Here is a 57,143-nt window from a genome sequence, read left to right as displayed (position 1 = left end):
GCCAAGCTGGCCGAGGAAATCCGCACCACGCTCAACACGCCGCTGGCCGCCGGCCAGGCGCCGCTGGGCATCACCAACGTGTCCTTCAACACCTTCGTGGTGCAGTGACCTTCTCCTTCGGACCAGCGACCCATGGCGTATGAACAGGTGCTTTCCCAGGACGAGGTCGATGCGCTCCTGCAGGGTGTCACCGGCGGGGACATCGACCAGTCGTCGACCGCGCCGGTGCCGCCCAAGGACGGGCTGCCCGCCTATGACCTCGGCGCACCCGACCGCGTGGTGCGCAACCGCATGCACACGCTGGAGGTCATCAACGACCGCTTCGCGCGCGGCCTGCGCGGCGCGCTGCTGAACTTCATGCGCCGCAGCCCCGACATCTCGGTGGGGCCGGTCCAGATCCAGCAGTACGGCGAGTTCGTGCGGCACCTGCCGGTGCCCGCGAACATCAACATGATCCACATGAAGCCGCTGCGCGGCACCGCGCTCTTCGTGTTCGACCCGAAGCTGGTGTTCCTCGTGGTGGACAACCTCTTCGGCAGCGACGGGCGCTACCACGTGCGCGTGGAAGGCCGCGACTTCACGCGCACCGAGCAGCGCATCATCAAGCGGCTGCTCGACCTGTCGCTGCAGTGCTACGGCGACGCCTGGCAACCGGTGTTCCCGCTGGACTTCGACTACGTGCGCGCCGAGATGCACGGCAAGCTCGCCAACATCGTGGCGCCCAACGAGGTGGTGATCAACACCACGCTGCAGATCGAGTTCGGCCCCATCGGCGGCTTCCTGCACGTGTGCCTGCCCTACTCGATGATCGAGCCGATCCGCGACCAGCTGTCCAACCCGATCCAGGACGAGGTCGAGGTCGACAAGCGCTGGGTGAAGCAGATGTCGCGCCAGATGCAGGCCGCCGACGTCGAGCTCATCGCGGACTTCGTGACCATGCCCTCCTCGATCGGCGAGGTGATGAAGATGCAGGTCGGCGACGTGATCCCCATCGAGCTGCCGACGACGGTCGTCGCCAAGGTCGGCGGCGTGCCGGTGATGGAGTGCGGCTACGGCACCTCCAACGAGCGCTACGCACTGCGCGTGCAACAAATGATCTCCCATCAAGACAGCGATTTGAAGAACGACCATGACTGACAACACCTCTTCCGCCAGCAGCGACGCGGACGACTGGGCCAGCGCGCTGGCCGAGCAGACCGCCGCCACCGCCACGCCGGCGCCCGAACCCGCCGTGGCGCCCGCCACCGCGCAAGTCTTCCAGCAGATCCAGGAAGCCGCCGCGCCTTCGACCGCCACGCCGGTGGACATCGCCCGCGTGCTCGACGTGCCGGTGCAGCTCACCGCCGAGATCGGCCGCACCCGCATCACCATCAAGAACCTGCTGCAGCTGTCGCAGGGCTCGGTGGTCGAGCTCGACGGCCTGGCCGGTCAGCCGCTGGACGTGCTGATCAACGGCTACCTCATCGCGCAAGGCGAAGTGGTGGTGGTGAACGAGAAATACGGCATCCGCCTGACCGACATCGTCACCCCCTCCGAGCGCATGCAGAAGCTCGCACGGACATGAGCCTGCGCCGCCAACTGCTCGCGGGAGCGGCGCTGCTGCCCGCCCTCTGGGCGCAGGCGGTGCACACGGCGCATGCCGCGCTGCCCACCGTGCCCACCCCGGTGCACGAGGCGGCACCCGCCGCCACGGGCGCGTCCGGCCTGCTGCAGGCCGGCTTCGGCATGGCGGTGGTGGTCGGGCTCATCTTCGGCTGCGCCTGGCTCGCGCGCCGCTTCGGCCTGCAACGCCTGGGCGGCGGCCACCTGGTGAAGGTGGTCTCCAGCGCCAGCGTCGGCCAGCGCGAACGCGTGGTGGTGGTCGAAGTGGGCGACACCTGGCTGGTGCTGGGCGTCACGCCGAGCCAGGTCAACACGCTGTACACGCTGCCTGCGCAAGCGAACGCCCCCACTGCTTCCGCCGCTCAGGCCGGCGCCTGCGCCCCCAACAATCCCGTCGAACTCTTTGCCCGGAAACTGCGCGAGTCGCTCTCGGGCAAGTCGCATCCCGCCCCATGACGCACCCCGCATTGCGCCGCGGCCTGCGTGCCGCGCTGCTGCTTGCCGCCGCCGCGCTGCCCGCCGTGGCCTGGACCCAGGGCCTGCCCGGCCTCACCAGCACCCCGGGCCCCGGCGGCAGCCAGACCTGGTCGCTGAGCGTGCAGACCATGGTGCTGCTGACCTCGCTCACCTTCCTGCCCGCGCTGCTGCTGTCGATGACCAGCTTCACGCGCATCCTGATCGTGCTGGGCATGCTGCGCACCGCCATCGGCACGCAGACCTCGCCGCCCAACCAGATCCTGGTGGGGCTGTCGCTGTTCCTCACCTTCTTCGTGATGGCGCCGGTGCTCGACAAGGCCTATACCGACGCCTACGTGCCCTTCTCCGAGAACAAGATCAGCGCCGAGAAGGCCATGGAACGCGGCATCGCGCCGTTCAAGACCTTCATGCTCAAGCAGACCCGCGAGAGCGACCTGGCCCTGTTCGCGCGGCTGGCCAAGGCCCCCGAGATGCAGGGCCCCGAGGACGTGCCGCTGCGCATCCTGCTGCCCTCGTTCGTCATCAGCGAGCTGAAGACGGCGTTCCAGATCGGCTTCACCATCTTCATACCGTTCCTCATCATCGACCTGGTGGTGGCGAGCGTGCTCATGTCCATGGGCATGATGATGGTGCCGCCCGCCTCCATCGCGCTGCCGTTCAAGCTGATGCTCTTCGTGTTGGCCGACGGCTGGCAGCTGCTCATCGGCGCACTCACACAGAGCTTCTACCTCTAGGTACGCAGAGATGACCCCCGAATCCGTCATGACCATGGGCCACCGGGCCATGGAAATCTCGCTGCTGCTGGGCGCCCCGCTGCTGCTCGTGGCGCTGGTGATCGGCCTGATCGTCAGCATCTTCCAGGCGGCCACGCAGATCAACGAATCGACGCTGTCGTTCATTCCCAAGCTGCTCGCGGTGTTCGCGACGCTGGTCATCGCCGGCCCCTGGATGCTGGACCGCATGCTCGACTACATGCGCGCACTGTTCGCCGGCATTCCGCAGCTGCTGGCGTGACGCCGTCGATCTTCTCCGTCACCTCGGGCCAGCTCGAGGCCTGGATGGTCGCCTTCCTGTGGCCCTTCGTGCGCATGCTCGCGCTGATGAGCACCGCGCCGGTCTTCTCCGAGGCGTGGGTTCCGCGGCAGGTGAAGGTGGCGGTCGCCGCCATGCTCACCTTCGTGGTCGCACCCACCATCGGTCCGTTTCCGGCGGTCGCGGTGGTCTCGGTCGAGGGCGGCTGGATCATCCTGCAGCAGGTGCTCATCGGCGCCGCCATGGGCTTCTCGATGAAGCTGGTGTTCGCCGCCGTGCTCGCTGCCGGCGAATACATCGGCCTGCAGATGGGCCTGTCGTTCGCGTCCTTCTTCGATCCGATGAGCCACGGCAGCACGATGGTGGTGTCGCGGCTGCTGAACATGCTCGCGATGCTGATCTTCCTCGCGCTCGACGGCCACCTGCTGATGGTGAACGCGCTGACCGACAGCTTCCGCACCCTGCCCATCTCCGCCGGTCCGCTCGCGTCGGGCGGCTGGATGTTTCTCGTGCTGTCCGGCGGCGACATCTTCGCCAGCGGCCTGATGCTGGCGCTGCCGCTCGTCACCGCGCTGCTCACCCTGAACCTGGCCATGGGCATCCTGAACCGCGCCTCGCCGCAGTTCAGCATCTTCGCCGTCGGCTTTCCGCTCACGCTGCTCGCGGGCATCTTCATGCTGCAGCTGCTGATGCCGAACCTCGGCGCGTTCCTCGAGCCCAGGTTCGCTGAAGCGATCTCGAACATGCTGCGGTTCACCGAAGGCCTGCGCCCGTAACCCACCGCGCTACCCCGCTCACTCGGGAAACCCCGAGGAACCGGCCTTGCCCGGCCTCCAGCAGGCGAAAGGCAAAGCGGACACGAAGCGCCCGCGCAACCCGGCCCCACTCCAGAAACACCGAGGAACCGGCTTCGCCGGGCCTCTGGTGTTGCCCCCGGTAGGGGGTAGGAGAAGCGACACGAAGTGCGCGGAGCCTGGGGGCGAGCCAAGGAACACCGAGGAACCGGCTTCGCCGGGCCGCAGGTGTTGCCCCCGGTAGGGGGAGGGAGACGCGGACACGAAGTGCGCGAAGCCTGGGGGCGAGTCACAGATAGTTGAAGAGCGAAATGCTGTTCAAGCGCGCGAACGTCATCTGCGTGGCCTGCAGCGACGACTGGCGCTGGTAGAACTCGGCGATGGCGCTGTAGGGGTCCAGGTCCTGGATGCTCGAGAGGTAGCTCTCTTCCTGCAGCTTGCTGTCGGCGCCGCTCGAATCCAGTGCGTCGATCTCGTTCTGGCGCGAACCCACCGACGACAGCACGGTCAGCACGTTGTCGTGCGCATTGGTCACCTTCACGTTGGCGGTGCTCAGCGCATTCAGCAGCTGGGCCTTGGCCGCGTCGCCGCCGCCGGTCAGCGGGGTACGCAGCGCGGTCACCAGCTTGCCGATGGCCTCGAACACGTCGGTGCCGGCGTTCTTCGCGGTCGACACGTCGAAGGTGTCGCCGTCGGCCGGTGCGCCGGTGATGCTCAGCTGCACGCCGCCGAACGAGATCGGCTGGCCGGCGGTGAAGGTGCCCGTGGCGGCCACCACCGGGGGGGTGTCCTTCGTGCTCACGGTGTAGTTGCCGGCGGCGAAGCTGATGGTGAAGTCCTTGCCGTAGTTGGCCGCGGTGGCGTCGTTCACGCTCACGGAGCTGAACACGCCGGTGCCGGTGTTGGAGGCCGACGAGGAGGTCACGTAGCCCGCACCGCCCTGCACCGACTGGAACACGCTGCGGCCGTCGTCCGAGGTGGAGATCTGTCGCGCCACGTCGACCTGCATCAGGCGCTGGCCCTGGTCGCCCACGTACTGCACGCCGCCGCCGCTGCTGGCGACGAACGGCGGGCTGCCGCTCTTGAAGCCGGCGAACAGGTACTGGCCGTTGCCGTCGTCGGAGTTGGCCACGCCGATGAGCTGGTCGAGACCGCTCTGGATGGTGGTGGCGAGCGAGGCGCGGTCGGCGTCCGTCAGCGTACCGTTGCCGGCCGCGACCGTCAGCGTCTTGATGTTTTGCAGGATCGAGGTGACCGAGTTGAGCGCGCCCTCCTCGGTGGTCAGCGCCAGCGTCGCGCGCTGGCGGCTGGTGGCGAACTGCGCGTTCTCGGACAGCGTCTGGCTGACGCCGAGCGAGCGTGCCGCGGCGACCGGATCGTCGCCGGCCGTGAGGAACTTCGAGTTGGTGGCCAGCTGCTGCTGGACCCGGAACAGCTTCTGCTGCTGCTGGCCCATGGCAATGACGTTCTGCTCGTAGAAGGAGGAGGTGCTGATGCGCATCGCGTTTCCCTGTGTCTTTACGTTGTCGGCGCCGGTGTCGGCCGCGCTCAGTTGCTGATGCCCAGGATCGCGTCGAAGATGGTCGATGCGGTCTGGATCACCTTGGCATTGGCCTGGTACATCTGCTGGAACATCAGCAGGTTGGCGGTTTCCTCGTCCTGGTTGACGCCCGAGATCGACTGCTGGCTGGCCTTGATCTGGCCCGTCACGCTGTCCTGCGTGGTGGCAGCGACCTTGACCGCCATGGCCCGGTTGCCCACGTCGCTCACCAGCTGCGAGTAGGCGCCGTTGAAGGTCGCCGTGCCGCCGGCCATCGTGTTCTTGCGCTGCAGTGCGCCCAGCAGCAGCGCGTTGCTGCCGTCGGACACGCCCGAGCTGTTCTTGCCGATGGTGAAGGTGTCGCCCTGCGCGGGAGCGCCGGTCATGCTGACGGTGATGCCGTCGAAGCTCATCTTCGCGCCGGCGGTGTAGGGCACGGCCGTGCCGGCCGGGTAGTTGGTGCTGGTGCCGTCGGCCAGCGTCACGGTCACGGCCGAGGTGGCCGGAAAGCCCGAGAAGCTGCCGGTGGCGGCGTCGTAGCTCAGCGTGACGGTGCCGGCCAGCGGCGTGCCGGGGTAGCTCGCGTCCACGGTGGCCGAGCCCAGTGCGCCGGTGCCCTTGTTGCCCGCGGTGTTGCCGGTGATGACGGGCGAAGCGGCGGCCACCTTGGCCGGGTCGAGCGTCAGCACGTTGAGGTCGCGGGCGCCGGTGCGCGTGGGCTGCACCAGGAACGAGTCGCCGGCTTGCGCCGTGCCGCTGGCGGCTGCGAGGGTCACGCCGTCGAAGGTGATCGGGAAGGTGGTGAAGTTGCCCATCGACGTCTTGTCCGAAAGCCGCGTGACCGAATAAGTGAGCGTGCCCGCCACGTCGGTGACGCTGATGTTGTAGTCGCTGGTCGTGAGTTGCGAGGCGTCCGAGAACGTGCCGCTGAGCTCGAGGTTGCCGGTGTTCTTCGCGTTGGGCAGGACGCCCGGCACCGACTGGGTGAAGAAGTCCTTGCCCAGCGCGCCGTTCAGATCTACGCCGAGCTTGCTCTGCGCGTTGACGGCGTCGGACACCGAGATCGCCAGGCGGCCGATCGCGTTCTGCGACGGGATCAGCGTGTCGCGGCGGAAGCTCAGCAGGCCGCCCAGCACGCCGCCGGTGATGGCGCCGTCGGGCAGCTCGGCGGTGTTGCCGCTGAAGCCCTTGAGCGCCACCACCTTGCGCGACGGGTCGGCGGCGGAGTTCACCGCTTCCATCTGCGAGGCGTAGTCGCCCACCACCAGCGACTGGCCGGTGGCGATGAACACGTTGTACTTGCCGTTGTCCTGCTGCAGCACCTTCACGTCGACCACCTGGCTGAGCTCGCTCACGAGCTGGTCGCGCTGGTCGAGCAGGTCGTTCGGCGGCTGTCCGCCGGCCATGGCGCTGATCTGGCTGATCTGCTGGTTCAGGCTGGCGATCTTGGTGGCGTAGACATTGATCTGGTCCACGCTGCCCACGATCTGCTCGTTCACCGACGAGTTCAGGTCGCTCAGGTACTGGTCGGTCGCGCGGAACTTGCTGGCCAGCGCCTGCGCCGAGCTGATCATCTGCTGGCGCGCGGCCGGGTCGGCAGGCGTGTTGGCCACGCCCTGGATGCTGGTGAAGAAGCTCTGCATCAGCGGAGCGATGCCCGAGGTCTTGTCGGCCAGCAGCGTGTCGATGCGGTTGATCTGGGTGCTGTTGGTCGCGAGCGCGGCGGAGGTCGACTGCGCGCTGGACAGCTGTGCCGTCAGGTAGCGGTCGTAGCTGCGCGAGATGGTGGTCACGTTGGCGCCCGAGCCGATGAAGCCCGAGCCGCTGGAGACGGCGCTTCCGGTGGCGATCTCGGCAACCTGGCGGCTGTAGCCGGCGGTATAGACGTTGGCGGTGTTGTGGGCCGTGGTCATCAGCGCGGTGCGAGCCACGCTGAGGCCGCTCAGACCCGTGAAAAACAAACTTCCGGACATATGGCTTTACCTGTCGATGGTGTGTAGGGGTGGCATCTCTTCGATGCCTCATGCTCTATATCGGCCGCTTCGGCCGAATGTTGAGGGTCAGAATTCGGTCCAGTCGCCCGGGTCTGCCTTGTCCGCCTTGCCGCCGGCGGCCATGGCCAGCTGCGGCGCCGGCTCGCGCCGCGCTGGCAGCGCGCCGGCCGGGCGCTTGGGCGCGGGGCGCGCGGGCTTCGGAATCGGCGTGATGCGGGTGAAACCGGCGCGCGGCACGGCGACGGCGTTCTGATCGAGCTTGAACACGCTGACCGCCTGAACGAGGCTGCCGGCCTGCTCCTGCAGCGACTGGGCGGCGGCCGAGGCTTCTTCCACCAGCGCGGCGTTCTGCTGCGTCACCTGGTCCATCTGCGTGATCGCCTGGTTGATCTGCTCGATCCCCGAGGTCTGCTCCTGGCTCGCTGCCGTGATCTCGCCCATGATGTCCGTCACGCGCTTCACGCTGCCCACGATCTCTTCCATCGTGCGGCCCGCTTCTTCCACCTGCTTGCTGCCCTCCTCGACCTTCTCGACCGAGTCGCCGATCAGCGTCTTGATCTCCTTGGCGGCGGCCGCCGAGCGCTGGGCCAGGCTGCGCACTTCCGACGCCACGACCGCGAAGCCGCGGCCCTGTTCGCCGGCGCGTGCCGCTTCCACCGCCGCGTTCAGCGCCAGGATGTTGGTCTGGAACGCGATGCCGTCGATCACGCCGATGATGTCCACGATCTTCTTGGACGACGCATTGATCGAGCCCATCGTGTCCACCACCTGGCTCACCACCGTGCCGCCCTTGACGGCCACTTCCGATGCCGACACCGCCAGCTGGTTGGCCTGCCGTGCGTTGTCTGCGTTCTGCTTCACGGTCGAAGTCAGCTCTTCCATCGAAGCGGCGGTTTCTTCCAGCGAGCTGGCCTGCTGCTCGGTGCGCGAAGAGAGATCCTGGTTGCCCGAGGCGATCTGCCCCGAAGCGGTGGCGATCGTCTCGGTGCCGGTGCGCACTTCGCCCACCACCTTCGCCAGGCTCGCGTTCATCTCGCGCAGCGCCTGCATCAGCTGGCCCGCCTCGTCGCGGCTTTCCACCCGGATGTCCGTGCTCAGGTCGCCGGAGGCCACCGTCTCGGCGACCGCGACGGCGTTGCCCAGGGGGCGCACGATACCCAGCGTCAGGCGCCAGGCAAGCAGCGCGCCCAGCACGAGCGCAATGGCCGACAGCGCCAGCAAGGTGACCTGGCCAGCGCCATAGTCGGCCGAGATGCCCTTGGACAGCACGTCGATCTTGTCGCGCTGGTGCGCGGCGAGCTTGGCGACGGCTTCTTCATACACGGTGAGGCCTGCGGCGAACTTGGTGTCCGCCATCTCGCTGGCCTCGGCACTCTGGCCCGCGGCCTTGAGCTTGTTGATCTTCTCGATGATCTCCAGCACGATCGCGCGCGCATCGGCGACGTCGGCATAGAGCTTCTTTTCTTCCGGCGTGGTCAGCAGCTCCTCGAGCTTCTTCTGCACCGGGTTGATGAGCGCCGAGCTGTCGGCGCGCGCCTTCGCGAAGTATGCGACGGTGGCGGGTTCGGTGGCCTTGACCATCGCGAACGAACGCACGATGGTCGGCCCCAGCAGGTTCGACCACTGGTTGGCCAGCCGCTCCTTCACGAGCGCATGCTCGATCATCTCGTCCGTGGCCTTGCCCACGTTCGCGAGCCGCATCAGGCCGGTGCCGGCGATCACGGCCATCAGGAGCAGCATGGCCGCAAAGCCAAGGCCCAGGCGGGCGCCGATCTTCAGATTCTTCAAACTCATTTGATGTCTTCTTTCAAAGCTGGAGCGAAAGACGCCGCGGGATGCGGCGTTGTCGCTTCGTTATCGGCACGGGCCCGCCGGGGCTGACCCCTCGTTTCCCCTAGAACTCCGTCCAGTCGCCCTTCGCGTCGCCGTTGGCCATCGCGAGCTGGGGCGAAGCGCCCGAGCCCGGCTCGCGCCGTGGCGACAGCGCCTTCGCGGCACGCTTGGGCGCCGGCTTGGCGGCGGGCTTCGGAATCGGCGTGATGCGCGTGAAGCTGGCGCGACGCGCCATGGCGACGCTGTCGAGCTTGAAGATGCTCACCGACTGCACCAGCGTGCCGGCCTGCTCCTGCAGCGACTGGGCGGCGGCCGAGGCTTCTTCCACCAGTGCCGCGTTCTGCTGCGTCACCTGGTCCATCTGCGTGATCGCCTGGTTGATCTGCTCGATCCCCGACGTCTGCTCCTGGCTCGCTGCCGTGATCTCGCCCATGATGTCCGTCACGCGCTTCACGCTGCCCACGATCTCCTCCATCGTGCGGCCCGCTTCTTCCACCTGCTTGCTGCCCTCTTCGACCTTCTCGACCGAGTCGCCGATCAGCGTCTTGATCTCCTTGGCGGCGGCCGCCGAACGTTGCGCGAGGCTTCCCGGACTTCCGAGGCCACCACGGCGAAGCCACGGCCCTGTTCACCCGGCACGCGCCAGCACCACAGCCGCGTTCAGCGCCAGGATGTTGGTCTGGAACGCAATGCCGTCGATCGCCGATGATGTCCACGATCTTCTTGGACGACGCGTTGATCGAGCCCATCGTGTCCACCTGGCTCACCACCGTGCCGCCCTTGACGGCCACTTCCGATGCCGACACCGCCAGCTGGTTCGCCTGGCGTGCGTTGTCCGCGTTCTGCTTCACGGTCGAAGTCAGCTCCACTCCATCGAGGCAGCCGTCTCTTCCAGCGAGCTGGCCTGCTCTTCGGTGCGCGAAGACAGGTCCTGGTTGCCAGGCGTCTGGCTGGACGCGGTGGCGATGGTGTCCGTGCCCGTGCGAACTTCGCCTGATCTTCGAGTATAGTTCATGCCTTCAAGGCCTCGAGCAGCGGCCGGTCTCGTCGGTCGTGTCCGACTCGATGCGGCTGGTCAGGTCGCCTGCCGCGACCGACTGCGCCACCTTCACGGCCTCTTCCAGCGGGCGTGCGACCAACGTGCGATCCACAGTGCCAGCACCAGGCCGAGCGCGACCGCGCCGACCAGCAGGCCCACGACCCACAGGCGTGCCTGCGGAATACACCGCGTCAGCCGTGGCACCGGCGCGCACCGCGCCGGTCACGTTCGCTGGTGGGCTTGTCGAGCGCGGTGTTCATGTCGCGGCTGAGCTGCGGCGACTTGCCGCGGCTCAGCGTGGTCGCCTGCTCGGCGTCCTGCGTGCGAGATCGCGATGATCTTGTTGTGCTCGACGCCGTACTGCGTCAGCAGCTTCTCGAACTCGGGGAAGATCTCGCGTTCCTGGGGTTCGGAGATGAGCGTGGCGTATTCGGCCTTGTTCTTCTGCAGCTGGGCCCAGGTCTGTTCCATCGACTTTTCGTAGGTGCCCATCTCCTCGTACAGGCCAGCAGAACCATGCTGCAAGCTCCTGCGAACGGTAGCGCGCCACCAGGTTCTTCATTTCCAGCAGGGGCGCGTGGCCGGCATCAGTTGGTTGCCAGGTCCGACGACATGTCGTGGACCTTGCCGAGTTGCAGCACCGACACGGCGCGACGCGAACCGTCAACACGAGCACTGCGATGAACGACACAAGAAGCTTGGTCGCGATTTTGAGGTTGTAGAACGCTTTGATGATTTTCCTTCGTGGGGCCGCGGACCCCGGGTAGCCAGTTGGTGTGTTTTTCCGCGGAAGCTCAGAATTCGGTCCAGTCGTCGCTGCCGCCCGATGCGGCCAGCTGAGCTGGGGCGCGGCCAGGCTGGCGGCTGGTGCCTGAAGGAGGGCGCGCCCTGGCCCGCGCCTTCGACGGCAGCTGCGCGGATGCGCAGGATGCACCGCCACCTGCAGGCGCGCGGGCGCCTGGGCGTGCGGGCCAGCTTGAAAATGCTCCGGCCTGCACCAGCGTGCCAGCCTGCTCCTGCAGCGACTGGGCGGCGGCGAGGCCTGCCACCAGTGCCGCGTTCTGCTGCGTCACCTGGTCCATCTGCGATCGCCTGGTTGATCTGCTCGATCCCCGACGTCTGCTCTGGCTCGCTGCCGTGATCGCCCATGATGTCCGTCACGCGCCTTCACGCTGCCCACGATCTCCTCCATCGTGCGGCCCGCTATCTCCACCTGCTTGCCCTGCTTCGACCTTCTCGACCGAGTCGCCGATCAGCGTCTTGATTTCGCCAGCGGCGGCCGCCGGGCGTTGCGCGAGGCTTCCGGACTTCCGAAGGCCACCACGGCGAAAGCCGCGGCCTGAGCCACCGGCACGCGCCGTACAGCCGCGTTCAGCGCCAGGATGTTGGTCTGGAACGTAATGCCGTCATTCCACGCCGATGATATCCACGATCTTCTTGGACGACGTTTGGTCGAGCCATCGTGTCCACCACCTGGCTCACCACCGTGCCGCCGCTTGACGGCCACTTCCGATGCCGACACCGCCAGCTGGATTTCGCCTGGCGTGCGTTGTCTGCGTTCTGCTTCACGGTCGGGAGTCAGCTCTTCCATCGAAGCGGCGGTTTCTTCCAGCGAGCTGGCCTGCTGCTCGGTGCGCGAAGAGATCCTGGTTGCCCGGGCGATCTGCCCCGGCGGTGGCGATCGTCTCGGTGCCAGTACACTTCGCCCACCACCTTCGCCAGGCTCGCGTTCATCTCGCGCAGCGCCTGCATCAGCTGGCCCGCCTCGTCGCGGCTTTCCACGCGAATGTCCGTGCTCAGGTCGCCGGAGGCCCACCGTCTCGGCCGCTTCCACGGCCTGCGCCAGCAGCGCACGATGCTGCGCGCGATGAAGAAGGCGAGATGCCGCCGCTCACCACGGTGAGGATCGTCAGCAGCAGTTGCAGGTTGAAGCTGCGTGCATTCGCCGCGTCGATCTCCTGGCTCATGCGATCGATGTCGCGGCGCTCGATCGACAACAGGTCGAGCACGGGTCTCGTAGGCCTTGGCGGCCAGCAGACAGTTCGCCCAGAGGCGCGCGCGGTGGCCACCGCGTTGCTGGCCTTAACCTTGCCCACCTCGTCCTTCGCCGCCTGGTACCCGGCGCGCAGCTCGACTGCCGATCGACTTGTAGGTCGACTTTTCCTCGTCGGTGAACAGCGGCGGCTCCTTGCACCTTCGCCATGGTCTCGCTGCCCTTCTTCACGCTGTCGGAGATGACGTCGGCGAAAGGTCACGGGGGCGTCTCGTCGGTGGTGCGCGCGATCATCGACGTGCGCGCGATGGCCGCGTAGATCCTTTGCATACCAGTCGGAGATGAGCCGCTCTTTCTTGAGGCAGGCTCTGCATCATCAACCGGGTGGCCTCGGCATTACTGCGCGAGATGCCAGGGCGATGGCGGTCGAGATCACGGTCAGGCCCAGCACGACGGCGAAGGCCAGCATCAGGCGGGTGCCGATGCGGAGGTTGGACAGGAAGTTCGCCGAGGCCTCGAGGATGTTCAGGCGGGCGCGGTCATGCGACAGCCGCTTCGACCAGGCCCATCTCTTCGCTGGACATGAGTCGGTCGATGTCCACCAGGATCAACATCCGCTCTTCCAGCGTGCCAGATTTCCGATCAGGTAGTCCGCGTCCAGCACCGACCCCATCTCCGGCGCAGGCTTGATCTGCTCCGCCGTCAGCGTGATCACGTCCGACACGCTGTCACCACCATCCACCACCCGGCCTGCGATGTTCAGCACGATCACCACCGTGAACTGGTCGTACGTCGGGTCGCCCAGCTTGAACTTGATGCGCATGTCGATGATCGGAACGATGATCCCCCGCAGGTTCACCACGCCCTTGATGTAGTCCGGCGCATTCGCGATCCGCGTCACCGCGTCGTACCCGCGCAGCTCCTGCACCTTCTGGATGTCGATGCCGTATTCCTCCTCGCCCAGCTTGAAGGTCACGACCTCCAGGCGGTTGGCGAGGCCGGCCGCGGACGGCGCCGAGGCGGCTTGGTTCAATGGGTCTTTGGCCTTGTTGAGCATGGGTTTTTCTCCGGTTTGAATCTGATGTGCGTTGTCTGAGTTCGATGGTCAGGCGGTCTCGGCTACGGCCTCCGCGCGGAACACCCGCACGGCCTTCACCAGGCCGTCGGCCTGCTCCTGCAGCAGCTGTGCGGTGGCCGAGGCTTCCTCGACGAGCGCGGCGTTCTGCTGCGTCACCTGGTCCATCTGCGAGATGGCCTGGTTGATCTGCTCGATCCCCGAGGTCTGTTCCTGGCTCGCCGTGGTGATCTCGCCCATGATGTCGGTCACGCGGCGCACGCTGCCCACGATCTCTTCCATGGTCCGGCCGGCCTCTTCCACCTGCTTGCTGCCTGCCTCGACCTTCTCGACCGAGTCGCCGATCAGCGTCTTGATTTCCTTGGCCGCCGAGGCCGATCGCTGCGCGAGGTTGCGCACCTCGGAGGCGACCACGGCGAAGCCCTTGCCTTGTTCACCGGCGCGTGCCGCTTCCACGGCCGCGTTCAGCGCCAGGATGTTGGTCTGGAACGCGATGCCGTCGATCACGCCGATGATGTCCACGATCTTCTTGGACGACGCATTGATCGAGCCCATGGTGTCGACCACCTGCGAGACCACGCTGCCGCCCTTCACCGCCACGGCCGAGGCCGACACGGCCAGCTGGTTGGCCTGGCGCGCGTTGTCGGCGTTCTGCTTCACGGTGCTGGTGAGCTCTTCCATCGACGCCGCCGTTTCCTCGAGCGAACTGGCCTGCTGCTCGGTGCGCGACGACAGGTCTTCGTTGCCCGAGGCGATCTGGCTCGAGGCCGACATCACGCCCGCTACGTTCTCGCCCACGTCCGCGACGATGGCGAACAGGTTGGCGCTCATCTGGTTCAGCGCGCGCAACAGAGCCGGTGATCTCGTCGCCGGGCCGCACCTCGAAGCGCGCCAGGTGCCACCGGCGATGGCGCTGACGATGCACCGCCTCGTCGAGCGGACGGAACACCGTGCGGCCGAGGAACTGACCCGAAGCCCAGCCATGCAGGCGCGGAGGCCACGCCGCCGAATGCGAACGCGGCGGGCAGCCAGCTGTGCGCGCCGTTCGATGCGGCAAGGCGCGATGCCTCGAGCCATCCCGCGGCGCCGAACGCCAGCGAGGCGAGAGGCCGCCACGGCCGTGGCGCCGAACACGCGGCGGCGCACGTGGATGCGGCGCCAGCCGCGCCAGCCCAGCTCGACCAGCCGCGCGGGAGCCACCTCGCCTGCACGACGAGACATCCTTGGCGCGGCCCTCGCGGATGCGCTGCGCATACAGCGTGTCGGCCTGCTGCACCGCTGCGCGGTCGGGCCAGCTGCGCACCGACATGTAGCCCTGCCCGGCCGTTGCGGCGGATCGGCGTCACGTTGGCCGGCAATGAAGTCGCCGCTCTTGCGCCGGTTCTTGATCAGGCCCGTCCACGGCAGGCCTGGGCCAGCACGTCTCCCACAGGTCGGCGAAGGCCTCGGCCGGCACGTCCGGGTGACGCACGATGTTGTGCGCCTTGCCCATGAGCTCGGCGGCGTCGAAACCGCTGGCTTCCCTGAAAGCCGGGTTGACGTAGGTGATGCGGCCCTTGAGGTCCGTGCGGGACACGAGGGCGGCGGCGGGCGAGTTCGTATTCGACGCCGGTGATGGAGCAGGTTGACGCGCATGGTCTGGGTTGTTTCTCTTTCAGTTCAGGGGCAAGCTGGAGGATCGCCGGGCGGAACCGACGACTTCGGACAGGCTGCCGGCCTGCTCCTGCAGCGACTGGGCAGCGGCCGAGGCCTAGCTTCCACCAGCGCCGCGTTCTGCTGCGTCACCTGGTCCATCTGCGTGATCGCCTGGTTGATCTGCTCGATCCCCGACGTCTGCTCCTGGCTCGCTGCCGTGATCTCGCCCATGATGTCCGTCACGCGCTTCACGCTGCCCACGATCTCCTCCATCGTGCGGCCCGCTTCTTCCACCTGCTTGCTGCCCTCCTCGACCTTCTCGACCGAGTCGCCGATCAGCGTCTTGATCTCCTTGGCGGCGGCCGCCGAGCGCTGTGCCAGGCTGCGCACTTCCGACGCCACGACCGCGAAGCCGCGGCCCTGTTCACCCGCACGCGCCGCTTCCACCGCCGCGTTCAGCGCCAGGATGTTGGTCTGGAACGCGATGCCGTCGATCACGCCGATGATGTCCACGATCTTCTTGGACGACGCGTTGATCGAGCCCATCGTGTCCACCACCTGGCTCACCACCGTGCCGCCCTTGACGGCCACTTCCGATGCCGACACCGCCAGCTGGTTCGCCTGGCGTGCGTTGTCCGCGTTCTGCTTCACGGTCGAGGTCAGCTCTTCCATCGAGGCAGCCGTCTCTTCCAGCGAGCTGGCCTGCTCTTCGGTGCGCGAAGACAGGTCCTGGTTGCCCGCCGCGATCTGTCCCGACGCGGTGGCAATGGTCTCGCTCGAATCCTTGATCTTCGCGACGATGCCGGTGAGTTGCGCCTGCATCTGCTTGATCGAATGCAGCAGGCTGCCGTCCTGCGCGGCATCGGCCTGCACGGCCAGCGACAGGTCGCCGTTCGCGATGCGTCCGACCACATCGGCCGCATACGAAGGCTCGCCGCCGAGTTGCTTGCCCAGCATGCGCGCGATGAACACGCCCAGACCGACGCTCACCAGGATGCCGGCCAGTGCCAGCACCACCATCATCAGGCGCGAGGTCTGGTAGGTTTCTTCGGCGTGCTCCGCGCTGCCGCGCGCGAGTTCCTTGCTGTGCGCCACCATGGCCTTGAGCACGTCCTCGAGCGCGCGCGATTCCTTCAGCAGGCGGGTGCTGTCCTCGCTCACCTGGTTCTCGAACTGCGAGCTGTCCAGCGGCTGCTTGTTCACCAGCGTGACGAAGTCGGCCATGCTCTTCTGCAGCGGCGCGACGAGCGCCTCGTACTGGTCATGGAGCTTCTTGCCGTCCTCGGTCTCGCTGAAGAAGGACTTGACCTCCGAACCGCGCGACGCCAGGTTCTCCATCGAGGCCTTGAGCTCGTTGGCGCCCGCGTTGCGCTCGCCGCGCGTGCCGGCCGACAGCAGCGTGACCTGCGCACGGCTGGCGTACAACAGGTGGATGTTGGCTTCCTGCACGGCCTGCAGCGCGCGCAGCTCGTTCGAATAGAGCCGCTCGGTCGATTCGCTGATGCGACCCATGTGATAAATGGAAAGCGCGCTGACCGCCGCGCCGATGGCTGCGACCACGAGAAATCCGAGGATCAATCGAACGGTCACGCGAAGACTCTGGAACCACTGCATTCTTCTTCTTTCTGGTTGGTTTTCTGGGATGTGCGACAGCGCTTGTCGATGCGCCTAGGCTTGCGCCGCAGCGCCGCGTTCCAGCCGGAACACGCCGACGACCTGCGACAGGCTGCCGGCCTGCTCCTGCAGCGACTGGGCGGCGGCCGAGGCCTCCTCCACCAGTGCCGCGTTCTGCTGGGTGGCCTGGTCCATCTGTGTGATGGCCTGGTTGATCTGTTCGATGCCCGAGGTCTGCTCCTGGCTCGCTGCCGTGATCTCGCCCATGATGTCGGTCACGCGCTTCACGCTGCCCACGATCTCCTCCATCGTGCGGCCGGCTTCCTCGACCTGCTTGCTGCCCTCCTCGACCTTCTCGACGGAATCGCCGATCAGCGTCTTGATTTCCTTGGCCGCCGAGGCCGAGCGCTGCGCGAGGTTGCGCACCTCGGAGGCGACCACGGCGAAGCCCTTGCCTTGTTCACCGGCGCGTGCCGCTTCCACGGCCGCGTTCAGCGCCAGGATGTTGGTCTGGAACGCGATGCCGTCGATCACGCCGATGATGTCCACGATCTTCTTGGACGACGCGTTGATCGAGCCCATCGTGTCCACCACCTGGCTGACCACGCTGCCCCCGCGCACTGCCACTTCCGATGCCGACACCGCCAGCTGGTTGGCCTGCCGCGCGTTGTCGGCGTTCTGCTTCACCGTGCTGGTGAGTTCTTCCATCGACGCGGCGGTCTGCTCCAGCGAACTGGCCTGCTGCTCCGTGCGCGACGAGAGATCCTGGTTGCCCGAGGCGATCTGGCTCGATGCGGTGGCGATGGTGTCGGTGCCCATGCGCACTTCACCGACCACCTTGGCCAGGCTGGCGTTCATCTCGCGCAGCGCATGCATCAACTGGCCCGCCTCGTCGCGGCTTTCCACCACGATGTGGGCACTCAGGTCGCCGGCGGCCACGGTCTCGGCCACCTCCAGCGCATGTCCCAGCGGGCGCACGATGCCGCGCGTCAGGCGCCATGCGAGCAAGGCGCCTACCACCAGTGCAACGGCGGCCAGCACGAGCAGCATGCTGCGGCCGCTCGTGTAGCCGGCATCGATGCCCTTGGCCGCGGCGTCGATCTTCTCGCGCTCGTGGTTGGCCAGCGCCTCGACCGCGCCGCCGTACAGCGCCAGTGCGTCCGAGAACTTCGTGTCGACCAGCGTGTTGGCCTCTGCCAGCTGCCCGCTGTCCTTGAGCTTGTTGAGCACGCCCACGGTCTCGAGCACGACGGCGCGCGAGGACGCGACCTTGGCATAGAGATCCTTCTCCTCGGGCGTCTCCAGCATCGCCTCGAGCTTCTTCTGCGCAGGGCTGATGCGCGCGGAGCCCGCGGCCTGCACCTTCGAGAAATAAGCCGCCACCTGCGCGTCGGTGGTCTTCACCATGGCGTAGTTGGCGACGGTGTTCGATTTCAGGTTGGTGAGCCATTCGGCAGCCAGGCGCTCCTTCACGAGCGCCTGCGACACCATCTCGTCGGTGGCCTGGCCCACGCTGGTCAGGCGCAGCACGCCGATGCCGGCGATGAATGCCATCAGCAGAAGCATCGCCGTGAAGCCGAGGCCCAGCCGAGTGCCGATCTTCAAATCTTTCAAGCTCACTGCTCCATTCCTTCCATCACAAGGCGACAGGCCACCGCGGCAATGCCGTCATCCTGTTATCGGCATCGGAACGCCAGACTTGAGGCCTTTATTCTCAAAATGAGAACCGGCCGGCGAAACGGCGTCGCGTCGGCCGTCGTCCAGCCTGAAGACGCGCACCGCATCCACGAGGCTGCCGGCCTGTTCCTGCAGCGACTGGGCAGCGGCCGAGGCTTCTTCCACCAGCGCCGCGTTCTGCTGCGTCACCTGGTCCATCTGCGTGATCGCCTGGTTGATCTGCTCGATGCCGGAGGTCTGCTCCTGGCTCGCGCTGCTGATCTCGCCCATGATGTCGGTCACGCGTTTCACGCTGCCCACGATCTCTTCCATCGTGCGGCCGGCTTCCGCGACCTGACGGCTTCCGGCCTCGACCTTCTCGACCGAGTCGCCGATCAACGTCTTGATCTCCTTGGCCGCTGCAGCCGAACGTTGCGCGAGGTTGCGCACTTCCGACGCCACGACCGCGAAGCCGCGGCCCTGTTCGCCGGCGCGTGCCGCTTCCACCGCCGCGTTCAGCGCCAGGATGTTGGTCTGGAACGCGATGCCGTCGATCACGCCGATGATGTCCACGATCTTCTTGGACGACGCGTCGATGGAGCCCATCGTGCCGACCACCTGCGACACCGCGCTCCCGCCCTTCGAGGCGACATCGGATGCCAGCAGCGCCAGCTGGTTGGCCTGCCGCGCGTTGTCGGCGTTCTGCTTCACGGTGCTGGTCAGCTCCTCCATCGAAGCCGCGGTTTCCTCCAGCGAGCTGGCCTGCTGCTCGGTGCGCGACGACAGGTCTTGGTTGCCCGAGGCAATCTGCCCCGAGGCGGTGGCGATGGTGTCCGTGCCCGTGCGCACCTCGCGCACGATGCGCACCAGGCTGTCGCGCATGGTCTCCACCGAACGGGTGATGACGCCGATCTCGTCGCGGCGCTCGGAGGCCAGCCGGCCAGAGAGGTCGCCCCCGCCGATGGCCTCGACATGCTCGCTCAGCACGCCGATCGGCCGTACCGTGCGGCGGATGAATGCCACCAGGCCCACGCCAAGCAGCACCGCGGCCAGCACGATGCACCCGCCCAGCCACGCCAGTTGCCGGCGCAGGCCGGCGAGCACTTCGGCGGCTGGCACTTCGGCCACCACCAGCCAGCCGGTGGTCTCGCTGCGCGCCACGGACGCGTGGTGCCCGCCCGGCGCGGCCGGCACCAGCACGGCGGGTGCGTCGTCGATCCAGAAGGCATCGTCGGCCTTGAGGCGTCCGAGCCATGTTCCGGCATCGCCCTGCATCACCTCGGCCAACGGTTTGCCCGCCGCGGTGGGATGGAACACCAGCACCGCTTCGGTGCCGGCGGGGTTGACGATGTAGAGCCCGCCATGGCTGTAGAGACGCGTGCGCGCCACCGCATCGGCGAACGAGGCCTGCTGCTGCGAGATGTCCATCCCGATGTAGAGCACCGCCACCACGCGGCCGGCCGCGTCGCGCACCGGCTCGTAGACGGTGATGTAGGGACGCCCGAACAGCGTCACGCGGCCCACGAAGCGCTTGCCTTCTCGCAGCAGCGGATACGCCGCGCTCTTGCGGTCGAGCAGCGTGCCGACGGCGCGCTCGCCGTTCTCCTTCTTCACCGAGGTGGTAATGCGGCGGAAGTCCTCGCCCTGCGCCACGAACACGGTGGCATTGGCGCCGGGAAAGTCGCTCGCGAAGCGGTCGACCTCGAGGGTCGAGCCGGCATCGATGGGCGTGCCGTTGCTCGACAGCGTGCCGCCGCCGGCGGCGTCGAGCACGAGCGTGTCGGCGAACTGGCGCCGGAACACGCCGAAGGCGTTGCCGGCATTGAGCTGCATCGTCTGGTCGAAGATGTCGAGCGAGCGCGCGATGGCCTCGGCCTTCGCATTTGCGTACTGGGCGGCGCCGCGCTGCTGCTGGTGCGACGCGAGTGCGTAGAACACGCACAGGATCGATGCCGTGACCCCCAGGATCGCCACGCCGGCCCGCACGCTCAGCGTGCGCGCGAGCGACACGAAGGCAGGCGGGGATGCGTGGCGTGGCTGCACGCGGGGTCTTTCGAAACTCATCGATCTTCTTTCAGTTCAGGAAAACGGTCCCTCCGCGGCAGCGCGCCGCGGCATTGCCGTGACCCTGTATCGGCATCCGATCGCCAGACTTGAGTGCTTTTTTCCTAGAACTCCGTCCAGTCGCCCTTGCCGTCCCCGGCCATGGCCAGTTGCGGCGCCGGCGAGGCCGTGCGGCGGACGGCAAGGGCCGGGGCCGGACGCTTGAGCGCGGGCTTGGTGTGGCGAGTGACCGGTGGCACCGGGCGGATCGGTGTGATGCGCGTGAAGCCGGGGCGCGAGGGAACCGTCACTTCGTGATCGCCGAGCTTGAAGATGCTCACCGCCTGCACGAGGCCGCCGGCCTGTTCCTGCAGCGATTGGGCGGCGGCCGAGGCTTCTTCCACCAGCGCCGCGTTCTGTTGCGTGACCTGGTCCATCTGCGAGATCGCCTGGTTCACCTGTTCGATGCCCGAGGTCTGTTCCTGGCTCGCCGCGGTGATCTCGCCCATGATGTCGGTCACGCGGCGCACGCTGCCCACGATCTCTTCCATGGTCCGGCCGGCCTCTTCCACCTGCTTGCTGCCGGCCTCGACCTTCTCGACGGAGTCGCCGATCAGCGTCTTGATTTCCTTGGCGGCTGCGGCCGAACGTTGTGCCAGGCTGCGCACTTCCGAAGCCACCACTGCAAAGCCGCGGCCCTGCTCACCTGCGCGTGCGGCTTCCACAGCCGCGTTCAGCGCGAGGATGTTGGTCTGGAACGCAATGCCGTCGATCACGCCGATGATGTCCACGATCTTCTTGGACGACGCGTCGATCGAACCCATCGTGTCGACCACCTGGCTGACCACGCTGCCCCCGCGCACGGCCACTTCTGATGCCGACACGGCCAGCTGGTTGGCCTGGCGCGCGTTGTCGGCGTTCTGCTTCACCGTGCTGGTGAGTTCTTCCATCGAGGCGGCGGTCTGCTCCAGCGAGCTGGCCTGCTCCTCCGTGCGCGACGACAGGTCCTGGTTGCCCGAGGCAATCTGGCTGGACGCGGTGGCAATGGTGTCCGTGCCCGTGCGAACTTCGCGCACGATGCGCACCAGGCTCTCGTTCATGGCCTTGAGCGCGGACATCAGCCGCCCGGTCTCGTCGTGCGAATGCACTTCGATGCGCGAGCTGATGTCGCCTGCCGCAACCTTTTCGGCCACTTCCACGGCCTCGCCGATCGGGCGGGTGATGGTGCGCGTGATGAACCACGCGATGGCTGCGCCCAGCAGGATCGCGACGCCGCCGAGGCCCAGCATCAGGTTGCGCGCCATGGCATAGGCCGCGCCGGCCTGCTCGTTGGCGGCGCGCGAAAGCTTGCTCTCGTGGGCGTCCATCGCATCGAGTTCGGCGAGCACGGCCTGCACGGCCGGCTGGAACTTGGTGATGAAGAGCATCGTCGCTTCGTCGTTCTGGTTCTTCAGCGCGAAGTCCGACAGCTGCGTGTTCAGCGGCACCAGCACTGCCACCTTCTCGTCGATGCGCGCGAGCAGCGCCTTGCCGGTCGGCGTCGCCAGCAGCTTGGCCAGCGCCGCGCGGCCTTCGGTGTAGCGCTCGCGCGCGTTGACGATCTTCTGGCTCTGTTCGCGCATCGCAGCCTCGTCGCTCAACAGGATGAGGTTGCCGTCCAGGATCGCGATGTCGCGGATCGCGTCGGCCATCGTATTGACGGACGTCACCTTCACGTTGTTGCCGTTGACGATGCCGTCGAGCCTGGACTGGATGTCGCCCAAGGCATTGACACCGAGGCCGACCACGCCGGCGAGCAGCAGGAGGACGGCAGCAAAACCCGCGCCGAGGCGGGTACCGATCTTGAGGTTGAGAAGTGATTTCATGAAGAGTCGAGTCAGGAGTCGATTGCTTTGGAGTTCTTGAACAGGCGGTCCAGCCGTTGCGAGATGAGGTCGGCGTCGCGCGCGGAACGTGCCAGCGAACGCGTGATGCACCAGGCGACGAAGACGCCCGCGAACAGCGCGAGCACGCCCACCGCGAGCACGGCGCGGTGCGCCCATTCGTAGCCGGCCCCGGCCTTGAAGCCGATGCTCAGCGCACCGGCCAGCAGGAACATCAGGATGGAGAAGCCGACGCCCAGCCGAAGGGCGCGCTTGGGACTCAGACGGGTGCGCACGGTGCTTCAGGCCGCATGGGCCTGCGGTTGTTCGTCGGCGTCGAGCTTGAAGGTGCTCACGGCTCTCACGAGGTTGTCGGCCTGCTCCTGCAGGGATTGCGCGGCCGCCGAGGCCTCTTCCACCAGCGCCGCGTTCTGCTGCGTCACCTGGTCCATCTGCGTGATCGCCTGGTTGATCTGCTCGATGCCCGAGGTCTGTTCCTGGCTCGCCGCGGTGATCTCGCCCATGATGTCCGTCACGCGGCGCACGCTGCCCACGATCTCATCCATGGTGCGGCCGGCTTCCTGGACCTGCTTGCTGCCTTCCTCGACCTTGTCGACCGAATCGCCGATCAGCGTCTTGATTTCCTTGGCTGCCGAGGCCGAGCGCTGCGCGAGGCTGCGCACCTCGGAAGCGACCACGGCGAAGCCCTTGCCTTGTTCACCGGCGCGTGCGGCTTCCACCGCTGCGTTCAGCGCCAGGATGTTGGTCTGGAACGCAATGCCGTCGATCACGCCGATGATGTCCACGATCTTGCGCGACGACGCATTGATCGAGCCCATGGTGTCGACCACCTGCGAGACCACGCTGCCGCCCTTCACCGCCACGGCCGAGGCCGACACGGCCAGCTGGTTGGCCTGGCGCGCGTTGTCGGCGTTCTGCTTCACGGTGCTGGTGAGCTCTTCCATCGACGCCGCCGTTTCCTCGAGCGAACTGGCCTGCTGCTCGGTGCGCGACGACAGGTCTTCGTTGCCCGAGGCGATCTGGCTCGAGGCCGACATCACGCCCGCTACGTTCTCGCCCACGTCCGCGACGATGGCGAACAGGTTGGCGCTCATCTGGTTCAGCGCGCGCAGCAGGCCGGTGATCTCGTCGCCGGGCCGCACCTCGAAGCGCGCCAGGTCGCCACCGGCGATGGCGCGCGCGACGTGCACCGCCTCGTCGAGCGGACGGAACACCGTGCGGCCGAGGAACTGGCCGAAGCCCAGCCATGCGAGCGCGGAGGCCACGCCGCCGAATGCGAACGCGGCGGGCAGCCAGCTGTGCGCGCCGTTCGATGCGGCAAGGCGCGATGCCTCGAGCCATCCCGCGGCGCCGAACGCCAGCGAGGCGAGAGCCGCCACGGCCGTGGCGCCGAACACGCGGCGGCGCACGTGGATGCGGCGCAGCCGCGCCAGCGGGCTCGACCAGCCGCGCGAGACCACCTCGCCCTGCACGAGCGAGACATCCTTGGCGCGGCCCTCGCGGATGCGCGCATACAGCGTGTCGGCCTGCTGCACCGCCGCGCGGTCGGGCCGGCTGCGCACCGACATGTAGCCCTGCACCCGGCCGTTGCGGCGGATCGGCGTCACGTTGGCCAGCACCCAGTAGAAGTCGCCGCTCTTGCGCCGGTTCTTGATCAGGCCCGTCCACGGCAGGCCCTGGGCCAGCGTCTCCCACAGGTCGGCGAAGGCCTCGGCCGGCACGTCCGGGTGACGCACGATGTTGTGCGCCTTGCCCATGAGCTCGGCGGCGTCGAAGCCGCTGGCTTCCACGAAAGCCGGGTTGACGTAGGTGATGCGGCCCTTGAGGTCCGTGCGGGACACGAGGGCGGCGGCGGGCGAGAGTTCGTATTCGACGCCGGTGATGGGCAGGTTGACGCGCATGGTCTGGGTTGTTTCTCTTTCAGTTCAGGGCAAGCTGGGGGTCGCCGAGGCGGAACACGCCGACGACTTCGGACAGGCTGCCGGCCTGCTCCTGCAGCGACTGGGCAGCGGCCGAGGCTTCTTCCACCAGCGCCGCGTTCTGCTGCGTCACCTGGTCCATCTGCGTGATCGCCTGGTTGATCTGCTCGATCCCCGACGTCTGCTCCTGGCTCGCTGCCGTGATCTCGCCCATGATGTCCGTCACGCGCTTCACGCTGCCCACGATCTCCTCCATCGTGCGGCCCGCTTCTTCCACCTGCTTGCTGCCCTCTTCGACCTTCTCGACCGAGTCGCCGATCAGCGTCTTGATCTCCTTGGCGGCGGCCGCCGAACGTTGCGCGAGGCTTCGGACTTCCGAGGCCACCACGGCGAAGCCGCGGCCCTGTTCACCGGCACGCGCCGCTTCCACAGCCGCGTTCAGCGCCAGGATGTTGGTCTGGAACGCAATGCCGTCGATCACGCCGATGATGTCCACGATCTTCTTGGACGACGCGTTGATCGAGCCCATCGTGTCCACCACCTGGCTCACCACCGTGCCGCCCTTGACGGCCACTTCCGATGCCGACACCGCCAGCTGGTTCGCCTGGCGTGCGTTGTCCGCGTTCTGCTTCACGGTCGAAGTCAGCTCCTCCATCGAGGCAGCCGTCTCTTCCAGCGAGCTGGCCTGCTCTTCGGTGCGCGAAGACAGGTCCTGGTTGCCCGAGGCGATCTGGCTGGACGCGGTGGCGATGGTGTCCGTGCCCGTGCGAACTTCGCCCACGATCTTCACGAGGCTGTCGTTCATGCCCTTCAGAGCCTCGAGCAGCAGCCCGGTCTCGTCGGTCGTGTCCGACTCGATGCGGCTGGTCAGGTCGCCTGCCGCGACCGACTGCGCCACCTTCACGGCCTCTTCCAGCGGGCGTGCGACCAGGCGTGCGATCCACAGTGCCAGCACCAGGCCGAGCGCGACCGCGCCGACCAGCAGGCCCACGACCCACAGGCGTGCCTGCGAATACACCGCGTCGGCCGTGGCACCGGCGCGCACCGCGCCGGTCACGTTCACTTCGGTGAGCTTGTCGAGCGCGGTGTTCATGTCGCGGCTGAGCTGCAGCGACTTGCCGCGGCTCAGCGTGGTCGCCTGCTCGGCGTCCTGCGTGTGCGAGATCGCGATGATCTTGTTGTGCTCGACGCCGTACTGCGTCAGCAGCTTCTCGAACTCGGGGAAGATCTCGCGTTCCTGGGGTTCGGAGATGAGCGTGGCGTATTCGGCCTTGTTCTTCTGCAGCTGGGCCCAGGTCTGTTCCATCGACTTTTCGTAGGTGCCCATCTCCTCGTACGAGGCCGACAGGATGTGCTGCAGCTCCTGCGAACGGTAGCGCGCCACCAGGTTCTTCATTTCCAGCAGGGAGCGCGTGGCCGGCATCCAGTTGGTTGCCAGGTCCGACGACATGTCGTGGACCTTGCCGAGTTGCAGCACCGACACGGCACCGACGCAGACCGTCAACACGAGCACTGCGATGAACGACACAAGAAGCTTGGTCGCGATTTTGAGGTTGTAGAACGCTTTGATGATTTTTCCTTCGTGGGGCCGCGGACCCCGGGTAGCCAGTTGGTGTGTTTTTTTCCGCGGGAAGACTCAGAATTCGGTCCAGTCGTCGCTGCCGCCCGATGCGGCCAGCTGAGGCTGGGGCGCGGCGGGCTGCAACGGCTTGGTGCGCGAGGAGGGCAGCGCCCTGGCCCGCGCCTTCGACGGCAGCTGCGCAGGATGCGCGGGATGCACCGCCACCTGCAGGCGCGCGGGCGCCTGGTGTGCGGAGCCCAGCTTGAAGATGCTCACGGCCTGCACCAGCGTGCCAGCCTGCTCCTGCAGCGACTGGGCAGCGGCCGAGGCCTCTTCCACCAGTGCCGCGTTCTGCTGCGTCACCTGGTCCATCTGCGTGATCGCCTGGTTGATCTGCTCGATCCCCGACGTCTGCTCCTGGCTCGCTGCCGTGATCTCGCCCATGATGTCCGTCACGCGCTTCACGCTGCCCACGATCTCCTCCATCGTGCGGCCCGCTTCTTCCACCTGCTTGCTGCCCTCTTCGACCTTCTCGACCGAGTCGCCGATCAGCGTCTTGATTTCCTTGGCGGCGGCCGCCGAACGTTGCGCGAGGCTTCGGACTTCCGAGGCCACCACGGCGAAGCCGCGGCCCTGTTCACCGGCACGCGCCGCTTCCACAGCCGCGTTCAGCGCCAGGATGTTGGTCTGGAACGCAATGCCGTCGATCACGCCGATGATATCCACGATCTTCTTGGACGACGCGTTGATCGAGCCCATCGTGTCCACCACCTGGCTCACCACCGTGCCGCCCTTGACGGCCACTTCCGATGCCGACACCGCCAGCTGGTTCGCCTGGCGTGCGTTGTCTGCGTTCTGCTTCACGGTCGAAGTCAGCTCTTCCATCGAAGCGGCGGTTTCTTCCAGCGAGCTGGCCTGCTGCTCGGTGCGCGAAGAGAGATCCTGGTTGCCCGAGGCGATCTGCCCCGAAGCGGTGGCGATCGTCTCGGTGCCGGTGCGCACTTCGCCCACCACCTTCGCCAGGCTCGCGTTCATCTCGCGCAGCGCCTGCATCAGCTGGCCCGCCTCGTCGCGGCTTTCCACGCGAATGTCCGTGCTCAGGTCGCCGGAGGCCACCGTCTCGGCCACTTCCACGGCCTGCGCCAGCGGGCGCACGATGCTGCGCGCGATGAAGAAGGCGAAGATGCCGCCGCTCACCACAGTGAGGATCGTCAGCAGCAGTTGCAGGTTGAAGCTGCGTGCATTCGCCGCGTCGATCTCCTGGCTCATGCGATCGATGTCGCGGCGCTCGATCGACAGCAGGTCGAGAACACGGGTCTCGTAGGCCTTGGCGGCCGGCTGGAACGATTCCTTGAAGGCGCGCGCGGTGGCCACCGCGTTGCCGCTGGCCTTGGCCTTGCCCACCTCGTCCTTCGCCGCCTGGTACTTGGCGCGCAGCTCGACGATCGACTTGTAGGTCGACTTTTCCTCGTCGGTGAACAGCAGCGGCTCCACCTTCGCCATGGTCTCGCTGCCCTTCTTCACGCTGTCGGAGATGACGTCGGCGAAGGTCACGGGGAGCGTCTCGTCGGTGGTGCGCGCGATCATCGACGTGCGCGCGATGGCCGCGTAGGTCAGCACATACCAGTCGGAGATGAGCCGCTCTTTCGCGAGCGGGCTCTGCATCATCAGCCGGGTGGCCTCGGCATTGCTGCGCGAGGATGCCAGGGCGATGGCGGTCGAGATCACGGTCAGGCCCAGCACGACGGCGAAGGCCAGCATCAGGCGGGTGCCGATGCGGAGGTTGGACAGGAAGTTCATGGCGAGGCCTCGAGGGATGTTCAGGCGGGCGCGGTCATGCGACCGCAGCCGCTTCGACCAGGCCCATCTCTTCGCTGGACATGAGTCGGTCGATGTCCACCAGGATCAGCATCCGCTCTTCCAGCGTGCCCAGACCGATCAGGTAGTCCGCGTCCAGCACCGACCCCATCTCCGGCGCAGGCTTGATCTGCTCCGCCGTCAGCGTGATCACGTCCGACACGCTGTCCACCACCATCCCCACCACCCGGCCTGCGATGTTCAGCACGATCACCACCGTGAACTGGTCGTACGTCGGGTCGCCCAGCTTGAACTTGATGCGCATGTCGATGATCGGAACGATGATCCCCCGCAGGTTCACCACCCCCTTGATGTAGTCCGGCGCATTCGCGATCCGCGTCACCGCGTCGTACCCGCGCAGCTCCTGCACCTTCTGGATGTCGATGCCGTATTCCTCCTCGCCCAGCTTGAAGGTCACGACCTCCAGGCGGCCGGTGGCGGCGATCTGCTGCTGTTGCTGTTGCTTGTGGGCGGTGCCCGCGATCTCTGGCATGGGAATCCTCGTGTGTGGCGCGCCACGCGGTGCGAGCGCGCGCCCTGTCTGTCTGTGCGTTGGGTGGGTGCGAACCGGTCGATGCCGCGCGCGGCTCAACCGAATTTCTGCATGATGCGAACCAGCTTCTCGCCGTAGCGCGGGTCCGTGGCGTAGCCCGCGCGCTGCAGGCCGTGCGCGGCCTCGGCGGGGTCGTCGGTCGCCAGCACGTTCGCGTAGCGGGGATTGCGCGTGATGAAGCGCGCGTAGTCGGTGAAGGCCTCTTCGTACGATCCGTAGGCGCGGAACTTGGCGCGGATCTTCTGCGGCTCGCCGTCGACGTATTCGGTGGTGGTGGTCTCGACCGTCGCGCCCTTCCAGCCCTTGTCGGCCTTGATGCCGAACAGGTTGAAGCTCTGGGTGCCGTCGTCGGCGCGGATCTCCCGCTTGCCCCAGCCCGATTCGAGCGCGGCCTGCGCCAGGATCAGCGGCGCGGGCACGCCGCTGGCCGTGCTGGCCGCCTGCGCCGAAGCGCCCATGCGGCCGACGAAGTCGTCGACCTGGCCCTGCAGCGAAGCGCTGACGCCGCCTGCGCCGCCCGAGCTGCGGTCGCTGTTGAACTGGTACACGCGCAGGTCGGCGGAGGCCGGCGTGCGCGGGCTGGGCGCGGAGCCCAGCGGAATGCCCGCGTTCGGACCGTAGGGGAAGCCGCCGCGCGGCTCGAGCGACATCGGCTTCACGCCGATCGCGGCATCCGCCTCGGCATCGGGCGGACCCGAGGGCATCGTGCGGCGCAGCTGCGCGAGCATGGCCTCGGCCAGCCCCACGCCGCGCCCCGAGAGGTTCTGCGTGAGCTGCTGGTCGAACATCGACTGGTAGACCTTCTGGCTCTGGCTGTCGAGCAGGCCGCTGGAGGGCGTCGCCTCGCGCATGCTCTTGAGCACCATGTTCATGAACATGGCCTCGAACTGCCGCGAGACCTGCTGCAGGCCCGCTTCGGGCGAGGTGCGCACGGTGTGCCGCAGCGCATCGACGCCCTGCACGTCGAGGGCGAAGCGCTGGTCGAGCGCACCGCTGCGGCTGGCCGCGTCGCTGCCCGTCCAGGCGCTGGTGGAAGAAACCGTCATCGCGCCGTCCTCAGATGATCTCGAGCTCGGCGCTCAGGGCGCCGGCCGTCTTCATGGCCTGCAGGATCGACACCAGGTCCTGCGGATTCGCGCCGAGGCTGTTCAGGCCCTTGACCACGTCCGACAGCGAAGCGCCGCCGCGCACCATCTGGATCGCGCCGCCGCCCTGGTTCACCGAGATCTGCGAGGTCTGCGCCGCCACCGTGCTGCCGCCCGAGAACGCGCCCGGCTGGCTGACGACGGGTTCGGTGTTGATGACCACCGACAGGCTGCCGTGCGCGATGGCGCAGTCCTTCACGCGCACCGCCTGGTTCATGACCACCGAGCCGGTGCGGGCGTTGACCACCACGCGGGCGCCGGCCTGCGTGGGCGTGACCTCGAGGTCTTCGAGCCGCGCGAGGAAGCCCACGCGCTGCTGCGGTTCGGGCGCCCGCACGCGGATCGCCCGCGCGTCGATGGCCTCGGCCGTGCCCGCGCCGAACTGGCGGTTGATGGCATCGACCGCGCGCTGCGTGGTGCCGAAGTCGGAGCGGTTGAGCTCGATGGCGAAGGTGCCTTCCGCACCCACCGCGGCCTCGACCGTGCGCTCCACCAGCGCGCCACCGGGGATGCGGCCCGAGCTCAGCTGGTTCACCTGCACCTTGCTGCCATTGGCAGAGGCGCCGGCTCCGCCGATCACCATGTTGCCCTGCGCCACCGCGTAGGTCGCGCCGTCGATGCCCTTGAGCGGCGTCATCAGCAGCGTGCCGCCGCGCAGGCTCTTCGCATTGCCCATGGACGACACCGTCACGTCGATGTTCTGGCCCGGCCGCGCGAACGACGGCAGCGTGGCCGTCACCATCACCGCCGCCACGTTCTTCAGCTGCATGTTCACGCCCTGCGGGATCGTGATGCCCAGCTGCTGCAGCATGTTGTTCAGGCTCTGCGTGGTGAACGGCGTCTGCATCGTCTGGTCGCCCGTGCCGTCCAGGCCCACCATCAGCCCGTAGCCGATCAGCGGGTTGTCGCGCACGCCCTGGATGCTGGCGAGCTCCTTGAGCCGCTCCGCGTGCGCCGGAGAAAAGCACAGGACACCCATCACCGCCAGGGCGGCAAGGGGAAAGCGCAACGAGAAGCGGCGGCGCGCGCGGAAAGCAGAGAGATTTTTCATGATCAGAAGGGCATCACGTTCAGGAAGATGCGCTGCATCCAGCCCATGGTCTGGGCCTCGTCGATGTAGCCCTTGGCGGAGTACTCGATGCGTGCATCGGCCACCAGCGTGGAAGGCACGGTGTTGTTGCCCGACACGGTGCGCGGGTTGACCACGCCCGAGAAGCGGATGAACTCCGTGCCCTGGTTGATGCCCATCTGCTTTTCGCCGCTCACGAGCAGGTTGCCGTTGGGCATGACGTCGGTCACCGTGACGGTGATCACGCCGTTGAAGGTGTTGTTGGCATTGGCGCCGCCCTTGGCGGTGAGCGAATTGGTGCCGCTGAGCTTGGTGTCCTGCCCGTCGAGCAGGCCGCCGATCAGCTTCGGGATGGCGGCGAACACGCTCGCGGTGCTGCCCACGCGGCTGGCGTTGGCGCCGGAATTCTTGGTGGCGTTGACCTTCTCGCTGATGACGATGGTCAGGATGTCGCCGACGTTGCGCGGACGGCGGTCCTCGAACAAGGCGTTGGCGCCCGGACCCTCCTGAAAGATCGCGCCGGGCGCGCGACGCGGCGTCAGCGCCGCGTAGCTCTCGGCGCGCGCCGTCATCGGCTGGTGCACCAGCGGCTCGCGCGGCAGCTGTGCGCAGCCCGTCGCCAGCACGGTGGCCACCAGCACCAGTGCCAGCAGCACGCGTGAAAGCAGCGCACCGCCGGCCTCTTGATGAAGACGCACGCCCCGCATCACATCTGCGCCAGGCGCTGCAGCATCTGGTCCGAGGTCTGGACGGCCTTGCTGTTGATCTCGTACGAACGCTGGGTGGCGATCATGTTGACCAGCTCTTCCACCACGTTCACGTTCGAGGCTTCGACATAGCCCTGGCTCAGCGTGCCGGCGCCGTCGACGCCGGGGTTCACCTGGTTGGGCGCGCCCGAGGCATCGGTTTCCGCATACAGGTTCTCGCCCTTGCTCTGCAGGCCGGCGGGGTTCATGAAGGTCGCGAGCTGCAGCTGGCCGATCTGCACCGAGGCGGTGCTGCCCGGCTGCGTGACCGACACGATGCCGTCGCGGCCGATCGTGAGGCTCTGCGCATCGCGCGGGATGGTGATGGCGGGCTGGATCGGGAAGCCGCTGGCGGTGACCAGCTGGCCGTCGGGGTCGGTCTGGAACGAGCCGTCGCGGGTGTACGAGGTGGTGCCGTCGGGCATCAGCACCTGGAAGAAGCCGGTGCCGCTGATGGCCACGTCGCGCGGGCCTTCGGTCTTGGTGAGGTTGCCTTGCGTGTGGATGCGCTCGGTGGCGACCACGTGCACGCCGGTGCCGACCTGCAGGCCCGAGGGCAGGCGGGTCTGGTCGGACGACTGGCCGCCGCTCTGGCGCAGGTTCTGGTAGACGAGGTCTTCGAACACGGCGCGTGTGCGCTTGAAGCCGGTGGTGCCGACGTTGGCCAGGTTGTTGGAGACCACGTCGAGCTGCGTCTGCTGCGCGTCGAGGCCGGTCTTGGCGATGTAGAGGGAGCGAATCATTTGGGTTGGAAATCCTGCGGGTGTGTTGCGGGTGATGGGGCGGCGGGCCGGCTGCGGCCTGTCAGCCGTACGACAGCAGCTTGTTGGCCGACTGCGCGTTGGTGTCGGCGGTCTGCATCGACTTCATCTGCATCTCGAAGCTGCGCGCGTTGGCGATCATCGAAACCATCGCCTCGACCGGGTTGACGTTGCTGCCCTCGACGGCGCCGATGGCCAGCGTCACGCCGGGGTCGGCTTCGGCCGGCTGCAGGCCCTGGCGCATGCGGAACAGGCCGTCGTCACCGCGCACGAGGTCGGTGGTGGCCGGGTTCACGAGCTTGAGCCGGCCCACCTCGCCGATGCCGGTCTCGGTGTTCGAGGCCGCGTCGCGCGCGCTCACCAGGCCGTTGGTGGCAATGGTCACCGCGGAGCCGGGCGGCACGGTCAGTGCGCCGTTGTCGCCCATCACCGGGCGGCCGCCCATGGTGGAGAGCTGGCCGTCGGCCGAGATCTGGAGATTGCCGACGCGCGTGTAGGCTTCGCCGCCGTCGGCGGTCTGCACCACCAGCCAGCCTTCGCCGTTCACGGCCACGTCGAGGCCGCGGCCGGTCTCGGTGATGGGGCCGTGCGCGAAGTCGGCGCCGGGCGTGGTGGCGGACACGAACGCGCGCGTGGGCGCCTCCTGGCCCACCACGGGCACCGCACGGAAGCTGGCGATCTGCGCGCGAAAGCCCGGCGTCGAGACGTTCGCCATGTTGTTGGCGACAGAGGCCTGCTGCTCCATGACCTGCTTGGCGCCGCTCATGGCGACATACAACATTCGATCCACTGGGTGCTCCTGGTGTCAGTCTTAGGGCGCCGCGTCAGCGGATGTTCATCAGCGTCTGCATGACCTGGTCCTGCGTCTTCACGGTCTGCGCATTGGCCTGGTAGTTGCGCTGCGCGACGATCAGGTTGACCAGCTCGGAGGTCAGGTCGACGTTGGACGCCTCCAGCGCGCCGGCCTGCAGCGAGCCGAGCTTGGTGCCCTCGCCCGGCGTGCCGGTGAGCGCGTTGCCCGAAGCCTGCGTCTCGGCCCACACGTTGTTGCCCTTGGGCTCCAGGCCGTTGGGGTTGGCGAACGACGACAGCACGACCTGGCCCAGCAGCTGGGTCTGTTCGTTGGAGAACTTGCCGGTGATGGTGCCGTCGGGGTTGATCGAGAACGAGGTCAGCTCGCCCGAGCGGTAGCCGTCCTGGCCGAGCTTGCTCATGCCGTTGGCAGCGCCGAACTGCGTGGTGCCCGACAGGTCGACCGTGGCGGTCATGGCCGCCGCGCCGTTGGTGAAGTTGATCGGGCCGATGTTCAGCTGGCCGCTGGCCGGCGCGGTCATCTTGCCGCTGGAGTCGAAGGTCAGCGTGGTGAGCGCGGCACCGCCGTTGAGCGCGGCGCCGTCGGACGTGCCGTACACGTTCCAGGTGTTGGCGGGCGTGGGTGCCTTCACGAAGTACACGGCCACGTCGTGCGGGTTGCCCAGCGAGTCGTACGTGGGGCCGATGGCGTTCGAGTAGTTGAAGGTCTCGGAGTCGGCGGCGTTGAACGGCGTCTTGGCCGGGGTTGCCAGGCGCGCGTCGAGGTTGAACTCGGCGTTCACCGTGGTGGTGGCCTTCGGCGTCATGGGCGCCGTGGGGATCTGGATCGGTGCGGGCGTGCCGCCGCTGATGCCGCCGCTGGCGTTCACGCCGTAGCCGGTCAGGCGCAGGCCCTGGGCGTTGACGATGTAGCCTTCCTTGTCGGGCGTGAACTGGCCGTTGCGCGAGTACAGCACTTCACCGCTGGCGCTGGCCAGGCGGAAGAAGCCGTCGCCGTTCAGGATGGCCACGTCGTACGGACGGCTGCTGGTCTGCGTCACGCCCTGCGTGAAGTTCTGCACCACGCCCGAGACCGAGGCGCCCAGGCCCACGCGCGAGCCGGCGTACACGTCCTGGAAGGTGGCGGCGGCGGACTTGAAGCCCACGGTGCTCGAGTTGGCGATGTTGTTGCCGATGACGTCGAGGTTGGCCGCGGCCACGCCGAGTCCGCTGATGCCCTGAGAAAAAGCCATGTTGATTCCTTGGTTCGATGCGTTGGATGCGAAGGGGTGTGCGAGTTGTTCGCGCGATTCGATGGATGGCTCAGAGGAAGAGCCGCACGTCGGACAGGCCGATGTTGTTGCCGCTCATCAGCTCGAGCGTGACGCCGTCGGTGCCCTGCTTCACGGCGGCCACCTGCGAGAAAGTGAGCGCGGTGGCCTTCACGACGGTGCTGCCGTTGGTGGCGTCCGCGACGAACTTGTAGGTGCCCGCGGGCACCACGTTGCCGGCGTCGTCCTTGCCGTCCCAGGTGACGGCGTTGACGCCTTCCTTCATGGAGCCGGCGCTGATGGTGCGCACCGTGTTGCCGGCGGCGTCGACGATCTTGATGTCGACGTCGGAGGCCGTGCCCGGCAGCTCCACCGCGAAGGCCTGCGCCGCGGGTTCCTTGCCGTCCTCGGGCTTGGTGGTGGTGAGCGTGTCGCCGGGCGACAGCACGTTGTAGCCGATGAGCGAAGCCGCCTGCAGCACCTGGTTGGAACCGGTCTGGTTCACCAGGCCCGACAGCGTGGAGTTGAGCTTCTCGATGCCGCTCACGGTGCTCATCTGCGCCAGCTGCGAGGTGAGCTCGGCGTTCTGCATCGGGTTGAGCGGGTCCTGGTTGTTCAGCTGCGTGACCAGCAGCTTCAGGAAGCGCTGTTCGCTGTCGGCGTTCGAGACGCTGGTGTTGCTGCTGGCCGCGGAGGCGGCGTTCTGCCCGGTGATGGACGAGGTGTCGGAGATGGCCATTGCGTTGGTTGCTTTTCTTGTTGAAGGGGTGTGCGGTCGGCTTACTGGCCGAGCGTCAGCGTCTTGACCATCAGCGTCTTCGCGGTGTTGAGCACCTCGACGTTGGCCTGGTAGCTGCGCGAGGCCGAGATCATGTTGGTCATCTCCTCGACCACGTTGACGTTGGGCATGGCCACGTAGCCTTCGGCATTGGCGTGCGGGCTCTTCGGATCGAACACGAGCCGCGGCGGGGACGGGTCCTCGACCACGCCGGAGACGCGCACGCCGCCGATGTCCTGCATGCCGGATGGCGCGACCTCGAACACCACCTGCTTGGCGCGGTAGGGCATGCCGTCGGGACCGGCCACGCTCTCGGCGTTGGCCATGTTGCTGGCGGTCACGTTCATGCGCTGCGACTGCGCGGTCATGGCGGATCCCGCCACGTTGAAGATGTTCATGGATGTGCTGTTGAAGGGCATGGCAGGCCTTATTGCTGTACCGCCGACAGCAGCGACTTGATCTTGGAATTGATCACCGTGAGGTTCGACTCGTAGCGCAGCGCGTTGTCGGCGAAGGCGATGCGCTCCACGTCCATCTCGACCGTGTTGCCGTCGAGGCTGGACTGGTTGGGCGTGCGGTAGAGCAGGTCCTTGTCGGGCATGGCCTGCGCCTGGCCCGCGAGGTGGCGCGCCGACGTGGTGGCCATCGACATCGACTGCGATGCGCGGCCGCGCTCGACGGCTTCGCTCAGGCGGGTGCCGAAGTCGAAGTCGCGCGCCTTGTAGTTGGGCGTGTCCGCGTGCGCGATATTGGCCGCGATCACCTCCTGGCGTTCCGCCCGGAGATTGAGGGCTTCGCGATTGAAGCGAAGCGCCGCATCCAGCTTGTCGATCATCTGAGTTCCATCTGTTGAAGCGTCGCGTTCGCGCATGGCGTGGCGACAGATGGAAAGCGAGTCTATGCATGAGGCGCTTTTGCAATCGTTCGAACAAAGGGGGTTTTCTGCTGCTGCTCGCACCTTCGATCGGCCGCCGAATTTCTAGAATTTCCGGGCGGCGTCTCGTGCCCTTCATGTGTGGAGAGCCGCTCCCCGAGCACTTCTTCGAATGTTTCCGATGACCCTCACCACGCCCCGGACCTGCCTGCCGCGCACCGTGTCGACGATGCTGCTGGCGGCCTGCTGCGCGTTCGCGGCGCAGGCCGGGACGACCAGGGACACCGCCGCGCCCTCCACGGCCGACGCCGTCGTCGCCGCCTACATGCAGACGCAGACCGCCGGCCTGCCGGGCAAGGTCGGCGTCCGGCTCGAAGGCCGCGGCACGGACGCCCTGCCGGCCTGCGAGACCACGCCCGAGGCCTTCCTGCCACCCGGCGCCACGCCGTGGGGCCGGGTGTCGGTGGGCGTTCGCTGCCAGGCCGAACGGCCCTGGACGCGCTACGTGCAGGCCCATGTGTCGGTGGAAGGCAGCTATTTCGTGGCCGCGCGCGTCATCGACGCCGGCAAGCCGGTGGGCGCGGGCGACATCGCCGAGCGCACCGGCGATCTGACGCGGCTGCCGCGCTCGGTCGTCACCAGCGCGGCGGAACTCACCGGGGTGGTGGCGGTCAACCGCATCGCATCGGGCGCGCCGCTGCGCAAGGAGCAGGTGCGCGGCGTCACCGTCATCCAGCAGGGCCAGGCCGTCAAGGTCGTGGCGCAGGGCCAGGGTTTCGTCGTCACCACCGAGGGCCGGGCCATGACCGGAGCGACCGTGGGCGCCGTGGTGCAGGCCAAGACCCGCGACGGCCGGATGGTCAGCGGGGTGGCGGACACGGAGGGGCAGATCCAGCTGGCCCAGTAGGCTTGCCGGCCGCCTTGCCGTACGCTTTGTGCACGCCGCTCCTAAAGTTCTTGCCAGCGCTGCCGATATACGGGTCAGCCCCTGAGGAATCACCTTGAAAATCGATCAACCTGCCCCTTCGGCCACGCCTCTCCACCGGACCCCGCGAACGCCCCGGCCCCTGCCGCCGCGGCTTCGACGACCGGCGCCGATGCCGCCGCCGCGACGCGCGCCAGGAGGCGCCGCAGCCGTCCGCGCTCGTCCACACCATGCCCAGCGCCGTGGGCGGCAGCGATTTCGATGCAGCCCGGGTGGCCGCGATCCGCGAGGACATCCGCGCCGGGCGCTACCAGATCCGCCCCGAGCGCATCGCCGACGGCCTGCTGGCCAGCGTGCGCGACCTGCTCGACCCGGCGGCCGACGCCAGGGTCGAGGCCAAGCCCGCGCCGAAAGGCCGCGAATGACCCAGTCGCTGCTGGCGCACCTGCGCACCGAGACCGCCTGCATCGAGGAATTCCTGTCGGTGCTCGACCGCGAAGCCAAGGCCATGTCGGACAACGTGTTCGCCGACCTGGCCGCCATCGCCGGTGAGAAGACCCTGCTGCTCGATCGCATGACCGAGCTCGACAACCAGCGCGAGGCGCTGCAGGCCGCGCTGGGCTTCAAGCCCGGCCGCGCCGGCGCCGATGCCGCCGCCAAGGCCTGCGGCCCCGCCGCGCAACAGGCCTGGGCCGCGCTGCTGGTGCTGGCCGTGCAGGCCCGCAGCCACAACCTTCGCAACGGCTCGATGGTGTACGCGCACCTCGATTTCACGCAGCAGGCCCTGCATTTCCTGCAGGCCAGCGCCCAACTCTTCTACGGCCCCGACGGCGTGCGCAAGACGCAGCCCGGCGCCGGGACGCGCCTCGCGGTCGGCTGACCGCCGCGCGCCGCGTCCCTCCACCTCACACCCCATGGAAGCTCTCGACAAGAACAACGTCCAATGCTCGCGGCAGGTGGCCATGGTCGGCTGCGACGCTGCCCAGCACCAGGCCTGGGGCCAGCGGCTGCGCATGATGGGCTGCACGCCGGTGCGCTTCGGCAGCAGCGCCGAATTCCTGCAGGCCGTGACCCACGGCAGCCAGTTCGGCCTGCTGCTGGTGGTGCTGAAGGACGAAGGCGCGTGGCCGGTGATCACCTCGATGTGCAAGGCGCTGCGCCTGCCGATCTTCCTGGTGGCCAATGCCCTGCAGCGCGACCTGCTGATCGACGTGCTCGCCACGGCGGGCAGCGAGCCGGCGGGTGCCACCATCGATTTCGCGGTGCTGCCGGTGGACGACTTCGAGGTGGAGCTGCGCGTGCGCGAAGCGCTGCGCCGCACCGAGACGCTGCTGCATCCGCAGACGGTGAGCGCGAACTTCGGCGACTACCGCTTCATCGGCAGCCGCAAGGTGGTGGTGCACCGGGGCGAGGAAATCCGCCTCAAGCCCCGCGAATTCGAACTGGCGCTGCTGCTTTTCCGCAATGCGGGACGGCTTCTGGAACGCGACTGGCTGCTGGCCTCGCTCTGGATGGATTCGCGCATCGAGCGCAAGAGCCGCGTGCTCGACTGCTGCGTGGCCAACATCCGGCGCAAGCTGTCGCTGCACAAGGAATGCGAGTTCGTCCTGCACTCGGTGTACGGCCGTGGCTACGAACTGCGGCGGATGCCCTCGTCTTCCTTGCCCGAACTGGCCGACACGCTGGACCGAGCGGATTTTCCGGAAACCTCGAACGAACCGGCCTGGATCGGCCGGAACGAGCTGGCAAGGGCCTGAATGCGGACCTGAATCCGCCCCTTCCAGGTTGTCCCCGCAGACTGGGGACAACATTGGGGACAACCGGGCGAAGTTCGTCGGGGATCGTTGCCTGGCGCGGGCTGCAACACAATGCCTGCCAAATGGGCAAGGTGGAAATCTTCGATTTTCCGGCCCGCTTCCGACGGCGCGATCTGGCTCGCCGTGCGCAGGCCTCGCCGGGCCGCTAGAGCTCGCCCGGCTCCGACAGCTCGCCCTGGAAGGCATTGACCAGGAAGTCGAGCATCACCCGCACCTTCGCGCTGAGATGGCGGCGGCTGGCGTAGATCGCCAGCACGTCGATGGGTGGCATGCGATAGCCCGGCATGACCTCGACCAGCCGGCCGGCCTCCACGTCCCCGCCGATCACGAACCTCGGCTGCCAGATGACGCCGCCGCCGGCGAGTGCCGCGGCGCGGGCGGTGGTGCCGTTGTTGGCCCGCAGCGCCCAGCGCACCCGCACCGATTCGAGCGTGCCGCCGGGGCCGGCGAACTGCCACTCGTCGGAGGTCGCGCCGTAGGTGTAGCCCAGGCACAGGTGCCGGGACAGGTCGGCCGGAACCTCGGGCATGCCGTGGGCGGCGATGTACGCGGGCGAGGCGCACACCAGGTTGTGCGAGCGCCCCAGGCGGCGCGCGATGTGGTTGCCCGAGCTGGTGCGCGAGATGCGGATGGCGAGGTCGTAGCCCTCCTCGACGATGTCGACCACGCGGTCGATGAGCGCGATGTCGAGCTCGACGTCGGGGTACGTCGCCATGAACTTCGGCCACAGGGGCGCCAGCACCAGGCTGCCGAAGCTCAGCGGCGCGTTGATGCGCAGGCGCCCGCGGGGCTGCAGCGAAGCGGTGGTCGCCAGCGCCTCGGTTTCCGACACTTCCTCCAGGATCGACTTGGCCCGGTCGTAGAGCGCCTCGCCGCCCTCGGTGAGCGACAGGCGGCGCGAGGTGCGGTTGATGAGCCGCGTGCGCAGGTGTGCCTCGAGCTCGTTGATGTAGCGCGTCACGTTGGCCGGCGAGGTGTCCAGCGCGTCGGCCGCCCTGGTGAAGCTGCCCCGCGCCACCACGTTGACGAACATTTCGTAAGCACGGAGCCGGTCCATGGAAGCCCTTCAGATCATTCAGCAAAACTGAATGAGTAAACCATTTTTGGGCTCTTTCTGAAAGCGAAGCTGAATCTTAAATTCACGCCACCGCTTCAAAACTGAAAGAAAAGGACCTCGACATGACCGACAGCCAATTCGTTCCTTCCCGCCGCGCCCTGATCGCGGGCGCCGTCGCCGCCGGCGCCGTCCTGACGCTGGGCTCCACGGCGAACGCCGCAACCGCCGCCGACACGGTGCCGGGCTTCCGCTCGGGCAGCGCGGACGTGAACGGCACCCGCATCAGCTACCGCATCGGCGGCAAGGGTCCGGCCATCGTGCTGCTGCACGGCTATGCCGAGACCGGCCACATGTGGAACCCGCTGATGCCGCTGCTGGCGAAGACGCACACCGTGGTCGTGCCCGACCTGCGGGGCGCGGGCAATTCGTCGAAGCCCGAGACGGGCTACGAGAAGAAGAACATGGCCGTAGACATCCACGAGCTCGTCCGGTCGCTCGGCATCCGCAACGTCAGCATCGTGGGGCACGACATCGGCCTGATGGTGGCCTATGCGTACGCCGCGCAGTTCCCTTCGGAGACCGACAAGGTCGTGCTCATGGACGCCTTCCTGCCCGGCATCGGCCAGTGGCAGAACGTGTGGCTGCTGCGCGACCTGTGGCACTTCCATTTCCACGGCACCACGCCGCTGGCGCTGGTGAAGGGACGCGAGCGCATCTACTTCGAACACTTCTGGAACGACTTCGCGGCCGATCCCAAGCACTCGGTGCCCGAAGCCGATCGCCAGTTCTACGCCAGGGCCTACGCGCAGCCCGGCGGCATGCGTGCCGGTTTCGAGTACTTCAAGGCCTTCGAGAAGGACGCGGCGGAATTCGCGGAGCTGGGCAAGACCCCGCTGCCCATGCCGATGCTGGTGCTCTCCGGCGAAAAGGCCGGTGGCACCTTCCTGATCGAACAGGGCAAGATGGTCGCGACCGACGTGAAGGGCGTGATCGTCAAGGGCTCCGGGCACTGGCTGATGGAAGAGGCGCCCGAGCAGGTCATTCCGGCACTGGTCAGCTTCCTCGGCTGACGGATGCAGGCAGCACGCGCAGCAACAACCGACGGACACTGTCGTCCGACCAACCAAGGAGAATCGACATGGATCTGAAACTCGACGGCAAGCTGGCCCTGGTAAGCGGCAGCACGGCCGGCATCGGCTACGCGATCGCCCACGCGCTGGCCTCCGAGGGCGCAAGCGTCATCGTCAACGGCAGGTCGCAAGCGTCCATCGACGAAGCGGTGGATCGCATCCGCTCGGAGACCAGAGGCACGGTGCACGGCCATGCCGGCGACCTCAGCCAGGCCCACGTGGCGGAGGAGCTCGTGCGCCGCCACCCCGGCATCGCCATCCTCGTCAACAACCTGGGCATCTTCGAGCCCAAGGCCTTCGAGGACATTCCGGATGCGGACTGGCAGCGCTTCTTCGATGTGAACGTGCTGAGCGGCGTCCGCCTCGCACGCCTGGTGCTGCCCGACATGAAGCGCGCGAACTGGGGACGGATCATTTTCATCTCGAGCGAGAGCGCGGTGCAGATTCCGACCGAGATGATCCATTACGGCGTGACGAAGACCGCGCAGATCGCGGTGGCGCGCGGGCTCGCTGAATCGGTGGCCGGCACGAACATCACCGTCAACAGCGTGCTGCCGGGACCGACGAAGTCGCGCGGCGTCGGCGACTTCGTCGAAGGCATGGCACGCACGAGCGACAAGACCTTCGAACAGGTCGAGGCGGAGTTCTTCGACCACGTCCGCCCGACCTCGCTGATCAGGCGCTTCGCCTCGCCGCAGGAAGTGGCCTCGCTCGTGGCCTACGTGGCAAGTCCGCTCGCGTCGGCGACCACGGGCGCGGCACTTCGCGTCGACGGCGGCGTGGTCAAGAGCGCCTTCTGACACAGGCGCGATGACGCCCCGGCCGGCCGCATCGTGCCGGCCGGAGCGCCATCGACACGAGCGCGGCCGGTCGCACGGCACCTCCGGCGAGCGCCGCACAACGCAGCGACCTTACTTGCGCAGCGGCCTTACTTGCGCAGCGACCGGAAGGCGGACCGCATCTCTTCCGCGAACAGCTGCGGTTGTTCCCAGGCCGCGAAGTGGCCGCCCCGGTCGACTTCCTTGAAGTAGTACATCGACGGGTAGGCGCGCTGCGCCCACGACTTCGGCGCCCGGTAGATCTCGCCCGGGAAGACCGTGATGGCCACCGGCACGGTGATCTCCGTGGTCCGCTGCGCGGCGGAGCTGAAGTTGTTGTTGTTGTTCTCCCAGTAGAAGCGCGACGACGAACTGGCGGTGCCGGTGAGCCAGTAGAGCGAGATGTCGTCGAGGATGCGGTCGCGGCCGAGCACGGCCTCGGCGTTTCCGGAGGGGTACGTCCACTCCGTGATCTTCTCGTACATGAACGCCGCGAGGCCGGCCGGCGAATCGTTGAGTCCGTAGCCCAGGGTCTGTGGCCGCGTGACCATCATGGCGCCGTACGCGGCGTTGCGGGCGAAGAACTTGCTGAGCGTCTGGTACGCCGTGCGTTCCGCGTCGGGCAGGTTGGCCGGCGGCTCGTCGCCGGCGTGGATGCCCTTGACGAGTTCGGGCGGCACGGTGGCCGGCATGTTCAGGTGGATGCCGAGCAGGCCCTGCGGCTTCTGGCGGGCCATGGCATCGGAGATCACGGAGCCATGGTCGCCGCCCTGGGCCACGTAGTGGTCGTAGCCGACGCGATGCATCAGCACGTCCCAGGCCCGCGCCACGCGGTCGGGTCCCCAGCCCAGTTCCTTGGGCAGGCTGGAGAATCCATGGCCCGGAATGGCCGGGATCACGACGTCGAAGGCGTCCTCGGCCTTGCCGCCGTAGGCGGTCGGACCGGTGAGCGGGCCGATCGCGTCGATGAACTCGAGCGGCGAGCCCGGCCATCCGTGGGTCAGGATGAGCGGCATCGCATTCGGATGGCGCGAGCGCACGTGGATGAACTGCACGTCCACGCCGTCGATCGTCGTGACGAACTGGGGCAACGCGTTGAGGCGCGCCTCCAGCCTGTGCCAGTCGTAGCCGGTTTCCCAGTACTTCACCAGTTGCTGCAGCTTCGCGAGCTGCACGCCCTGCGAGGCATCGCTCACGGTTTCCTTGTCGGGCCAGCGCGTGGCCTGCAGGCGGGCTTTCAGCTCCTTCAGGGCCTTGTCCGAGACATGGACCTTGAACGGGCGGATCGCCTCCGATGACGGTGCCGACTGGCTCGATGCCTGCCCGGCGGGCGCGCCGCCTTCGCCGGCCTGGCCGGCAAAGGCGATGCCCGATGCAGCCATGAGGCCGGCCGCGCAGACGGCAGACAGGAGCCGGATCTTCGATGGCTTGCGTTGTGTGATTCTGTTGATGTGCACGGGAATGATCTCCATTGATGAATGAGCGGGTTGCGGCCGTCGCGCCACGAGAAAAAGGATCGGCAGCGGGGTGCCGGTCACGCGGGTGAGCGCTGCGAGACCTCGGGGACGACGGTCGGTTGGAACGACTTGCGGACCGGACTATTGCCGGTGTGCCTGCCGTTCGAACGCTGCGGCGTATCGCTCTGTATCTCGCCGTGTTTCCCGAACAATAGATTTCAAAGAAGGTGCGCGCGGGCAGCCGCGGCGCTGCCACGAAGGGCCGCTTTCTGCAGACAATGAACCCGCTCGCAACCAAGCAGAAGGGATCAAGATGTCAGCCGACGACTGGTGGAAGTGCGGAATCGTCTATCAGGTCTACCCGCGTTCGTTCCAGGACAGCAACGGCGACGGCATCGGAGACCTCGACGGAATCCGCGCCCGGCTGGGCCACCTGGTCTCGCTCGGCATCGATGCCGTGTGGATCTCGCCGATCTATCCCTCGCCGATGGCCGACTTCGGCTACGACATCTCCGACTTCTGCGCCATCGATCCGCGCTTCGGCACGCTGGACGGCTTCGATGCGCTCGTGCAGGAGGCGCATGCGCGAGGGATCAGGATCATCCTGGACTTCGTGCCCAACCACACGTCGGACCGGCATCCGTGGTTCGTGCAGAGCCGCAGCGCGCGCAGCGACCCGCGGCGCGACTGGTACATCTGGCGCGACCCGGCCCCGGACGGCGGGCCGCCCAACAACTGGATCAGCAACTTCGGCGGACCGGCCTGGACCTTCGACCCGGTCACCGGCCAGTACTACGGCCATTCGTTCCTGAAGGAGCAGCCGGACCTCAACTGGCGCAACCCCGAAGTGCGCGAGGCGATGTACGAGGTGCTGCGCTTCTGGCTGCGGCGCGGTGTCGACGGATTCCGCGTCGACGTGCTCTCGCAGATCGTGAAGGACGCACAGTTGCGCGACAACCCGCCGAACCCCGACTTCGTCGAGGGCCAGGACGAGTTCCATCGCTGGCTGATGCTCCACAACACCGACCTGCCGGAGGTGCAGCCGATCGTGGCCGAGATGCGCCGCGTGGTCGACGCGTTCAGCGACACGCGATCGTCGCGCGTGCTGATCGGCGAGCTCTACCTGCCGCTGCCGCGCCTGGTCGCCTACTACGGGCGCAACGCCGAAGGCGTGCTCGAGGGGGTGCAGCTGCCCTTCAACTTCGAGCTGATCGCCACCGAATGGCAGGCCGCGCGCATCCGCCGCTTCGTGCGCGACTACGAAGCCGCCCTGCCCGCCGGCGCGCAACCCAACTGGGTGCTGGGCAACCACGACAAGCCCCGCATCGCGAGCCGCGTCGGCCCCCGCATGGCGCGGCTCGCGGCCATGCTCCTGCTCACGCTGCGCGGCACGCCGACGCTCTACTACGGGGACGAGATCGGCATGACGGACGTCGCGATTCCCGCCGACGAAGTGCAGGACCCGTTCGAGAAGAACAGGCCCGGCCTGGGCCTGGGCCGCGACCCGGAGCGGACACCCATGCAATGGAGCGCCGACGCGCAGGCGGGCTTCACGACCGGCACGCCGTGGCTGCGCCTGGCGGCCGACTGGCGCACGAACAACGTGGAAGCGCAATCGCGCGACACCGGCTCGATGCTGGCGCTGCACCGGCGCCTGATCGCGTTGCGCCGCGCGCAGCCTGCGCTGAACCGCGGCGACCATGAAGCGCTCGACGCCGGCGACGAGGTGCTCGCCTTCGCGCGCAACCACGAAGGACAGCGGCTGGTGGTGCTCCTGAACTTCGGCGAGACGCCGGCACCGATTCCACCGGCATCGATGCCGCACCGGCCGGTGGTGCTGGCATCGACCGACCCTGCGCGCGCCGAAGGCATCGAGGGGCCGCTGGTGCTGGCGCCCTGCGAGGGCGTGGTCATCGGCACCGTGGACGACAAGGGCCCGGCGGCGCCGTAACGCTCAGGGCGGGCCGGCCTGGATCTCGACGTAGCTGCGCGCGTGCCAGCGCACGCGCAGCGGCCAGCGGGCATCCGCGATGGTTTCCGAATTCACATCCTTGCCGCTGCCGTAGTTGACCTGCCGGTCGGGCCGCCTGTTGATCCCGATCACCAGCACGATGCGGCTGCCCGCCGCGATCCTGCATGCCGTCACGCGCTCGACGGTGAACGGCAGCAGCTGGCGTTCGCCGGCCCGCAGGAGCCGGCGGCGCACGCGATGGCCCGCATAGCTGGCGCGGAAGTCGTAAGGCTCGAACAGCAGCTGGTAGTCGCCGCTCTCCGTCTGCTCGTAGAGCGAGATGCCGAAGTCCACGTCCTGCCGCGACGGCGTGATGTCGAACACGCCCCGCAGGCTGCCGGCGATCTCGGTCGCTTCCGCGAATGGCTCGCTGGCGAAGCTGATGCTGCTGCGCGCCTGCAGCTGCTTCACGCGCAGCGCGTCCGGCCAGGGGACGCGCACGTCGCTCCGGTCGGCGAGATCGACCGCGAGCCGCGCGTTGCCATCGCCCCCGGCGGGCGCGGGCAGCAGGCGGTGCGGGTCGTCGCGCTCGCCGGTGTCGAGGTACAGGCGCAACCGGTTGGCCTGCGGCGCATTCAGCGCCGGCACATGGCGCCACTGGTCCGTGCCCATCACCTGGTAGTTGACGCGGTCCGCCAGCAACGGCGGCTTGCCCGCGCCGTTGAGGATGTGGTCGAGCCACGCATAGCGCAGCTCGGGCAGGTCGACGCGTGCGGTCGGGTCGAGCGTGTAGTCGCGCAGCGTCGGCCCCGTACCGTTCCGGATCGAGGCCGCATCGTAGGGCCCGACGAGCAGCGTCGTGTCGGCCTGGGGCCGGTGGCGAAGATGCTCCTGGTGGTAGTAGAGCGCGCCGGCGTCGGCGCCGTAGTAGCCGGCGAAGCTGAGCACCGGGATGTCGATGCGGGCGAACTGCTCGGCCGACGGCAGGAACTTCTGCCAGTAGCGGTCGTGGCTCGGGTGCGTGAGCCAGGTCCGGATCAGCCTGCTGCGCTTGCCCAGCAGGACGCGGTCCACGTCCCAGTAGGGGCGGCGACCCTGGTACCAGCGCGCATCGAGTGCCTGCCATGCGGCGTCGGGGTTCGCATCGGCGGCGATGCCAGCCGGCATGGGCTCGGCCAGCGCATGTTCCTGCGCCCAGCGGACCATCGCGTTGCGGAAGATCTGCCCGGCCATCGGGAAGTCGATGCCCGGGGCCATCGGCGAGATGGTGGCGATGGCCTTGAGCGCGGCCGGCCGCCGGCGTGCGGCCGCCCAGGCGGCGTAGCCGGAATAGCCGTCGCCGAGCATGCAGACGCGGCCGTCGCTCCACGCCTGCCGGGACACCCAGTCGATGACGGCCGCGGCGTCCTCGCCGTCGCGCACGAACGGCCACACCGCGCCCTTGCCGTCGGGCGTGCGTCCGCGCACGTACGCGGTGACGCCCACGTAGCCCCGGGCAGCGCTGCTCCGGGCGTCGTCCTCGGCGGGATCGAGCGTGAACCGCAGCAGGGCCGGCAGGGGGCCGGTCGCGCGGCCGGGCCGCACCACGCTCGCATGGATGACGCCCCCGCGCACCGGAATCCGGATGCCGGCCTCCGCCGTGTAGCGGCTGCTGTTTTCCGCCGCGAACAATTCGGGCAGCAGCGCACCGAAGCTGCGGCGCGACTGGTACGAAAGCCAGGTCCGCACCAGTGCCAGCGCATCGGCCTCGGGCAGGCTGCCCTTCGCGCGCCAGAGGTCGAAGGCCTGCTGCAGCGGCTCCCTGAACACCGCCGGCGGGATCTCGAGCCGCGCCATGATGGCCTGCGCCTGCGCGTTGCCGAGCGGCGCGACCAGTTCCTGGAACGACCGCGCGTAGGCGTCGGCGAAAGCGATCCGATCGTCCGCCTCGCGTGCACGCGCACGCGAGTAGATGCCGTCGAGGATCGCCCGCTCGACCAGTCCGTCGAACGGCTTGCCCTGCCGGCGGCTGCGCAGCGAAGCGCTGCTGTCGTAGGCGGCGCGGTAGGCGCCGCTCACGATCTGCAGCGCGGTCACGTTGGCCAGGAAGACGTCGGTGTCCGCCTCCTGGTACACCGGCAGGATGCGCTGGGCCAGGTCCCGCATCAGCTCGGCGGTGGAGGCATCGTCGGGATCGGGCGGCGGCCGGAAGCCGAAGTCCGCCGCCCACGACCCGACGGGCAATGCAAGCGCCAGCCGCATGAGCGCGCGGCGCGCGCGGCTGACGGTCGACCGGGGCTGCTTCATGCCCGCTGCTCCCCGGACATCGCGTCCGCGGCGTCCGGCGCCTTGACCAGGTGCACCACCTGCGTGAACAGCCGGTCGCGCGCCTCGCCGGGCGAACCGATGTGGACGATGCCGGTGTTCGTGAGCTCGCCCAGCACGCCGATGATCAGTTCGAGGGAGTCGTCGTCGAACGCGCTGAAGGCCTCGTCCATCACCAGCCAGGCCGGCGCCTGCAGCACCACGCGGGCGAAGCCCAGCCGCAACTGCTCGTCCATGCTGAGCTCGCTTTCCCAGCGCCCGGTCTTGTTCAGCGATGGTTCCAGGCGCTGGAGGCCCACGCTCGCCAGTGCGGCCACCATGGCCTCACGCGGATAGTTTGCCGGTTCCGTCGCGTACGACAGCACCTCGGACAGCGTGCCGCGCGGAATGTAGGGTGTGCCGCGCGGCATGTAGTGGATCGTCTCGCCCGCGGGCCGGCGCACGGTGCCCGAGCCCCAGGGCCAGAGCCCCGCGAGCGCGCGGAACAGCAGGGTCTTCTCGGTGCCCGGCGTGCCGAGGATCAGGAGGCACTGGCCGCGGCGCACGACGAGCGCCGGCGCGTCGAGCTGGTCGTAGCCGGTCCACGAGCGGACCTCGAGCGCTTCGATCGCGAGCGCGCCGGCTTCGCCCTCCTCGTAGGCGATGCGGCCGCCGGCCTGCTGCGCCTCCAGGTCGGCTGCGAGCATCCGGCGCAGGTCGGACACGCGCAGCAGCGTGGCGCGCCAGTCGGCAATGATGCTGAAGTTGTCGACGAACCAGCGCAGCGACGACTGCGCCTGCGTGAAAGCCGCGGCGGCCATCATCAACCCGCCGAACGAGACCTTGCCCGAGAAGTAGAGGGGCGAGGCCACCAGCGTCGGCGCGATGATGGTGACCCAGCCGAAGCCTGCAGTGACCCATGTCAGGTTGGTCAGGCCCATCACCACGCGCGAGGTGGCGCGCAGCACGTCGCCGAAATGCATGGCGACGCGGCGCTTCTCGTCGCCCTCGCCACCCGCCAGCGAAATCCCGTCGAGGTGTTCGTTGATGCGCGTCAGCGAGAAGCGCAGTTCGCCTTCGCGCGCATAGCGCTCGGCGTTGCGCGAGATCAGGCCGTTGCCGACCCAGTAGGTGACCAGCGAGCCCGCGACCGCATAGGCGATCGCCGCCCACAGCATGAAGCCCGGCAGCACGTGGTCCTTGCCGTCGAAGAACAGGCTGAAGTCCTTCGAGAGCACCCACAGGACGCTCGCGAAGCTGCCGAACAGCATCGCCGCCTGCAGCAGGCCCACGCCGAGGTTGACCGACAGGTCGCACAGCTTGAGCGTGTCGTCGTGCATGCGCTGGTCGGGGTGGGCTCCCATCGGGCCGCTGGCCTGGAGCCAGAACGCCCGGCGCGGCTGCAGCCACCGCCCCACGAGGTCGTTGACCACGGCCTCGCGCAACTTCAGCTGCAAGGTTTCGCCAAGCCACCGCTGCGCCACGTTCAGCACCAGCAGCACGCCCGCGATGATCGCGAACACGCCGACCTGCACGACGAATTCGTTCAAATCGCGGCGCGAGATCGCGTCGTAGAACGGCTTGTTCCAGCTGTTGAGCTCGATCTGCCCGTAGGCCGTGAGCGCAACCACCACGACGATGGCGCCCACGAGCCCAAGCAGCGTCTTCGCGACCGGGGACGCCCGCAAGGCGCCGAGCAGCTCGCCGACCTGGCGGAACACGCCGGTTTTCGGCAGCGGCTCGACGCGGGTCTCCGGCCTCTCGCTCATCGCTGGTGCGGCGCCCGGCAGGCGGCTGTTGCGATGCGGCGGGCCGAGACACACGAAATGAATGCGGCGTGGCTCCAGGCCAGTTGCTTCGCCGAGGTCTGCGCGCCGCTGCGCTGGTCGAACTGTTCGGACAGGTCGCCGCCGTCCGGCGTGTACGCGCGCACGGTGGCGAGGTAGGCGTCGCCGCGCGCCAGCCAGTCCCGGCCGCGTGCATCGCCGCTCGCCGACGCCGCGGCGCGGAAGCAGAACTCGGCGGCGCCGAGCGTCGAGAAGTAGTACGCACCGCCGGAGCAGTACACGTCGCCGGCGTAGCGGCCCATGGCCGCGCCGCGCCCCGCGGCACGGCCGTGGTTGATCGGATAGGCCGCATCGAACAGCGCGTCGAGCCGCGCCAGCGTGGCCTGCATGCGCGGATCGGCCGGCCCGTGCGCGGCCCGGATGTCGATGCCGGTGCCGAGGCCGTGGATCGCCGAAAGGATCACCGCGATGTCGAGCGCCTTCGGGCTGGGCTGGCCGTCCGGCAGCACGCGCGAGCTGTAGTAGCCGTGCGTCGCCTCGCGCTCATCGACCCAGTAGCCATCGAGCAGGCGCAGCACGGCGTACGACTCCTCCCGGCAACGCTGCGCCTGTGCCGTCTCGCCCAGGCCTTCGAGCCACGCCGCGCCGTCGGCCAGCGCGGCGGCGGAGATGCGCAGCGTGTAGTAGTGATGGCCGCTTTCCTCTTCCCAGATGTCGAACGACGGCTCGCGCCAGTGGCGCAGGGTGAAGCCGAGATCGAAGCGGATCAGCGGTTCAACCTCGGCCAGCAGGGCCGCGTCGAGGTGCTCCCCGGCCACCCAGCGCAGCAGTGCGATCGCGCGCAACGGCGGGCCGTCGTGCTGCGGGCGCGCCCACCGGAGGATGTCGAGCGTGCCGTCGGGGTTCACCCTTGTCTCGGCGACGACGGCGTCGCCGTGCACATGCACGAGGTCCTGGTCTTCGCGCAGGTACTGCAGCAGCCGCGGCTCCACGCGCGCGCCCCGGTCCTGCACGGCGGCCACCGCGCGGCCGTCGAGTTCGTTCAGCGCGAGGCTGAAGCGGGTGAAGTCGCGCAGGTGCTGCAGCGCTTCGTCGCCGATGCGCCGCTCGGCGTAGAGCAGGCGCAGCGCATCGATGACCACCGCGGAATCCCGGAACCAGTGGAAGAAGTAGTCGGGGTCGGGGTCGTAGTTGCCGAGCACGGGCGAGGCGACGATGGCACCGGCGACCGGCTGCACGGTCTGGCCGAAACCGTCGCGATGCTTGACGATCGACAGCGGCGAGACGCTGGACAGCATCGCGCTCGCCGAATGGGACAACTGCCTTTCGAGCCAGGCCTCGAAGGCCGCGTCCGGCCGCTGCGCCGCGCCGGACATCACGGTTCGGGCGACCCGAGATGGGGGCTGCTGAAGTCCAGGCGGCGCAATCCGGCCTGCACCTCGGGCACGCTCATGAACAGCTTCCACAGCAGGCCGGTGCGGTGGTTCTCCATCATCACCACGATGGGGCCCTGGTCGATGGCCAGGTAGGTGTCCGCGAACCAGTCGCGCGTTTCGCAGAACGCGTCGATGAAGCCGTAGTCCCGCCACACGCGTTCGCCGTGAACCGAGAGGAAATGCCGCAGCACCCGCATCACTTCGGCAGGCGCGTACGGCAGGCTGGCCAGCGCGGCCGTCGGCGAGATGGTGCCGTTGTCGTTGTTCGGATCGTGCGCGAGGTAGCCGTCGGGGTCGTCGCTGGCGGTGAGGCCCCAGCACGATTCGCCGTAGCCCTTGAAGCCGCGCGGATTGGCGACGCAGTGCGCGCGGTTGACCTGCACGTGGCGGGTGTTGAGCTGCCAGTAGTCGGCGTAGCGATCCTTCAGGCCGCGTGGGTCGAGGCCGCAGAACGAGTAGTGCGCGAAGAACAGCGGGCCGCCGTTCGGCGGGCCCAGCGGCAGTTCGATGCCGTGGTACGAGCGGCCGTTGAGGAAGTCGGGGCCGGAGGCGAAGCCGCGGTGGTAGACCTTCGGATCGATCGCATGGCGCGGCGCGGCCGCGGCCAGGAAGTAGGTGATGAGGCACTCGTTCCAGCCGTGAATCTCGTGGTTCATGGCCCAGCCGTGGTTCGGGCTCCAGTGCCAGTACAGGACGTCGCGCCCGCCCTGGGTGAACCAGTTCCACTCGACCTCGTGCCACAGCGTGTCGAAGTCGGCGCGCAGCTTGCGCGCCACGGCCGTGTCCTCGCTGAAATACTGGCGTGCGCAGAGCAGGCCCATGCAGAGGAACGAGGTCTCGACCAGGTCGCCCGCATCGTCCTTGGGGCTCATCGGTATCGTCTCGCCGCTCGCCCCGTCCATGAAGTGCGGGAAGGTGCCGTGGTAGCGCCTGGCGCGCAGGAGCGCGTCGCGCATGCGTCCCAGCCGCTCCAGCGCCGCATCGCGCGTGATCCAGCCGCGCTCCACCGCGACGATCATGGCCATGATGCCGAAGCCCGTGCCGCCGATCGCGACCCTGTCGTCGGGCAGGTCTTGCCCCGTGGCGGCGACGAGCGTGCGGCGGTCGAGCGCCAGGCCGCTGGCGGCATCGGCGCCGTCCCAGAAATAGCGGAAGGTCTGCCGCTGCACGGCTTCGATCAAGGCTTCATCGGGCAGGGCTGCCAGTGCCTTCGGGTTCCTGTCGTCCTTCAACACGCACGGTTCCTTTCGTTCTCGTCGCGGGTGTCACCTGCGGTTTCACCGAACATCGGCGCCATGCGGCCGACGGCTTCCCCGCAGCATGCCATCATTAGGCCCCCTGGGTTCTATTCGAAATCCCTGATGAGCCGCATCGATACTCTCCTGGCCCGGATGACGCTGGCTGAAAAGCTGGGTCAGCTGACGATGACTGCCTCCGGCTACACGGTCACCGGACCCGTGCTCGCGGGAGACTCCACGCAGTCGATCGTCGACGGCACCGTCGGCAACCTGCTTAACATGGTCGGTGCCGGCCCCACGCACGAAATGCAGCGCCTAGCCGTCGAGAAGTCGCGGCTCGGCATTCCGCTGCTGATCGGCCTGGACATCATCCACGGCCATCGCACGCTCTTCCCCATTCCGCTGGCGGAGGCCGGCGCCTTCGACGAAGCGCTCTGGGAACGCACGGCGCGCGAGGCGGCGCGCGAAGGCGCGGCCGACGGCCTGGCGATGACCTTCGCGCCGATGCTCGACGTGTCGCGCGATCCGCGCTGGGGCCGCACCGCGGAAGGTCCCGGCGAAGACCCGTGGCTGAACGCACGCATCGCGCAGGCCAAGGTGCGCGGCTTCCAGGGGGACGACCTGTCGTCGGCCGAATCGCTGGCCGCGTGCGCGAAGCATTTCGTCGCCTACGGGGCCGTCACCGCGGGGCGCGAGTACGCGGCCGTGGACATCTCCGAGCGCACGCTGCACGAGGTGCACCTGCCGGGCTTCGCGGCGGCGGTGCGCGCGGGGGTCGCGACGCTGATGCCGGCCTTCACCGATCTCAACGGCGTGCCGATGACGGCGCACATTCCGCTGCTGCGCGAGTGGCTGCGCGGCGAGATGGGCTGGGACGGCGTCATCGTCAGCGACTACAACGCGATCGCGGAGCTGATCAGGCACGGCGTCGCGGCCGATCTCGCCGATGCGGCGGTGCTGGCGCTGAAGGCCGGCGTCGACATCGACATGATGGCCGACGCCTACCGCAAGGGGCTGCCGGTCGCACTCGAGCAGGGACGAGTGACCATCGAGGAGATCGACGCGAGCGTGCGCCGCGTGCTGCGGCTCAAGGAGCAGCTCGGCCTGTTCGACGATCCCTACCGCCGCGGCGCGACGCCGGAGCCCGCGGCGGTCGTCGCCGAGCGGCACGCAGTGGCGCGCGACGCAGCGCGCAAGTCCCTCGTCATGCTGAAGAACGAGCGCGACACGCTGCCCCTGCCTGCGGCGCCGAAGGCGCTGTGCGTCATCGGGCCGCTGGCCGACGCGATCACCGAGATGAAAGGCCCGTGGTGGGGCGCCGGCGAGCACGAGCCGGCCGTGAGCGTGCTGGCCGGCCTGCGCGCCGCGCTGCCGCAGACCGACATACGCCACGCGCCGGGCGTTGCCATCGAGAGCGCCGACAACAGCGCCGAAGACAGCGGCATCGAGGCCGCCGTGGCGCTGTGCGAAGGCGCCGACGCCGTGCTGCTGTGCCTGGGCGAGCGCGCCACGATGAGCGGCGAGGCCGCGAGCCGGGCCACGCCCGCGCTTCCCGGCCGGCAGCAGGCGCTGGCCGAAGCGGTGACGGCGCGGGCACACGCGCTCGGCATTCCCGTCGTCGCCATCCTGTTCTCGGGCCGCCCGCTCGTCGTTCCCTGGCTGGCCGAGCACGCCGATGCGCTGCTGGCCGCGTGGTTCCTCGGCATCGAAGCCGGCCACGCGATCGCCGACGTGGTCACGGGCCGGGCAAGCCCCGGCGGCCGCACGCCGATGAGCTGGCCGCGCGCCATCGGTCAGGTGCCGGTCTTCTTCGGCCAGCGCCCGTCGGGCCGGCCGATGAATCCCGCCGACTATTTCACGAGCAAGTACCAGGACGTCGACAACACGCCGCTGTATGCCTTCGGCCACGGCCTGACCTACGGCCGGTTCAGCCACGACGGGATTCGGGTCGAGCCGCGTCGCGCGCGCGAGCAGGACACGATCAAGGTCAGCGTCACGCTGCGCAACGACGGTGCGCGCGAGGCGGAGGAAACCGTCTTCCTGTTCGCCCGCGGCAAGCTAGGCCGGGTGACCCGGCCGCTGCTGGAGCTCAAGGGCTACGCCAAGCTGCGGCTGAAGCCCGGCGAGGCCGGCACGGTGAACCTGGCGCTGCCGGCGGCCGAGCTGCGCTACCTCGGGCCGGACCTGCAGCCGGTGTTCGAGGCGGGCGAGGTCGAGATCCTCGTCGGGCCGAGCGCCGATCCAGCAGGGTTGCTGCGCCAGGCCATCGAGCTGTACTGAGACGCTGACGCCGGCCCGCGGCGCAGGCCGCGGCACCGCCTGCAAGCCGTCCGCACGAGGCGCCTCCGGAAAGGGCCCGCATGCGAACGCGCGAATGTGTGACGACCGCCGGCTTCGAGGAACCGCCCCCATGGGCGGGTGCCCGGTGGGCCCCCTCTACCAGCGCCAGCCGACCGTCGATGCCAGTGTCGGCCGCGAAACTTAAGCCGGCCTGAACTGGGTTCGCGCCGTTTCAGCGCAGGTATTTGCCGCCCGGCGCCACCATCACCAGCTCGACGAACTTCGATCCGTGGTGGTTCCCGGGGCTGTAGTCGACCGTGTAGCCTCCGATGTCGAGCATGTGCATGCCCTCCATCGCAGCCACGAGCTTCTGCGGCGTCACGCCCTTGCCCGCGCGCTTCAGGCCTTCGAGCAGCACCGTGAAATTGAGGTAGCCGAAGAAGTGGTCGTAGTCCGGCGGCAGGTCGGCCGAGGCCATGGCCGCGTGATAGCTGCGCACCAGCGCGGAGGTGGCGCGGAACGGATACGGCACGATCTGCGCGATGGCCAGGCCGCGCGCATCGTCGCCGAGCGCCTCGATCAGCGTGCGCGAGTTCGCGATGCTCACGCAGTAGATCGGCGCGGCAATGCGTTGCCGGGCCGCCTTCACGAAAGGCACCATCGACGGCCCGAACGACATGAAGATCAGCGCCCGCGGTTTCGCGGCGGCCAGCGCGGTCACGGCCGCCACCGAGTCGCTGCCGCTGACTTCGAGCGGCACCTTGGCCACCAGCGTGGCACCGAGCTCCCTGCAGCTTTCCTCCACCACGGGCGCCATCAGCTGGCCGAACGGGCTGTTCTGGTAGACGAGGCCGATCTCCGACTGGTGCAGCGTGACCAGGTTGCGCACCATCTGCACCACCTCGTCGCGGTAGCTCGCCATGGTGGTGAAGAAGTACGGGTTGTGCGGGGCGCGCAGCACCGGAGACCCGCTGTAGACGCCGATCAGCGGCACCTTCCTCTCGGCCACCAGCGGCAGCGCGGCCGCGATGCCGGCGGTGTTCGTCAGGCCGAAGAGCGCAACGACGTCCGGCCGCGCGAGCAGCTCTTTGACGTTCGACACCGTCTTCTGCGCGTCATAGGCGTCGTCGAGCGTGACGAGGCTCACCTGGCGTCCGCCGACGCCGCCCTTGCGGTTGAACTCGGCCAGCGCCATGTCCTGCCCGCGCAGCACGGCCTTCAGCGTGGGCGCGAGCGGGCCGCTCAGGTGCGCGCTCTGGCCGATGACGATATCTCCGCTGTCCTTGCCGGCGTCCTTGGCCGGCGCCGGCGCGGCCCGTGCAGGCCACGCGGCCACGCCGGCTGCCGCTGCGGCGGCCAGGGCCAGCGCGGCCCGGCGGCGGTTGAACGAATGTGCCGATGCGTCGGTCATCGAGTTGTCTCCTCATTCTTGTTGACGGGCGCCGGATGCTGGGGCTCGCCGGGCTCCTGGCCTTGTCTTTTGAGTGACAGTGTTTCGCCAGGAACGACAAAAAGGGTTTCAACTCTTGATTCCGCGCGGCAGCCGGGCTACCGCGCCCGCAGGCTCACACGTAGAGCCGCTCCAGCGCGTCCCAGTCCGGCTTGCCCACCAGGCGCTGGCGTTCGGCGAAGGGCGCGACCAGCGCCGGGTCTTCGTCCAGGCGCCTGTGGTCGCGCAGCACGGTGAGCGCCTTCTGCATGCCGGCCACGGCGCCCTGCAGCGCGGCGTTGGCGTACAGCACGAAGCCGTAGCCCAGCTCGCCGAGTTCCTGCGCGCCGAAGGTCGGCGTCCGGCCGCCGATCACCATGTTCATGAGCTGCGGCTTGCCCAGGCGCTGCGGCATCGCACGCACTTCCTCGGCCTGCGTGACGGCCTCCACGAACAGGATGTCGGCGCCCGCCTCCGCGAACTTCTGCGCGCGTTCGATCGCGGCCTCGAAGCCGTGCACGGCGGCCGCATCGGTGCGCGCCATGACGAGCAGGTCGCTGTCGTGCCGGGCGTCGACCGCGGCCTTGATCTTGCCGAGCATCTCGTCGGTCTCGATCACGGCCTTGCCCGAGAAATGACCGCAGCGCTTCGGGCTCACCTGATCCTCGAGCTGGATGCAGTCGGCGCCCGCACGCTCGAGCACGCGCACCGTGTGCCGCACGTTGAGCGCATTGCCGAAGCCGGTGTCGGCATCGACGAGCAGCGGCAGGTTCACCGCGTCGCGGATGCGCGCGGTGTGGTCGGCGATCTCGTGCAGGCCCATGAAGGCCTGGTCGGGCAGCCCGAGGTACATGTTGGTCACGCCCGCGCCGGTGACGTAGAGCGCCTCGAAGCCCAGGTCTTCGACGATGCGCGCCGACATGGCGTTGAATGCGCCCGGCACCAGCACGCCGCGGCGCGCCTCGGCGAGCCGGCGCAGGGCCTTCCTGGGGGACAGGGTCGGGGTCTCGTTCATGCTGCTCAGTCTTCCTTCATGCCGGTGGCCTTGACCACGCCGCCGAGGCGCGAACGCTCCTCGTCGACGAACTTCGTGAAGCTGGCGCGCGTGCCGCCGATGGGCTCGATGCCCATGTCCTTCAGGCGCTTGGCCGTCTCGGGCGATTTCATGGCGGCGTCGATGGCCGCAGCCATCTTGTCGAGGATGGCGTCGGGCGTGCCGCGCGGCGCGTGCACGCCGGCCCAGTGCGCGATGCGGATGTCGGGGAAGCCTTCTTCCGATGCGGTCGGCAGATCGGGGTAGGCCGAGATGCGCTGCGTCCAGGTGCCGGCCAGCGCCTTGAGCTTGCCGCTCTTCAGGTAGGGCAGCACCACGATGCTGGCCTCCGACGTGGCCTCGACCTGGTTGCCGAGCACCGCGGTGATCGACTCCGAGCCGCTCTTGTAGGGCACCACGTCGAGCTTGCCGCCGTACTTGGTCTCCAGGATGCCTTCGACGAAATGCGGCGTGCTGCCGGTGCCGGCCGTGGCCCAGTGGAAGCCGTTGCCCGACTTCTTCGACGCGGCGACGAACTCCTTGAGGTCCTTGTACGGCGCGTTGGCCGGCACCACCACCACCGAGGGCGCCAGCGCGATCATGGCCACCGGCACCAGCGCGTCGTCCTTGTAGGGCATGTTCTTCTTGATCATGCTGTTCGACACCACGCCGGCCGCGCTCACCAGGAAGGTGTAGCCGTCGGGCGCGCTCTTGGCGACCACGTCGGCGCCGAGGATCGCGCCCGCGCCGGGCTTGTTGTCGATCACCACCGGCTGGCCGAGCTGCTTCGATGCGCCCTCGGCGGCGGCGCGCGCCATCAGGTCGTTGGCGCCGCCGGCGGAAAACGGCACGACGAGGCGGATCGGCTTGGTGGGCCAGCCCTGCGCGTGTGCGCCGAAAGGCAGCGCGCAGGCCAGCGCCGCGGCGGCGGCGCAGCTCAGCAGGGAAAGACGGCGGACGTTCATG

The 57,143-nt window shown here is 68.2% G+C and carries 47 protein-coding genes and 5 pseudogenes (1 of these 52 running past the window's edge); 15 read left to right on the top strand and 37 right to left on the bottom strand.

Annotated features, from left to right (window positions below; all coding sequences use genetic code 11):
• The 7 genes in view from fliL to fliR are tightly spaced (at most 24 nt apart) and all read left to right on the top strand, a layout consistent with a single transcriptional unit that may run on beyond the window.
• On the top strand, positions 1-108 hold the 3' portion of the coding sequence (fliL, locus tag AACL56_RS30755) for a flagellar basal body-associated protein FliL (protein WP_339093912.1). Its footprint begins 396 nt before the window's first position; the window shows 108 of its 504 coding nt (coding positions 397-504); its start codon lies beyond the left edge, outside the window; its stop codon occupies positions 106-108.
• A 24-nt stretch (positions 109-132) separates the two neighbouring features.
• Positions 133-1,137, top strand: coding sequence for a flagellar motor switch protein FliM (gene fliM / locus AACL56_RS30750; RefSeq protein ID WP_339093910.1), 1,005 nt, complete (start codon positions 133-135; stop codon positions 1,135-1,137).
• Positions 1,130-1,564, top strand: coding sequence for a flagellar motor switch protein FliN (gene fliN / locus AACL56_RS30745; protein ID WP_339093908.1), 435 nt, complete (start codon positions 1,130-1,132; stop codon positions 1,562-1,564). The genes fliM and fliN overlap by 8 nt, the downstream gene beginning before the upstream one ends.
• Entirely contained in the window at positions 1,561-2,058 is a 498-nt protein-coding gene (gene fliO, locus AACL56_RS30740) for a flagellar biosynthetic protein FliO (protein WP_339093906.1), read from the top strand. Before fliN ends, fliO begins: the two co-directional genes overlap by 4 nt.
• Positions 2,055-2,813, top strand: a complete 759-nt coding sequence (gene fliP / locus AACL56_RS30735) for a flagellar type III secretion system pore protein FliP (RefSeq protein WP_339093905.1) — start codon at positions 2,055-2,057, stop codon at positions 2,811-2,813. The genes fliO and fliP overlap by 4 nt, the downstream gene beginning before the upstream one ends.
• 10 nt (positions 2,814-2,823) lie before the next feature.
• The gene (gene fliQ, locus AACL56_RS30730) at positions 2,824-3,093 is read left to right on the top strand and encodes a flagellar biosynthesis protein FliQ (RefSeq protein ID WP_339093903.1); all 270 of its coding nucleotides are present in this window, start codon (positions 2,824-2,826) and stop codon (positions 3,091-3,093) included.
• Positions 3,094-3,101: 8 nt separating this feature from the next.
• The gene (gene fliR / locus AACL56_RS30725; RefSeq protein ID WP_425337112.1) at positions 3,102-3,887 is read left to right on the top strand and encodes a flagellar biosynthetic protein FliR; all 786 of its coding nucleotides are present in this window, start codon (positions 3,102-3,104) and stop codon (positions 3,885-3,887) included.
• Between the two features lie 307 nt (positions 3,888-4,194).
• Here fliR and flgL read toward each other — a convergent pair whose 3' ends face one another.
• The 28 genes and pseudogenes from flgL to flgB form a co-directional block, all read right to left on the bottom strand.
• Positions 4,195-5,406, bottom strand: coding sequence for a flagellar hook-associated protein FlgL (gene flgL, locus AACL56_RS30720; protein WP_339093901.1), 1,212 nt, complete (start codon positions 5,404-5,406; stop codon positions 4,195-4,197).
• A 47-nt stretch (positions 5,407-5,453) separates the two neighbouring features.
• Entirely contained in the window at positions 5,454-7,418 is a 1,965-nt protein-coding gene (flgK, locus tag AACL56_RS30715; RefSeq protein ID WP_339093898.1) for a flagellar hook-associated protein FlgK, read from the bottom strand.
• A gap of 87 nt (positions 7,419-7,505) precedes the next feature.
• Positions 7,506-9,233, bottom strand: a complete 1,728-nt coding sequence (locus tag AACL56_RS30710; protein WP_339093896.1) for a methyl-accepting chemotaxis protein — start codon at positions 9,231-9,233, stop codon at positions 7,506-7,508.
• A gap of 100 nt (positions 9,234-9,333) precedes the next feature.
• A pseudogene (locus tag AACL56_RS30705) lies at positions 9,334-9,921 on the bottom strand (methyl-accepting chemotaxis protein).
• Between the two features lie 210 nt (positions 9,922-10,131).
• Positions 10,132-10,287: a hypothetical protein gene (locus AACL56_RS30700; protein ID WP_339093894.1), complete on the bottom strand. Its 156-nt coding sequence runs from the start codon at positions 10,285-10,287 to the stop codon at positions 10,132-10,134.
• A 4-nt stretch (positions 10,288-10,291) separates the two neighbouring features.
• Positions 10,292-10,423, bottom strand: a complete 132-nt coding sequence (locus AACL56_RS30695; RefSeq protein ID WP_339093892.1) for a HAMP domain-containing protein — start codon at positions 10,421-10,423, stop codon at positions 10,292-10,294.
• A 110-nt stretch (positions 10,424-10,533) separates the two neighbouring features.
• A complete protein-coding gene (locus tag AACL56_RS30690) occupies positions 10,534-10,803 on the bottom strand; it encodes an MCP four helix bundle domain-containing protein (protein ID WP_339093890.1) in 270 nt (89 codons plus the stop codon).
• 302 nt (positions 10,804-11,105) lie between these two features.
• Positions 11,106-12,773 (bottom strand): annotated as a pseudogene (locus AACL56_RS34375) (methyl-accepting chemotaxis protein).
• 70 nt (positions 12,774-12,843) lie between these two features.
• Positions 12,844-13,361, bottom strand: a pseudogene (locus tag AACL56_RS30675) (chemotaxis protein CheW).
• 48 nt (positions 13,362-13,409) lie between these two features.
• Positions 13,410-15,014, bottom strand: a pseudogene (locus AACL56_RS30670) (methyl-accepting chemotaxis protein); the annotation flags it as partial.
• Positions 15,015-15,033: 19 nt separating this feature from the next.
• Positions 15,034-16,628: pseudogene (locus tag AACL56_RS30665) on the bottom strand (methyl-accepting chemotaxis protein).
• Between the two features lie 54 nt (positions 16,629-16,682).
• Positions 16,683-18,242: a methyl-accepting chemotaxis protein gene (locus AACL56_RS30660; protein WP_425337097.1), complete on the bottom strand. Its 1,560-nt coding sequence runs from the start codon at positions 18,240-18,242 to the stop codon at positions 16,683-16,685.
• A gap of 54 nt (positions 18,243-18,296) precedes the next feature.
• Complete coding sequence (locus AACL56_RS30655) at positions 18,297-20,348, bottom strand: methyl-accepting chemotaxis protein (RefSeq protein ID WP_339093882.1); 2,052 nt, start codon at positions 20,346-20,348, stop codon at positions 18,297-18,299.
• 104 nt (positions 20,349-20,452) lie between these two features.
• A complete protein-coding gene (locus tag AACL56_RS30650; RefSeq protein ID WP_339093880.1) occupies positions 20,453-22,192 on the bottom strand; it encodes a methyl-accepting chemotaxis protein in 1,740 nt (579 codons plus the stop codon).
• An 11-nt stretch (positions 22,193-22,203) separates the two neighbouring features.
• The gene (locus AACL56_RS30645; RefSeq protein ID WP_339093878.1) at positions 22,204-22,485 is read right to left on the bottom strand and encodes a hypothetical protein; all 282 of its coding nucleotides are present in this window, start codon (positions 22,483-22,485) and stop codon (positions 22,204-22,206) included.
• Positions 22,486-22,491: 6 nt separating this feature from the next.
• On the bottom strand, positions 22,492-24,111 hold the full coding sequence (locus AACL56_RS30640) for a methyl-accepting chemotaxis protein (protein WP_339093876.1): 1,620 nt from the start codon (positions 24,109-24,111) through the stop codon (positions 22,492-22,494).
• A 19-nt stretch (positions 24,112-24,130) separates the two neighbouring features.
• Complete coding sequence (locus AACL56_RS30635) at positions 24,131-25,699, bottom strand: methyl-accepting chemotaxis protein (protein ID WP_339095292.1); 1,569 nt, start codon at positions 25,697-25,699, stop codon at positions 24,131-24,133.
• A 66-nt stretch (positions 25,700-25,765) separates the two neighbouring features.
• Complete coding sequence (locus AACL56_RS30630; RefSeq protein WP_339093874.1) at positions 25,766-27,490, bottom strand: methyl-accepting chemotaxis protein; 1,725 nt, start codon at positions 27,488-27,490, stop codon at positions 25,766-25,768.
• A gap of 34 nt (positions 27,491-27,524) precedes the next feature.
• The gene (locus AACL56_RS30625) at positions 27,525-28,040 is read right to left on the bottom strand and encodes a chemotaxis protein CheW (protein WP_339093872.1); all 516 of its coding nucleotides are present in this window, start codon (positions 28,038-28,040) and stop codon (positions 27,525-27,527) included.
• Between the two features lie 95 nt (positions 28,041-28,135).
• The gene (gene flgJ / locus AACL56_RS30620; protein WP_339093870.1) at positions 28,136-29,146 is read right to left on the bottom strand and encodes a flagellar assembly peptidoglycan hydrolase FlgJ; all 1,011 of its coding nucleotides are present in this window, start codon (positions 29,144-29,146) and stop codon (positions 28,136-28,138) included.
• Positions 29,147-29,156: 10 nt separating this feature from the next.
• Positions 29,157-30,296 carry a flagellar basal body P-ring protein FlgI gene (locus tag AACL56_RS30615; protein WP_425337096.1) on the bottom strand — a complete coding sequence of 380 codons (1,140 nt, stop codon included), beginning with the start codon at positions 30,294-30,296 and terminating at the stop codon, positions 29,157-29,159.
• Between the two features lie 2 nt (positions 30,297-30,298).
• Positions 30,299-30,982 carry a flagellar basal body L-ring protein FlgH gene (locus AACL56_RS30610; protein WP_339095288.1) on the bottom strand — a complete coding sequence of 228 codons (684 nt, stop codon included), beginning with the start codon at positions 30,980-30,982 and terminating at the stop codon, positions 30,299-30,301.
• Between the two features lie 38 nt (positions 30,983-31,020).
• Positions 31,021-31,803, bottom strand: a complete 783-nt coding sequence (gene flgG, locus AACL56_RS30605) for a flagellar basal-body rod protein FlgG (RefSeq protein ID WP_339093868.1) — start codon at positions 31,801-31,803, stop codon at positions 31,021-31,023.
• Between the two features lie 61 nt (positions 31,804-31,864).
• Positions 31,865-32,611, bottom strand: a complete 747-nt coding sequence (locus tag AACL56_RS30600; RefSeq protein WP_339093866.1) for a flagellar basal body rod protein FlgF — start codon at positions 32,609-32,611, stop codon at positions 31,865-31,867.
• 34 nt (positions 32,612-32,645) lie between these two features.
• Positions 32,646-33,866, bottom strand: coding sequence for a flagellar hook protein FlgE (gene flgE, locus AACL56_RS30595; RefSeq protein WP_339093864.1), 1,221 nt, complete (start codon positions 33,864-33,866; stop codon positions 32,646-32,648).
• 70 nt (positions 33,867-33,936) lie between these two features.
• Positions 33,937-34,623 carry a flagellar hook assembly protein FlgD gene (locus AACL56_RS30590; RefSeq protein WP_339093862.1) on the bottom strand — a complete coding sequence of 229 codons (687 nt, stop codon included), beginning with the start codon at positions 34,621-34,623 and terminating at the stop codon, positions 33,937-33,939.
• A gap of 41 nt (positions 34,624-34,664) precedes the next feature.
• The gene (gene flgC / locus AACL56_RS30585) at positions 34,665-35,081 is read right to left on the bottom strand and encodes a flagellar basal body rod protein FlgC (protein ID WP_339093860.1); all 417 of its coding nucleotides are present in this window, start codon (positions 35,079-35,081) and stop codon (positions 34,665-34,667) included.
• 8 nt (positions 35,082-35,089) lie between these two features.
• Positions 35,090-35,497, bottom strand: coding sequence for a flagellar basal body rod protein FlgB (gene flgB / locus AACL56_RS30580; RefSeq protein ID WP_339093858.1), 408 nt, complete (start codon positions 35,495-35,497; stop codon positions 35,090-35,092).
• Between the two features lie 220 nt (positions 35,498-35,717).
• On the opposite strand from flgB, the gene flgA reads away from it, so the two are divergent.
• The 4 genes from flgA (at position 35,718) to AACL56_RS30560 (ending at position 38,218) form a co-directional block, all read left to right on the top strand.
• Positions 35,718-36,443: a flagellar basal body P-ring formation chaperone FlgA gene (flgA, locus tag AACL56_RS30575; RefSeq protein ID WP_339093856.1), complete on the top strand. Its 726-nt coding sequence runs from the start codon at positions 35,718-35,720 to the stop codon at positions 36,441-36,443.
• A gap of 248 nt (positions 36,444-36,691) precedes the next feature.
• On the top strand, positions 36,692-36,886 hold the full coding sequence (gene flgM / locus AACL56_RS30570; RefSeq protein ID WP_339093854.1) for a flagellar biosynthesis anti-sigma factor FlgM: 195 nt from the start codon (positions 36,692-36,694) through the stop codon (positions 36,884-36,886).
• A complete protein-coding gene (locus AACL56_RS30565) occupies positions 36,883-37,341 on the top strand; it encodes a flagella synthesis protein FlgN (protein ID WP_339093852.1) in 459 nt (152 codons plus the stop codon). Before flgM ends, AACL56_RS30565 begins: the two co-directional genes overlap by 4 nt.
• Positions 37,342-37,375: 34 nt before the next feature.
• Positions 37,376-38,218: a winged helix-turn-helix domain-containing protein gene (locus AACL56_RS30560; protein WP_339093850.1), complete on the top strand. Its 843-nt coding sequence runs from the start codon at positions 37,376-37,378 to the stop codon at positions 38,216-38,218.
• A gap of 205 nt (positions 38,219-38,423) precedes the next feature.
• On the opposite strand, the gene AACL56_RS30555 is transcribed toward AACL56_RS30560, so the two are convergent.
• Complete coding sequence (locus AACL56_RS30555) at positions 38,424-39,335, bottom strand: LysR family transcriptional regulator (RefSeq protein WP_339093848.1); 912 nt, start codon at positions 39,333-39,335, stop codon at positions 38,424-38,426.
• Between the two features lie 122 nt (positions 39,336-39,457).
• Between AACL56_RS30555 and AACL56_RS30550 the strand changes: the two genes are divergently transcribed.
• Positions 39,458-40,405 carry an alpha/beta fold hydrolase gene (locus AACL56_RS30550; protein WP_339093846.1) on the top strand — a complete coding sequence of 316 codons (948 nt, stop codon included), beginning with the start codon at positions 39,458-39,460 and terminating at the stop codon, positions 40,403-40,405.
• A 68-nt stretch (positions 40,406-40,473) separates the two neighbouring features.
• On the top strand, positions 40,474-41,265 hold the full coding sequence (locus tag AACL56_RS30545) for an SDR family NAD(P)-dependent oxidoreductase (protein WP_339093844.1): 792 nt from the start codon (positions 40,474-40,476) through the stop codon (positions 41,263-41,265).
• 128 nt (positions 41,266-41,393) lie between these two features.
• On the opposite strand, the gene AACL56_RS30540 is transcribed toward AACL56_RS30545, so the two are convergent.
• Positions 41,394-42,665, bottom strand: coding sequence for an epoxide hydrolase family protein (locus AACL56_RS30540; protein WP_425337111.1), 1,272 nt, complete (start codon positions 42,663-42,665; stop codon positions 41,394-41,396).
• 388 nt (positions 42,666-43,053) lie between these two features.
• Between AACL56_RS30540 and AACL56_RS30535 the strand changes: the two genes are divergently transcribed.
• Complete coding sequence (locus AACL56_RS30535) at positions 43,054-44,691, top strand: alpha-amylase family glycosyl hydrolase (RefSeq protein ID WP_339093840.1); 1,638 nt, start codon at positions 43,054-43,056, stop codon at positions 44,689-44,691.
• A gap of 3 nt (positions 44,692-44,694) precedes the next feature.
• On the opposite strand, the gene AACL56_RS30530 is transcribed toward AACL56_RS30535, so the two are convergent.
• The 4 genes from AACL56_RS30530 to AACL56_RS30515 are packed head-to-tail and all read right to left on the bottom strand — an operon-like array spanning position 44,695 to position 51,432.
• Positions 44,695-46,977, bottom strand: a complete 2,283-nt coding sequence (locus tag AACL56_RS30530; RefSeq protein ID WP_339093838.1) for a CocE/NonD family hydrolase — start codon at positions 46,975-46,977, stop codon at positions 44,695-44,697.
• Positions 46,974-48,743: an ABC transporter ATP-binding protein/permease gene (locus tag AACL56_RS30525; protein ID WP_339093836.1), complete on the bottom strand. Its 1,770-nt coding sequence runs from the start codon at positions 48,741-48,743 to the stop codon at positions 46,974-46,976. The genes AACL56_RS30530 and AACL56_RS30525 overlap by 4 nt, the downstream gene beginning before the upstream one ends.
• The gene (locus AACL56_RS30520; RefSeq protein ID WP_339093834.1) at positions 48,740-50,137 is read right to left on the bottom strand and encodes a glycoside hydrolase family 15 protein; all 1,398 of its coding nucleotides are present in this window, start codon (positions 50,135-50,137) and stop codon (positions 48,740-48,742) included. The genes AACL56_RS30525 and AACL56_RS30520 overlap by 4 nt, the downstream gene beginning before the upstream one ends.
• Complete coding sequence (locus AACL56_RS30515; protein WP_339093832.1) at positions 50,137-51,432, bottom strand: glucoamylase family protein; 1,296 nt, start codon at positions 51,430-51,432, stop codon at positions 50,137-50,139. The genes AACL56_RS30520 and AACL56_RS30515 overlap by 1 nt, the downstream gene beginning before the upstream one ends.
• Positions 51,433-51,558: 126 nt before the next feature.
• Here AACL56_RS30515 and AACL56_RS30510 point away from each other — a divergent pair, with 126 nt between their 5' ends.
• Positions 51,559-53,715: a glycoside hydrolase family 3 N-terminal domain-containing protein gene (locus AACL56_RS30510; protein WP_339093830.1), complete on the top strand. Its 2,157-nt coding sequence runs from the start codon at positions 51,559-51,561 to the stop codon at positions 53,713-53,715.
• 232 nt (positions 53,716-53,947) lie between these two features.
• Here the strand turns inward: AACL56_RS30510 and AACL56_RS30505 are convergent, their stop codons facing one another.
• From AACL56_RS30505 to AACL56_RS30495, 3 genes are all read right to left on the bottom strand, one after another.
• Entirely contained in the window at positions 53,948-55,126 is a 1,179-nt protein-coding gene (locus AACL56_RS30505; protein ID WP_339093828.1) for an ABC transporter substrate-binding protein, read from the bottom strand.
• Between the two features lie 154 nt (positions 55,127-55,280).
• A complete protein-coding gene (locus AACL56_RS30500; protein ID WP_425337095.1) occupies positions 55,281-56,159 on the bottom strand; it encodes an isocitrate lyase/PEP mutase family protein in 879 nt (292 codons plus the stop codon).
• A gap of 5 nt (positions 56,160-56,164) precedes the next feature.
• Positions 56,165-57,142 (bottom strand): tripartite tricarboxylate transporter substrate binding protein, encoded by a 978-nt coding sequence (locus tag AACL56_RS30495; protein ID WP_339093826.1) that lies wholly within the window; start codon positions 57,140-57,142, stop codon positions 56,165-56,167.
• Between the last annotated feature and the right edge of the window lies 1 nt (position 57,143).

Origin of the sequence: Variovorax paradoxus, assembly GCF_902712855.1 — a bacterium.
GTDB lineage: Bacteria > Pseudomonadota > Gammaproteobacteria > Burkholderiales > Burkholderiaceae_C > Variovorax > Variovorax paradoxus_Q.
The sequence above is the reverse complement of the archived record's forward strand: the minus strand, read 5'-3'. Positions and strand labels throughout refer to the sequence as shown.

What these genes read in the sequence shown, in the direction of transcription:
- AACL56_RS30545 (WP_339093844.1), top strand. Translation starts at nt 40,474, where the DNA reads ATGGATCTGAAACTCGACGGCAAGCTGGCCCTGGTAAGCGGCAGCACG.
- fliN (WP_339093908.1), top strand. Translation starts at nt 1,130, where the DNA reads ATGACTGACAACACCTCTTCCGCCAGCAGCGACGCGGACGACTGGGCC.
- AACL56_RS30565 (WP_339093852.1), top strand. Translation starts at nt 36,883, where the DNA reads ATGACCCAGTCGCTGCTGGCGCACCTGCGCACCGAGACCGCCTGCATC.
- AACL56_RS30625 (WP_339093872.1), bottom strand. Translation starts at nt 28,040, where the DNA reads ATGCCAGAGATCGCGGGCACCGCCCACAAGCAACAGCAACAGCAGCAG.
- fliQ (WP_339093903.1), top strand. Translation starts at nt 2,824, where the DNA reads ATGACCCCCGAATCCGTCATGACCATGGGCCACCGGGCCATGGAAATC.
- flgB (WP_339093858.1), bottom strand. Translation starts at nt 35,497, where the DNA reads ATGATCGACAAGCTGGATGCGGCGCTTCGCTTCAATCGCGAAGCCCTC.
- AACL56_RS30590 (WP_339093862.1), bottom strand. Translation starts at nt 34,623, where the DNA reads ATGGCCATCTCCGACACCTCGTCCATCACCGGGCAGAACGCCGCCTCC.
- AACL56_RS30650 (WP_339093880.1), bottom strand. Translation starts at nt 22,192, where the DNA reads ATGAAATCACTTCTCAACCTCAAGATCGGTACCCGCCTCGGCGCGGGT.
- AACL56_RS30640 (WP_339093876.1), bottom strand. Translation starts at nt 24,111, where the DNA reads ATGCGCGTCAACCTGCCCATCACCGGCGTCGAATACGAACTCTCGCCC.
- flgL (WP_339093901.1), bottom strand. Translation starts at nt 5,406, where the DNA reads ATGCGCATCAGCACCTCCTCCTTCTACGAGCAGAACGTCATTGCCATG.
- flgM (WP_339093854.1), top strand. Translation starts at nt 36,692, where the DNA reads ATGCCCAGCGCCGTGGGCGGCAGCGATTTCGATGCAGCCCGGGTGGCC.
- flgG (WP_339093868.1), bottom strand. Translation starts at nt 31,803, where the DNA reads ATGATTCGCTCCCTCTACATCGCCAAGACCGGCCTCGACGCGCAGCAG.
- AACL56_RS30520 (WP_339093834.1), bottom strand. Translation starts at nt 50,137, where the DNA reads ATGTCCGGCGCGGCGCAGCGGCCGGACGCGGCCTTCGAGGCCTGGCTC.
- AACL56_RS30510 (WP_339093830.1), top strand. Translation starts at nt 51,559, where the DNA reads ATGAGCCGCATCGATACTCTCCTGGCCCGGATGACGCTGGCTGAAAAG.
- fliO (WP_339093906.1), top strand. Translation starts at nt 1,561, where the DNA reads ATGAGCCTGCGCCGCCAACTGCTCGCGGGAGCGGCGCTGCTGCCCGCC.
- AACL56_RS30630 (WP_339093874.1), bottom strand. Translation starts at nt 27,490, where the DNA reads ATGAACTTCCTGTCCAACCTCCGCATCGGCACCCGCCTGATGCTGGCC.
- AACL56_RS30505 (WP_339093828.1), bottom strand. Translation starts at nt 55,126, where the DNA reads ATGACCGACGCATCGGCACATTCGTTCAACCGCCGCCGGGCCGCGCTG.
- AACL56_RS30495 (WP_339093826.1), bottom strand. Translation starts at nt 57,142, where the DNA reads ATGAACGTCCGCCGTCTTTCCCTGCTGAGCTGCGCCGCCGCCGCGGCG.
- AACL56_RS30615 (WP_425337096.1), bottom strand. Translation starts at nt 30,296, where the DNA reads ATGAAAAATCTCTCTGCTTTCCGCGCGCGCCGCCGCTTCTCGTTGCGC.
- AACL56_RS30535 (WP_339093840.1), top strand. Translation starts at nt 43,054, where the DNA reads ATGTCAGCCGACGACTGGTGGAAGTGCGGAATCGTCTATCAGGTCTAC.
- AACL56_RS30530 (WP_339093838.1), bottom strand. Translation starts at nt 46,977, where the DNA reads ATGAAGCAGCCCCGGTCGACCGTCAGCCGCGCGCGCCGCGCGCTCATG.
- flgC (WP_339093860.1), bottom strand. Translation starts at nt 35,081, where the DNA reads ATGCCCTTCAACAGCACATCCATGAACATCTTCAACGTGGCGGGATCC.
- flgJ (WP_339093870.1), bottom strand. Translation starts at nt 29,146, where the DNA reads ATGACGGTTTCTTCCACCAGCGCCTGGACGGGCAGCGACGCGGCCAGC.
- AACL56_RS30700 (WP_339093894.1), bottom strand. Translation starts at nt 10,287, where the DNA reads ATGAACTATACTCGAAGATCAGGCGAAGTTCGCACGGGCACGGACACC.
- AACL56_RS30500 (WP_425337095.1), bottom strand. Translation starts at nt 56,159, where the DNA reads ATGAACGAGACCCCGACCCTGTCCCCCAGGAAGGCCCTGCGCCGGCTC.
- AACL56_RS30525 (WP_339093836.1), bottom strand. Translation starts at nt 48,743, where the DNA reads ATGAGCGAGAGGCCGGAGACCCGCGTCGAGCCGCTGCCGAAAACCGGC.
- AACL56_RS30550 (WP_339093846.1), top strand. Translation starts at nt 39,458, where the DNA reads ATGACCGACAGCCAATTCGTTCCTTCCCGCCGCGCCCTGATCGCGGGC.
- AACL56_RS30655 (WP_339093882.1), bottom strand. Translation starts at nt 20,348, where the DNA reads ATGAGTTTCGAAAGACCCCGCGTGCAGCCACGCCACGCATCCCCGCCT.
- AACL56_RS30540 (WP_425337111.1), bottom strand. Translation starts at nt 42,665, where the DNA reads ATGGCTGCATCGGGCATCGCCTTTGCCGGCCAGGCCGGCGAAGGCGGC.
- AACL56_RS30690 (WP_339093890.1), bottom strand. Translation starts at nt 10,803, where the DNA reads ATGGGCACCTACGAAAAGTCGATGGAACAGACCTGGGCCCAGCTGCAG.
- flgE (WP_339093864.1), bottom strand. Translation starts at nt 33,866, where the DNA reads ATGGCTTTTTCTCAGGGCATCAGCGGACTCGGCGTGGCCGCGGCCAAC.
- fliM (WP_339093910.1), top strand. Translation starts at nt 133, where the DNA reads ATGGCGTATGAACAGGTGCTTTCCCAGGACGAGGTCGATGCGCTCCTG.
- AACL56_RS30710 (WP_339093896.1), bottom strand. Translation starts at nt 9,233, where the DNA reads ATGAGTTTGAAGAATCTGAAGATCGGCGCCCGCCTGGGCCTTGGCTTT.
- flgK (WP_339093898.1), bottom strand. Translation starts at nt 7,418, where the DNA reads ATGTCCGGAAGTTTGTTTTTCACGGGTCTGAGCGGCCTCAGCGTGGCT.
- fliP (WP_339093905.1), top strand. Translation starts at nt 2,055, where the DNA reads ATGACGCACCCCGCATTGCGCCGCGGCCTGCGTGCCGCGCTGCTGCTT.
- AACL56_RS30555 (WP_339093848.1), bottom strand. Translation starts at nt 39,335, where the DNA reads ATGGACCGGCTCCGTGCTTACGAAATGTTCGTCAACGTGGTGGCGCGG.
- AACL56_RS30560 (WP_339093850.1), top strand. Translation starts at nt 37,376, where the DNA reads ATGGAAGCTCTCGACAAGAACAACGTCCAATGCTCGCGGCAGGTGGCC.
- flgA (WP_339093856.1), top strand. Translation starts at nt 35,718, where the DNA reads ATGACCCTCACCACGCCCCGGACCTGCCTGCCGCGCACCGTGTCGACG.